The 57253-nt window shown below is 74.8% G+C and carries 48 protein-coding genes (1 of these 48 only partly in view); 21 read left to right on the top strand and 27 right to left on the bottom strand.

Annotated elements, in window-relative coordinates; genetic code table 11:
• Window positions 1–96 precede the first annotated feature (96 nt).
• Complete coding sequence (locus HDA31_RS15990; RefSeq protein ID WP_178064593.1) at window positions 97–363, top strand: GlsB/YeaQ/YmgE family stress response membrane protein; 267 nt, start codon at window positions 97–99, stop codon at window positions 361–363.
• A 55-nt stretch (window positions 364–418) separates the two neighbouring features.
• Here the strand turns inward: HDA31_RS15990 and HDA31_RS15985 are convergent, their stop codons facing one another.
• The 3 genes from HDA31_RS15985 to HDA31_RS15975 are packed head-to-tail and all read right to left on the bottom strand — an operon-like array spanning window position 419 to window position 2723.
• The gene (locus tag HDA31_RS15985; protein ID WP_178064594.1) at window positions 419–1141 is read right to left on the bottom strand and encodes a lysoplasmalogenase family protein; all 723 of its coding nucleotides are present in this window, start codon (window positions 1139–1141) and stop codon (window positions 419–421) included.
• Entirely contained in the window at window positions 1138–2004 is an 867-nt protein-coding gene (locus HDA31_RS15980) for a sterol desaturase family protein (protein ID WP_178064595.1), read from the bottom strand. The genes HDA31_RS15985 and HDA31_RS15980 overlap by 4 nt, the downstream gene beginning before the upstream one ends.
• Window positions 2001–2723 carry a FadR/GntR family transcriptional regulator gene (locus tag HDA31_RS15975; RefSeq protein ID WP_178064596.1) on the bottom strand — a complete coding sequence of 241 codons (723 nt, stop codon included), beginning with the start codon at window positions 2721–2723 and terminating at the stop codon, window positions 2001–2003. Before HDA31_RS15975 ends, HDA31_RS15980 begins: the two co-directional genes overlap by 4 nt.
• A 208-nt stretch (window positions 2724–2931) precedes the next feature.
• Between HDA31_RS15975 and HDA31_RS15970 the strand changes: the two genes are divergently transcribed.
• Window positions 2932–3237: a hypothetical protein gene (locus tag HDA31_RS15970; protein WP_178064597.1), complete on the top strand. Its 306-nt coding sequence runs from the start codon at window positions 2932–2934 to the stop codon at window positions 3235–3237.
• A gap of 18 nt (window positions 3238–3255) precedes the next feature.
• Here the strand turns inward: HDA31_RS15970 and HDA31_RS15965 are convergent, their stop codons facing one another.
• Window positions 3256–5100: a sulfatase-like hydrolase/transferase gene (locus tag HDA31_RS15965; RefSeq protein ID WP_376701389.1), complete on the bottom strand. Its 1845-nt coding sequence runs from the start codon at window positions 5098–5100 to the stop codon at window positions 3256–3258.
• Between the two features lie 11 nt (window positions 5101–5111).
• Window positions 5112–5870 carry a CDP-alcohol phosphatidyltransferase family protein gene (locus HDA31_RS15960; RefSeq protein ID WP_178064599.1) on the bottom strand — a complete coding sequence of 253 codons (759 nt, stop codon included), beginning with the start codon at window positions 5868–5870 and terminating at the stop codon, window positions 5112–5114.
• A gap of 131 nt (window positions 5871–6001) precedes the next feature.
• Here HDA31_RS15960 and HDA31_RS15955 point away from each other — a divergent pair, with 131 nt between their 5' ends.
• The 7 genes from HDA31_RS15955 to HDA31_RS15925 all read left to right on the top strand — a co-directional run bounded on the left by HDA31_RS15955 (window position 6002) and on the right by HDA31_RS15925 (window position 11928).
• Complete coding sequence (locus tag HDA31_RS15955; protein WP_178064600.1) at window positions 6002–6997, top strand: zinc-dependent alcohol dehydrogenase; 996 nt, start codon at window positions 6002–6004, stop codon at window positions 6995–6997.
• Window positions 6985–7383 carry a 6-pyruvoyl trahydropterin synthase family protein gene (locus HDA31_RS15950; RefSeq protein WP_178064601.1) on the top strand — a complete coding sequence of 133 codons (399 nt, stop codon included), beginning with the start codon at window positions 6985–6987 and terminating at the stop codon, window positions 7381–7383. Before HDA31_RS15955 ends, HDA31_RS15950 begins: the two co-directional genes overlap by 13 nt.
• Window positions 7384–7436: 53 nt before the next feature.
• The gene (locus HDA31_RS15945; RefSeq protein WP_178067356.1) at window positions 7437–8462 is read left to right on the top strand and encodes a glycosyltransferase family 4 protein; all 1026 of its coding nucleotides are present in this window, start codon (window positions 7437–7439) and stop codon (window positions 8460–8462) included.
• A gap of 107 nt (window positions 8463–8569) precedes the next feature.
• Entirely contained in the window at window positions 8570–9397 is an 828-nt protein-coding gene (locus tag HDA31_RS15940; RefSeq protein ID WP_178067358.1) for a methyltransferase domain-containing protein, read from the top strand.
• Between the two features lie 37 nt (window positions 9398–9434).
• The gene (locus HDA31_RS15935; protein ID WP_178064602.1) at window positions 9435–10511 is read left to right on the top strand and encodes a lysylphosphatidylglycerol synthase transmembrane domain-containing protein; all 1077 of its coding nucleotides are present in this window, start codon (window positions 9435–9437) and stop codon (window positions 10509–10511) included.
• A 20-nt stretch (window positions 10512–10531) separates the two neighbouring features.
• On the top strand, window positions 10532–11185 hold the full coding sequence (locus HDA31_RS15930; protein ID WP_178064603.1) for a GTP cyclohydrolase II: 654 nt from the start codon (window positions 10532–10534) through the stop codon (window positions 11183–11185).
• 68 nt (window positions 11186–11253) lie between these two features.
• Window positions 11254–11928 carry a RibD family protein gene (locus tag HDA31_RS15925; RefSeq protein WP_311774386.1) on the top strand — a complete coding sequence of 225 codons (675 nt, stop codon included), beginning with the start codon at window positions 11254–11256 and terminating at the stop codon, window positions 11926–11928.
• Between the two features lie 136 nt (window positions 11929–12064).
• On the opposite strand, the gene HDA31_RS15920 is transcribed toward HDA31_RS15925, so the two are convergent.
• Window positions 12065–12844, bottom strand: coding sequence for a MerR family transcriptional regulator (locus tag HDA31_RS15920; RefSeq protein WP_178064604.1), 780 nt, complete (start codon window positions 12842–12844; stop codon window positions 12065–12067).
• Between the two features lie 89 nt (window positions 12845–12933).
• On the opposite strand from HDA31_RS15920, the gene HDA31_RS15915 reads away from it, so the two are divergent.
• Window positions 12934–13476 (top strand): DUF6194 family protein, encoded by a 543-nt coding sequence (locus HDA31_RS15915; RefSeq protein ID WP_178064605.1) that lies wholly within the window; start codon window positions 12934–12936, stop codon window positions 13474–13476.
• Here the strand turns inward: HDA31_RS15915 and HDA31_RS15910 are convergent.
• On the bottom strand, window positions 13457–17152 hold the full coding sequence (locus tag HDA31_RS15910; RefSeq protein WP_178064606.1) for a non-ribosomal peptide synthetase: 3696 nt from the start codon (window positions 17150–17152) through the stop codon (window positions 13457–13459). The two genes, HDA31_RS15915 and HDA31_RS15910, sit on opposite strands and share 20 nt — an antisense overlap.
• 113 nt (window positions 17153–17265) lie before the next feature.
• A complete protein-coding gene (locus HDA31_RS15905) occupies window positions 17266–20928 on the bottom strand; it encodes a non-ribosomal peptide synthetase (RefSeq protein WP_178064607.1) in 3663 nt (1220 codons plus the stop codon).
• 661 nt (window positions 20929–21589) lie between these two features.
• Here HDA31_RS15905 and HDA31_RS15900 point away from each other — a divergent pair.
• Complete coding sequence (locus HDA31_RS15900; RefSeq protein ID WP_246384599.1) at window positions 21590–22756, top strand: ATP-grasp domain-containing protein; 1167 nt, start codon at window positions 21590–21592, stop codon at window positions 22754–22756.
• A gap of 164 nt (window positions 22757–22920) precedes the next feature.
• On the opposite strand, the gene HDA31_RS15895 is transcribed toward HDA31_RS15900, so the two are convergent.
• Genes HDA31_RS15895 through HDA31_RS15865 form a run of 7 tightly spaced genes read right to left on the bottom strand, consistent with a single transcriptional unit; the run spans window position 22921 to window position 31671 of the window.
• The gene (locus tag HDA31_RS15895) at window positions 22921–24168 is read right to left on the bottom strand and encodes a sensor histidine kinase (protein ID WP_178064609.1); all 1248 of its coding nucleotides are present in this window, start codon (window positions 24166–24168) and stop codon (window positions 22921–22923) included.
• Window positions 24169–24840 (bottom strand): response regulator transcription factor, encoded by a 672-nt coding sequence (locus HDA31_RS15890; protein WP_178064610.1) that lies wholly within the window; start codon window positions 24838–24840, stop codon window positions 24169–24171.
• Window positions 24841–24894: 54 nt separating this feature from the next.
• Window positions 24895–26160, bottom strand: coding sequence for a cation:proton antiporter (locus HDA31_RS15885; RefSeq protein WP_178064611.1), 1266 nt, complete (start codon window positions 26158–26160; stop codon window positions 24895–24897).
• Window positions 26157–27494, bottom strand: a complete 1338-nt coding sequence (locus HDA31_RS15880; protein WP_178064612.1) for a cytochrome P450 — start codon at window positions 27492–27494, stop codon at window positions 26157–26159. The genes HDA31_RS15885 and HDA31_RS15880 overlap by 4 nt, the downstream gene beginning before the upstream one ends.
• The gene (locus HDA31_RS15875) at window positions 27491–28606 is read right to left on the bottom strand and encodes an alpha-hydroxy acid oxidase (RefSeq protein WP_178064613.1); all 1116 of its coding nucleotides are present in this window, start codon (window positions 28604–28606) and stop codon (window positions 27491–27493) included. The genes HDA31_RS15880 and HDA31_RS15875 overlap by 4 nt, the downstream gene beginning before the upstream one ends.
• A gap of 1 nt (window position 28607) precedes the next feature.
• Entirely contained in the window at window positions 28608–30173 is a 1566-nt protein-coding gene (locus HDA31_RS15870; protein ID WP_178064614.1) for an NAD(P)-binding domain-containing protein, read from the bottom strand.
• Window positions 30163–31671: an aromatic amino acid ammonia-lyase gene (locus tag HDA31_RS15865; protein WP_178064615.1), complete on the bottom strand. Its 1509-nt coding sequence runs from the start codon at window positions 31669–31671 to the stop codon at window positions 30163–30165. Before HDA31_RS15865 ends, HDA31_RS15870 begins: the two co-directional genes overlap by 11 nt.
• 63 nt (window positions 31672–31734) lie before the next feature.
• Here HDA31_RS15865 and HDA31_RS15860 point away from each other — a divergent pair, with 63 nt between their 5' ends.
• Window positions 31735–33282, top strand: coding sequence for an NAD(P)-binding domain-containing protein (locus tag HDA31_RS15860; protein ID WP_178064616.1), 1548 nt, complete (start codon window positions 31735–31737; stop codon window positions 33280–33282).
• Complete coding sequence (locus HDA31_RS15855) at window positions 33272–34768, top strand: class I adenylate-forming enzyme family protein (protein WP_178064617.1); 1497 nt, start codon at window positions 33272–33274, stop codon at window positions 34766–34768. Before HDA31_RS15860 ends, HDA31_RS15855 begins: the two co-directional genes overlap by 11 nt.
• Before the next feature lie 91 nt (window positions 34769–34859).
• Here HDA31_RS15855 and HDA31_RS15850 read toward each other — a convergent pair whose 3' ends face one another.
• From HDA31_RS15850 to HDA31_RS15840, 3 genes are all read right to left on the bottom strand, one after another.
• Window positions 34860–35672 carry an ABC transporter ATP-binding protein gene (locus HDA31_RS15850; protein ID WP_178064618.1) on the bottom strand — a complete coding sequence of 271 codons (813 nt, stop codon included), beginning with the start codon at window positions 35670–35672 and terminating at the stop codon, window positions 34860–34862.
• Window positions 35673–35769: 97 nt separating this feature from the next.
• Window positions 35770–36795 (bottom strand): FecCD family ABC transporter permease, encoded by a 1026-nt coding sequence (locus tag HDA31_RS15845; protein WP_178064619.1) that lies wholly within the window; start codon window positions 36793–36795, stop codon window positions 35770–35772.
• A complete protein-coding gene (locus HDA31_RS15840) occupies window positions 36792–37901 on the bottom strand; it encodes a FecCD family ABC transporter permease (RefSeq protein WP_178067362.1) in 1110 nt (369 codons plus the stop codon). Before HDA31_RS15840 ends, HDA31_RS15845 begins: the two co-directional genes overlap by 4 nt.
• A gap of 68 nt (window positions 37902–37969) precedes the next feature.
• Between HDA31_RS15840 and HDA31_RS15835 the strand changes: the two genes are divergently transcribed.
• Genes HDA31_RS15835 through HDA31_RS15820 form a run of 4 tightly spaced genes read left to right on the top strand, consistent with a single transcriptional unit; the run spans window position 37970 to window position 44219 of the window.
• Window positions 37970–38998, top strand: coding sequence for an ABC transporter substrate-binding protein (locus HDA31_RS15835; RefSeq protein WP_178064620.1), 1029 nt, complete (start codon window positions 37970–37972; stop codon window positions 38996–38998).
• A 4-nt stretch (window positions 38999–39002) separates the two neighbouring features.
• Window positions 39003–40490 carry a pyridoxal phosphate-dependent decarboxylase family protein gene (locus HDA31_RS15830; RefSeq protein WP_178064621.1) on the top strand — a complete coding sequence of 496 codons (1488 nt, stop codon included), beginning with the start codon at window positions 39003–39005 and terminating at the stop codon, window positions 40488–40490.
• Between the two features lie 46 nt (window positions 40491–40536).
• The gene (locus tag HDA31_RS15825) at window positions 40537–41829 is read left to right on the top strand and encodes a lysine N(6)-hydroxylase/L-ornithine N(5)-oxygenase family protein (RefSeq protein WP_178064622.1); all 1293 of its coding nucleotides are present in this window, start codon (window positions 40537–40539) and stop codon (window positions 41827–41829) included.
• On the top strand, window positions 41826–44219 hold the full coding sequence (locus HDA31_RS15820) for a GNAT family N-acetyltransferase (RefSeq protein ID WP_178064623.1): 2394 nt from the start codon (window positions 41826–41828) through the stop codon (window positions 44217–44219). The genes HDA31_RS15825 and HDA31_RS15820 overlap by 4 nt, the downstream gene beginning before the upstream one ends.
• A gap of 83 nt (window positions 44220–44302) precedes the next feature.
• Here the strand turns inward: HDA31_RS15820 and HDA31_RS15815 are convergent, their stop codons facing one another.
• From HDA31_RS15815 to HDA31_RS15775, 9 genes are all read right to left on the bottom strand, one after another.
• Window positions 44303–45775 carry an arabinofuranosidase catalytic domain-containing protein gene (locus HDA31_RS15815; RefSeq protein WP_178064624.1) on the bottom strand — a complete coding sequence of 491 codons (1473 nt, stop codon included), beginning with the start codon at window positions 45773–45775 and terminating at the stop codon, window positions 44303–44305.
• Between the two features lie 185 nt (window positions 45776–45960).
• On the bottom strand, window positions 45961–46656 hold the full coding sequence (locus HDA31_RS15810) for an aspartate/glutamate racemase family protein (protein WP_178064625.1): 696 nt from the start codon (window positions 46654–46656) through the stop codon (window positions 45961–45963).
• A gap of 35 nt (window positions 46657–46691) precedes the next feature.
• Window positions 46692–48002 (bottom strand): NAD(P)/FAD-dependent oxidoreductase, encoded by a 1311-nt coding sequence (locus HDA31_RS15805; protein ID WP_178064626.1) that lies wholly within the window; start codon window positions 48000–48002, stop codon window positions 46692–46694.
• 9 nt (window positions 48003–48011) lie between these two features.
• Complete coding sequence (locus HDA31_RS15800; RefSeq protein WP_043963336.1) at window positions 48012–48887, bottom strand: family 3 encapsulin nanocompartment shell protein; 876 nt, start codon at window positions 48885–48887, stop codon at window positions 48012–48014.
• 70 nt (window positions 48888–48957) lie between these two features.
• Window positions 48958–49803 carry a methyltransferase domain-containing protein gene (locus HDA31_RS15795; protein ID WP_074476217.1) on the bottom strand — a complete coding sequence of 282 codons (846 nt, stop codon included), beginning with the start codon at window positions 49801–49803 and terminating at the stop codon, window positions 48958–48960.
• A 57-nt stretch (window positions 49804–49860) separates the two neighbouring features.
• Window positions 49861–50691, bottom strand: a complete 831-nt coding sequence (locus tag HDA31_RS15790; RefSeq protein ID WP_178064627.1) for an SDR family NAD(P)-dependent oxidoreductase — start codon at window positions 50689–50691, stop codon at window positions 49861–49863.
• Between the two features lie 5 nt (window positions 50692–50696).
• Complete coding sequence (locus HDA31_RS15785; protein WP_178064628.1) at window positions 50697–51638, bottom strand: sulfotransferase; 942 nt, start codon at window positions 51636–51638, stop codon at window positions 50697–50699.
• Window positions 51635–52852: an MFS transporter gene (locus tag HDA31_RS15780; protein ID WP_178064629.1), complete on the bottom strand. Its 1218-nt coding sequence runs from the start codon at window positions 52850–52852 to the stop codon at window positions 51635–51637. Before HDA31_RS15780 ends, HDA31_RS15785 begins: the two co-directional genes overlap by 4 nt.
• Window positions 52849–54225, bottom strand: coding sequence for a DegT/DnrJ/EryC1/StrS family aminotransferase (locus HDA31_RS15775; RefSeq protein ID WP_178064630.1), 1377 nt, complete (start codon window positions 54223–54225; stop codon window positions 52849–52851). Before HDA31_RS15775 ends, HDA31_RS15780 begins: the two co-directional genes overlap by 4 nt.
• Before the next feature lie 806 nt (window positions 54226–55031).
• Here HDA31_RS15775 and HDA31_RS15770 point away from each other — a divergent pair.
• The 4 genes from HDA31_RS15770 to HDA31_RS15755 all read left to right on the top strand — a co-directional run.
• Window positions 55032–55775, top strand: coding sequence for a lytic polysaccharide monooxygenase (locus HDA31_RS15770; protein WP_178064631.1), 744 nt, complete (start codon window positions 55032–55034; stop codon window positions 55773–55775).
• Entirely contained in the window at window positions 55760–56455 is a 696-nt protein-coding gene (locus HDA31_RS15765) for a DUF305 domain-containing protein (protein ID WP_246384600.1), read from the top strand. The genes HDA31_RS15770 and HDA31_RS15765 overlap by 16 nt, the downstream gene beginning before the upstream one ends.
• Window positions 56456–56513: 58 nt before the next feature.
• Window positions 56514–56972 (top strand): ATP-binding protein, encoded by a 459-nt coding sequence (locus tag HDA31_RS15760; RefSeq protein WP_246384601.1) that lies wholly within the window; start codon window positions 56514–56516, stop codon window positions 56970–56972.
• Between the two features lie 276 nt (window positions 56973–57248).
• Window positions 57249–57253, top strand: the 5' end (the start) of a protein-coding gene (locus HDA31_RS15755; RefSeq protein WP_246384602.1) for a HAMP domain-containing protein. The gene runs 4507 nt beyond the window's last position; the window shows 5 of its 4512 coding nt (coding positions 1–5); its start codon is at window positions 57249–57251; its stop codon lies beyond the right edge, outside the window.

The following is a 57253-nucleotide window of genomic DNA, read 5'->3' as shown; positions in this document are numbered from 1 at the left end:
GAAGAATCCGCCGGCCGGGTCGCGGAGGGTTTGCCGCCCGGGCCGCGGGGGGCACCGTGGAGGTGCACGCGACAACCGTTCGAGAGGATCGGCCCAGTGGAAGTCACCGGTTTCTTCACCGCCATCATCATCGGTCTGATCATCGGCGCGCTGGGCCGGCTGGTCGTGCCCGGCAAGCAGAGCATCCCGATCTGGCTCACCCTGCTGATCGGCGTGGTGGCCGCGATCCTCGGCACCCTCGTGGCCGGCGTGCTCGGGGTCGACGAGACGGCGGGCGTCGACTGGATCGAGCTGTTCCTCCAGGTCGCCTTCGCCGCGATCGGCGTGTCGCTCGTCGCGGGCGCGTACGGCCGCCGGCGCTGACCACGCTCCCGCCCGCCGCCGGCCCGCCCCCGCACCGGGGCGGGCCGGCGGCGGCTCAGGGCCTCGCCGGGTCGCGGCGCGCCGCGCGGTCGGCCCCGGTCCGGCGCGTCCGGCCCGGCGCGCCGGGTGCGCCGGCCGCCGCCCACGCCGTCGTGAGCAGCAGCAGCGCGGCGACATAGGTGCCCATCACCAGCAGGCCGTGGCCGGGCAGGGTCGTGCCGGCCGCGTCCACGCCGATCAGCAGGTCGGACACCAGGAACAGCGCCCCGCCGGCCGCCGCGCGCCCCGAGACCCCGGCCGCCGCGGCGGCCATCAGGCACAGCGCGAGACTGTAGCCGAGCACCGGCAGCCGCAGCGGGCCGAGCGGACCCCACAGGGCGGCGTTGGCCAGCGCCCACAGGGCCAGATAGCCGGCGACCACCGCCACGGGCGGCCGCCGGTGCCGGGTGAACGCCACCACGAGGCTGACCTGGGTGCCGAGGAAGCAGCCCATGCCGACCAGGAAGGCGGGCTCGCCGGGCAGCAGCAGCGCCACGTCGCCGGCCGTGGCGAAGACCAGCCCGAGCGCGAACGCGTCGAAGCCCCGCCGCCCGGCCGTGCGCGCCGCGCCGGCGGTGGCCCACCCGCCACCGGGCCGCCCGGGGCCGGGCCGCAGCAGCCAGAGCAGCAGCAGCGGGGCCAGCAGCGGCTTGGTCAGCCACTGGAGCACCAGGTTGTCGAGCGCCACGCCGACCAGCTCGACGGCGGCGACCAGCCCGAACGGCACGAGCCGCCTCATCGGGCGCCCTGCGCGGCCCGGACGGCCACCGCCGGGGCCGGTGGCGGCCGCCAGCCGGGCCGGCGGAACAGGTGGCCCAGCCGGTGCCGCCAGGACGCCGCCGCGCGCACGTCGGCCCAGATCGCCGCGTACTCGTGGGTGGCCACCCGCAGCGGGTGGTAGGTGCCGATGTTCGTGGTCAGCCCGTACCGGGCGGGGGCGCGTTCCGGCTCGAAGGTGCCGAACAGCCGGTCCCAGACGATCAGGATGCCGCCGTAGTTGCGGTCCAGGTACTCGGCGTTCACGCCGTGGTGGACGCGGTGGTGCGACGGGGTGTTGAAGACCCACTCGACCGGCCGGGGCAGCACCCGGACCCGCTCGGTGTGCAGGAAGAACTGGTAGAGCAGGCTGACCGACTGCTGGAGGAAGATCATCCACGGCGGGATGCCGAGCAGGGCCAGCGGCAGCCAGAACGGCAGCGACGTCATCGGCGTCCAGCTCTGCCGCAGCGCGGTCGACAGGTTGTAGAACCTGCTGGAGTGGTGCACCACGTGGCTGGCCCAGAACAGCCGCACCTCGTGGTGGGTGCGGTGGAACCAGTAGTAGGCCAGGTCGTCGGCGACGAACAGCAGCACCCAGGTCCAGACGCTGGCGGGGGAGAGCTGCACCGGCGCGAGGGCCCACAGCCCGGCGTACAGGCCGACCGTGAGCAGCTTCCACGGGAAGCCGATCACCTGGCTGCCCGCCCCCATGGTGAGGCTCGTGGCGGTGTCGCGCAGCTCGTAGCCGCGTTCGTCGTCGTCGGGCGCGAACCGGTAGGACACCGCCTCCACGACGATGAGCAGCAGGAACGCGGGCACGGCGTAGAGCACGGCGGGGATCATGCGCGGCACTCCCGTCCCGGCGCGGCGGGGGCGGCGAGGGCGGCGGTGAGCAGGGCCCGCGCCTGCCGCGCGGCGTCGTCGCCCCGGCCGTCGGCGATCGCCTCGGCGAGCCGCCGGTGCCCGGCGACGTCGAGCAGCTCGGCGGCGCGCCGCTGCGGCGGCACCTCGCCGACGGCGAGCGCGCCGGCCACGAGGCTGTTGAAACCCAGCAGGTACGCGGTGTTGCCGCAGCCGCGCACCACGTGCCGCCACAGGGTGATGTTGGCCTCGGCCATCCGGGGCAGGTCGGGGGCGAGCGCGGCGTACTCCTCGACGGCGCGGGTGACGGTCTGCCGCGTCGCCGCGTCGGCCCGCTCGGCGCAGAGCCGGGCGGCGTCGACGCCGATGCAGGCGCGCATCTCCAGCATGTCCCGCACGAGCGTGTCGACCGGCAGGACGTCGCCGGAGCGGACCAGGGACAGGGCGAGGTCGAGCCCCGCGTGCACCCGCCAGTCGAGCACCCGGGTCGCGCCGCCCTGGCTGACCCGGACCAGGCCGAGCTGTTGCAGGCGGCGCAGCGCCTCGCGCACGGCGTGCCGGTTCACCGCGAACGCGGCGGCCAGCTCCCGCTCGCCGGGCAGGGTGTCCCCGGGCCGGTATGCGCCGCTGACGACGGCGTCGCGGAGCTGGGCGAAGACGTGGTCGGAGACGGAACCCCGGGGGACAGGGACGAAGGTCATGCGGTGCAGTGTGGCCCGGCCCACATCAACCCGTCAACTGGTTGGACCACTCGGCTGCCTGTGGTCGGGGCCGGGCGACGCCGGCAACCGCATTTGCGGCGGGGAACGACAATCGGCGTGGTGTGACCAACCGCCTGCCCGGGGCGGGTTTAGCGGGCCGGAATGCCGGTCAACCTGTTCGGGTAGCGACGACGAGAGGGGTTTCCGCGTGTCCGGCACAACGCACCACCGGTCCAGTCACGACACGGCTCCGCCGAGCGACGTGACGGACACGCTGCTGTGGCGGCTGGCGTACGACGTCGCCGAGGCCCACCAGCCCGACGCCGCCGGCCGCTGCCAGAACCTGCTCTGCGGCGGCCGGCAGGCCCCGTGCGACCCGCTGCTGAACGCCGAGCGCGCCATGCGGCTGGCCCGGGGCGACGCCGGCGCGGGAGCGCCGGCCCCCGCGCCCCGCCCCCGGCCCGCCGCGCCGGCCCGGCCCGAGCACCCGCGCACCGGGCGGGAGGCCGCCTGACCCGGGCGTGCGCCCGGGTCAGCGCGGGGCGGCGGCCGGCGGCGCGGATTCCCCCGGCCGGGACCCGAACGCCGTGAGGAAGCGGTCCCGGAAGGTGTCCATCCGCCACACCGGCGCGCCCGGCCCGGGCCGCAACCCGTCCTGCCACTGCCAGCCGTCGATCCGGTCGAGCACCTTCGGGTCGCGGGCCACGACGGTGACCGGCACGTCCCGGCTGGCGTCCTCGCCGGTGACGACCGGTGCGGGCTGGTGGTCGCCGAGGAAGACCAGCACCAGGTCGTCGTCGCCGTAGGTCTCCACGTAGGAGATCAGCGACTTCAGCGTGTACTCGATGGTGCGCCGATAGTCCGCGCGGATCTGGGCGGCGGTGCGGCGCACCGGCTTGCCGCCGACGTCGGCCACCGCCGAGTTGCGGTGGTAGACCGAGCCGTCGCCCACGTCGTCCCAGTCGATGACCCGGGGGAACGACGTCCACGGGGAGTGGCTGGAGGTCAGCGGGATCTCGGCCATCACCGGCGGGTGGCCGGGGGCCGACCGCTCGCGGCGCTGCAACTCCGACAGCGCGTACTGGTCCGGCATGAGGAAGTAGCCCAGCTTCGGCCCCCGGTAGCCCAGTTCCCGGGCCGGATAGAACCGGTCGTAGCCGTAGAACCCGCCCTCCGGCCAGTCGGCCAGCGCGCCGGGCATCACCCCGACCGTCCGCCAGCCCGCCCGCTGGAACGCCCCGCCGAGGGTGAGCCGGTCCGTGGCGAGCAGGCTGCGGTGCCGCTGCTGGCTGTCGATCCACAGCCCCGACAGCAGCGTGGCGTGGGCCAGCCAGCTTCCGCCGCCCGCCGTCGGGGACGTGAGATAGGCGCTGCGGGAGGCGAACCCGGCCGCCCGCAGCCGCCGGGTGCCCTCGTCGAGCACCGCGCCGACCTGCGCGAACTCCGGCTCCTCCACCGCGTCGCGGCCGTAGCTCTCCACGAACGCGACGACGACGTCCTTGCCGCGCAGCGCGGTCAGCAGCTGGTCGCCCGGCGTGTCCCGGAACCCGTCGGCGGCGACCTCGGCGGCGAACACCTCACCGTCGGTGAGCCCGCCGCGCACCTGGACCGCGTGGTAACGGACCATGGCGGTCGCGCCGCTGTCGGCCACCGGCACCCCGGGGACGATCCGCACCCCGAAGGCGGCGCAGGCGACCCAGCCCACGGTCAGCGCCGCGACGGCCCGTCTCGCCCCGGTGTCGTGCCGGGCGAGCAGCGCGGCCAGGCGCAGCGCGGCCAGCGCCAGGGTCACGAGCAGGGCGACGGCCAGCAGCACGACGCCCGCGGCGACGCCGACCGCCCCGGGCCGGCCGATCGAGCCGGCGAGGAACCCGTACGCGTCGTCGAACAGCACCCAGTCCGACACCAGGTCGAAGGGGCGGTCCCAGGCGACCTGGAAGCCCAGGTCGGTGAGCCTGACCACGGTGACCAGCCCCAGCACGGCCCCGGTCAGGGCGGCGGCCACCCGGCGGGGACGCGCCGGCAGGGCGAGCAGCCCAGCGGCGACGACCAGGGCCTCGACCGGCAGCCGCAGGAACGCCGCCGGGCGCAGCTCCCGCAACTGGTCCGGGGCGGTGAGTGCGGCGGCCACCAGCAGCGCGGCCAGGGTGCCGGTCACCGCGCGGCGGACCCGTCGACCCCGCCCCGGCAGCGCGGCCGGCCGGCCCGCGTCGTCCGCCGCGCGCCGACCCTCGTCGCCGCCCGTGCCGTCGCCGGTGGCGTCGGTCGTCGTGTCGTCGCCCGTCGTCTCGTCGCCGATGGCGCGGGGCGGGCCGTCGCCGGCCGCATCGGTGGGGTCGCCCGGGTGGTTCGTCACGTCGTCTTCTCTCCCGTGCATCCGGTGGGCGGTCAGGCCGGCAGGTGGGCCGGCACCCGGACCGGGTCGTCCCGGCGCAGGGCCGCGCCGTCGCGCCCGGCGACCGGACGGTGCCGCCACAGCCACCCGACGTCGCGCCCGAAGGACTCGACGAGCAGCGCGAACGCCCCGGCCAGCAGCACCGTCGCCCCGACCGGCGGCAGGACCCCGGCCGCGGCGACGACCAGGACGATGCCCTGGAGCGCGGCGACGACCTTACGCCACCGCCGCGGCGGCAGCGACCCACGCAGCCACGGCGACGTCCAGCCGGCCGCCACGAAGGCGTACCGCATCGCGCCGAGGGTCAGCACCCAGACCCCGGCCGTCGGCGCCAGGTGCACGCCCAGCAGCAGGATGAGGTACGCGTCGACCTCCATGTCGAACCGGGCCCCGAGGTCGCTCGCGGTGCCGGTGCGCCGCGCCACCTGCCCGTCGACGGCGTCGAGCAGCAGCGCCACGGCGGCGAGGCCGACCAGCAACGGCACCGGCACGGCCCGGGTGAAGCCGTCGGCCACCAGGGCCGTCACCCCGCCGATCAGCACCGCCCGGCCCAACGTCACCACGTCCGCCGGCCCCAGGCCGGACTCGCCCGCCCCGCGCAGCGCCCGGGCGAGCAGCCCGCTCAGGACCATTCCGTACGCCGTGCCGGCGAGCCAGCCCGCCGGCCCGAGGCCGACGGTCGCGCCGATCCCCGCCAGCAGGACGAACAGGCTGACCAGACCTGCCAGCGGACCGTGTTGAACCCTGCGCACCGTGCCTCCGTGTTTGATGATCGAGAGACTGCCGTTCGACAGGCTGTCGACAGACAACACGGAGAATCCGGCCGAACGGTTCGGTGCGGCGGACGACACGAGGAGGACGACGTGACGACGAGGACCCTCCGGTGACCGGCGAGGCGTACGCGTTCTGGCTGCGTGAGCCCGGGGTGGGGGAGATCCGCCCGGCGGCGCTGCCCACCCCCGGCCCCGACGAGGTGCTGGTGCGGGCCCGCTACTCGGGCGTCAGCCGGGGCACCGAGACCCTCGTCTTCGCCGGCCGGGTCCCGGTCGACCAGCACACCGCGATGCGCGCCCCGTTCCAGGAGGGCGACTTCCCGGCCCCCGTGAAGTACGGCTACCTCAGCGTCGGCGTCGTCGAGCAGGGCCCGGCCGGGCTGCGCGGGCGGACCGTGTTCTGCCTGCACCCGCACCAGAGCGCGTACGTCGTGCCGGCCTCGGCCGTGGTGCCGGTGCCCGACGGGGTGCCGGCGGCCCGCGCCGTGCTCGCCGGCACCGTGGAGACCGCCGTGAACGCCCTGTGGGACGCGCCGCCGCTGCTCGGTGACCGGGTGAGCGTCGTCGGCGCGGGCATGGTCGGCTGCGGCGTCGCCGCGCTGCTCGCCCGCTTCCCCGGGGTGCGCGTCGAGCTGGTCGACGCCGACCCCGCCCGGGCCACCGTCGCCGCCGCGCTCGGCGTCGACTTCGCCACCCCCGAGCGGGCCACCGGCGGGCGCGACCTGGTGGTGCACGCCAGCGCCACCTCCGAGGGGTTGCAGCGGTCGCTGGAGCTGCTCGCCCCGGAGGGCACGGCGCTGGAGCTGAGCTGGTACGGCGACCGCGCGGTGCGGCTGTCGCTGGGCGGGGCGTTCCACTCCGGCCGGTTGACCGTGCGCAGCAGCCAGGTGGGCATGGTCGCCCCGGCCCGCCGGGGCAGCCGCACGCACGCCGACCGGCTCGCCCTCGCCCTGGAGCTGCTCGCCGACCCCGCCTTCGACGCGCTGCTCACCGGCAGCTCGCCGTTCGCGGAACTGCCCGACGTGCTCGCCGGCCTCACCGACGGCAGCCTGCCCGCCCTGTGCCACCTCATCACCTACCAGGAGAGTGACCCGTGTTCAGCGTGACCGTCCGCGATCACATGATGATCGCCCACAGCTTCCGCGGCGACGTCTTCGGCCCGGCGCAGCGCCTGCACGGGGCCACCTTCGTCGTCGACGCCACGTTCCGCCGGCCCGACCTCGACGCCGACGGCATCGTCGTCGACATCGGCCTGGCCACCGAGCAGCTGCGTGCCGTCCTCGGCGAGCTGACCTACCGCAACCTCGACGACGAGCCCGCGTTCGCCGGGGTGAACACCACCACGGAGGTGCTGGCCCGCACGGTCGCCGACCGGCTCGCCGACCGGGTGCGCGCGGGCGACCTCGGCGCGGGCGCGCAAGGGCTGGCCGGGATCACCGTCACCCTGCACGAGTCGCACGTCGCCTGGGCCAGCTACGAGCGGCCCCTGTGACAGCCCCGGCCCCGGGCGCGCCGGCCGGCGTCCCCGCCGCCGCCCGGCCCGAGGTGCACGTGGTGCTCCCCGGCGACATCGACGACCCGGCCACGCCCAGCGGCGGCAACCACTACGACCGCCGGGCCTGCGCCGCGCTGGCCGACGCCGGCTGGCGGGTCCACGAGCATCCGGTGCCCGGCGACTGGCCGACGCCCGGCCCGGCCGCGCGGGCCGACCTCGCCGCCCGGCTCGCCGCCCTGCCCGACGGCGCGGTGGCGCTCCTCGACGGCCTCGTCGCCTCGGTCACGCCGCAGGAGCTGCGGGCGCAGGCCGGCAGGCTGCGGCTCGTCGTGCTGGTGCACATGCCGCGCGACGACGACGCCGAGGCCCGCGCCCTGGCCGTCGCCACGGCCGTCGTCGCCACCAGCGAGTGGACCCGCCGCCGGCTGATCGACCGGTACGGGCTGCCCGCCGGCCGGGTCCACGTCGCCGCGCCGGGGGTCGACCCCGCCCCGCTCGCCGGCGGCACGGCCGCCGGAACGGCGCTGCTCTGCGTCGCGACCGTCGCCCCGCACAAGGGGCACGACGTGCTGCTGGCCGCCCTGGCGACGGTGGCGGACCTGCCGTGGCGGTGCGCCTGCGTCGGCGCGCTGACCCGCGACCCCGCCCACGTGCGGCGGCTGCGCCGGCAGGCCGCCGGGTCCGGCCTGACCGGGCGGGTGGAACTGCTCGGGCCGCGCACCGGTCCCGCCCTGTCCGCCGCGTACGCCGCCGCCGACCTGCTGGTGCTGGCCTCGCGCGGCGAGACGTACGGGATGGTCGTCACCGAGGCCCTCGCGCGGGGCATCCCGGTGCTGGCCACCGACGTCGGCGGCGTGTCCGAGGCGCTGGGCCGCGCCCCCGGCGGCGAACGCCCCGGCCTGCTGGTGCCGCCCGGCGACCCGGCGGCGCTGGCCGGCGCGCTGCGCGCCTGGCTGGGCGACGCCGGCCTGCGGGAGCGGCTGCGCCGCGCCGCCCGCGCCCGCCGGCCGGCCCTGACCGACTGGTCGACCACCTCCACCATTCTCGCGGCGGTCCTGAAGGGAGCGGCGGCATGAGCGACGGCCACGGCGACGGCGGTCCGGTGGCCCGCCCGCGTGACGGCCACGGCGACGGCGGTCCGGTGACCAGCCCGCGTGACGGCCACGACGGCGCGGCGGGGCACATGAGCGACGGCGACGACACCGCCGCCTTCGCCGGCTGGCTGCGGATGCGGGAGCCCGCCGACGCGGCGGCCCGCGCGGCGGCCCTGCTGACGCCGGTGCGCCGACGCCTCGCCGGCGACCGGCCGGTCGTGATCCACGACCTGGGCGCCGGCACCGGGTCGATGGGGCGCTGGTTGGCCCCCCGGCTGCCCGGCCCGCAGCACTGGGTGCTCCACGACCGCGACCCCGGCCTGCTGGCGCGGGCCCGGGCCGCCCTGGCGGGCCTCGCCGCCTCCGGCGGCGGCGCGGTCACCGTGGAGACCCGGCAGGGTGACATCACCCGGCTGTCCGCCGCCGACCTCGCCGACGCGTCCCTGGTCACCGCGTCGGCGCTGCTGGACATGCTCACCGCCGAGGAGGTCGGGCGGATCGTGGCGGCCTGCGCCGACCGGCCCACCCTGTTCACCCTCACGGTGGTCGGCCGGGTGCGGCTGACCCCCGCCGACCCGCTGGACGCCGACGTCGCCGCCGCGTTCGACGACCACCAGCGGCGCGTCGTACCCGGCCGGGGCGCGCTGCTCGGCCCCGACGCCGTCGCCGCCTGCGTGGCCGCGTTCGCCCGCCGCGGCGTCGACGTGCTGACCCGGCCGAGCCCGTGGCGGCTCGGCCCGGACCGCGCCGAGCTGACCGCCGAGTGGTTCACCGGCTGGCTGGGCGCCGCCCGTGAGCAGCGCCCCGAGCTGACCGGCCGCACCACGGCGTACGGCCGAACCCGGCGGGCCGCCGCCCGCGCCGGTACGCTCGACGTCCTGGTCGACCACGCCGACCTGCTCGCCGGCTGCGGGTGAACCATCCGGGCGCGCCACACGTGAACCCGGAGGGAAGATGATCGTGCAGGGAGGACCGGGTTTGCCAGCGAGCACGGAACCGGCGGCGTCGCCCGCCACACGCGTCGGCCGGCTGCCCCGGTCGTTCTGGGGGTGGGCGCGCACCCTCGCCGGGGTGGCGGTGCTGGCCGCCCTGCTGTGGCGGCTGGGCAGCGGCCCGTTCCTCGCCGGCCTGCGCCTGATCGACGGCACGGCCCTCGCGGCGGCGCTGGGCATCGGCCTGGTCACCACCGTCTGCGCCGCGTGGCGGTGGAGCCTGGTCGCCGCCGGGCTGGGCGTCCGGCTGCCGCTGCGCGCGGCGGTGGCGCACTGCTACCGGGCCGTGTTCCTCAACTCCACCCTGCCCGGCGGGGTGCTCGGCGACGTCGACCGCGCGGTGCGCCACGGCCGCGACTGCGGGGACGTCAGCCGCGGCGTGCGGGCCGTGGTCTGGGAGCGCACGGCGGGCCAGGCGGTCACGGTGGTCCTCGCGGTGGGCGTGCTGGCCGCGTTCCCGTCGCCGGTGCGGCCGTACCTGCCGGTGGCGGCGGCGCTGCTCGTCGTCGCCGGCCTGGGCGCGGTGCTGCTGGGGCGCGTCGCGCCCCGGTCGGGGGCGTCGGGGTGGGCGCGGGCGCTGCGCACCGCCGTGGCCGACGTCCGCTCCGGGGTGCTGGGGCGGCGGACCTGGGCCGGCGTGCTGGTCGCCTCCGCCGTGGTGCTGGCGGGCCACCTGGCCACGTTCGTCGTCGCGGCCCGCACGGCGGGCTCCGCCGCGCCGCTTGCCCGGCTGCTGCCGCTGACGCTGCTCGCCCTGCTCGCGATGATCCTGCCGCTGAATGTGGGCGGGTTCGGGCCGCGCGAGGGGGTGGCCGCGTGGGCGTTCGCCGCCGCCGGACTGACCGCCGGGCAGGGCGTCGCCGCCGCCACCGTGTACGGGGCGTTGGCGCTGGTGGCGAGCCTGCCCGGGGGCGTGGTGCTGCTGGTCCGCCGGCTCCCGCGGCCCGCCGCGCCCGGCGTCGTGCCCCCGGCCCCCGTCGCCACCGCCCGCGTCGCCCGGTGGGTGTCGCGTCCGGCGCGCACCGGCGTGCACGGTTGACCGTCCGACGAAGGAGACCGATGTCCGAAGCACTGCCTGTCGCGACCATCCGGACCCAGGTGACGGTCCCGCTGCGCTTCCCCGACGGCTACGCGACCACGGCCCGGGTGTTCTCGTTCCACGGCCTCGTCGACGGCCGGGAACACCTCGCGTTCGGGCTCGGCGACTGGTCGGCCGGGGTGGACCGGGCCGCCGCCGGCGGGCCGCCGCCGCTGGTGCGCCCGCACAGCGAGTGCCTGACCGGGGACGTGTTCGGCAGCCAGCGGTGCGACTGCGGGCCGCAGTTGCGCGAGGCGGTCGAGCGGATCGCCGCCGCCGGTGGGCTCCTGCTCTACCTGCGTCAGGAGGGGCGCGGCATCGGCCTGTACGCGAAGCTCGACGCGTACGCCCTCCAGGACGCCGGGCTGGACACCTACGAGGCGAACCTGGCGCTGGGCCGGGGCGCGGACGAACGGAACTACACGGTCGCCGCGCAGATGCTGGCGGCCCTGGGCGCCGAGCGGGTGGCCCTGCTCAGCAACAACCCGGACAAGGCCGACCAGCTGCGCCGGCTCGGCATCGAGGTGGCCGAGCGGGTGCCGACCGGGCTGCACCTGTCCGACGCCAACGCCGGCTACCTCGCGGCCAAGGTGGACCGCGCCGCCCACACCATCGACCTCCCGTTCGTCCGGTGACCGCCGCCGCGCCCACCCCGCACGCCGCCGGGCCGGCCGCCGCCGGGCCCGCCACACCCCGGCCGTACGTGCTGCTCAGCTGCGCCATGTCGATCGACGGCTACATCGACGACGCCAGCGACCAGCGGCTGCTGCTGTCCAACGAGGCGGACCTGGACCGGGTCGACGCCGTGCGGGCCGGGTGCGACGCCATCCTCGTCGGCGCGGCCACCGTCCGGGCCGACGATCCGCGCCTGGTGATCCGCTCGCCGCAGCGGCGGCGGGAGCGGGCCGACCGCGGCCTGCCGCCGTCGCCGACGAAGGTCACCGTCACCGGGAGCGGCGACCTCGACCCGGCGGCGCGGTTCTTCACCGTCGGCGACGCCGAGCGGGTCGTCTACTGCGCCACGTCCGTGCTGGCGCGGACCCGGCACCGGCTCGACGGCCTGGCCACCGTCGCCGACGGCGGCGACCCGGTCGACCCCTGCCGGGTGCTGGCCGACCTGGCCGCCCGGGGGGTGCGCCGGCTCATGGTGGAGGGCGGCGCGGCCGTGCACGCCCTGTTCCTCGGCGCGGGCCTCGCCGACGAACTGCACCTGGTGGTCGCCCCGTTCTTCGTCGGTGACCGCCGCGCGCCGCGCTTCCCCGGCGAGGGCCGGTTCCCGTGGCACCCCGGCCGTCGCGCGGGCCTGGCGGAGGTCCGCCAGATCGGCGACGTCGTCCTGCTGCGCTACGCCCTGTCGGGGCGCTGCCCCGACGCGTGACCCGACGCGTGACCCGACGCGTGACCCGACCGGCCGCCGCGCGGGCGTCCGCTCCGCGCGGTCGCGCGGGCGTCGGTCGCCGCGCCCGCCCCGGCTCCGCTCGTCGCGCCGGCCGGATCGTCGGCCGGCGCGCGGGTCAATCGTCCGGCGGGGACAGGTGCTCCGCGAGCCGCACGGAGGCGGTGAGCATGGCCCGGCCCCGGTCGGTGAGCCGCCGCCGCCAGCTCGCCAGGGACTCGGCCAGCGGCTCGGTGCCGGCGGCGTCGCGGACCTGCCGCACGACCGTGGCGATGTGGTCCAGCCGGTAGCCGCCCCGCCGGAGCAGGTGGGCCAGCTCGGCGTCGCGCACGTCGTCGGCCGAGTAGAGGCGGTAGCCGGTGGCCGTGCCCCGGCTCGGCGCGAGGACGCCGGCCCGTTCCCACTTGCGCAGCGCAGCCGGGGTCACGCCGATCCGGCGGGCGAGGCCGCCGATCGCCAGCGGCCGGTCGGGTCGGCCCGCCGCCACCCGGCCGGGCCGGCCCGGCGCCGGCTGGTCGGATGGGGCCGTCGCACGCTTGTCGGTTCGGGTCGCCGACGGTGGCTGGGTGAGCAGGCCCACGGCCGCCTCGACGGCGTCGAGCGTCTCCCGGTCGCGCAGCAGGCGGGCGTGGCTGTGGTCGATCGCGCGCAGGGCGGTGTCCAGGTCCCCGGCGTTGACCGCGCGCATGATCTCGCCGCTGGTGGCGTACCCGTGCGCCGGGATCAGCGCCAGGTAGGCGCGCAGCGCCCGCACGTGCACGGCCGTGTAGGCGCGGTAGCCGCTGGGCGTGCGCCGGGCCGGGGGCAGCACGCCGTCGCGCTCGTAGTTGCGGACCGTCTGCGTCGAGATGCCGTGCTCGCGCGCGAGGTCGGTCGGCCGGTAGGAACTCCTGCGCACCTGACCTCCCGTTTGATGCTTGCCGCCAGCCCCACCGCCTGTGCTCCGGCCCGAGCTTCACAAGGGTGTTCGACGATACGGTAGAGGTCATGACGCCGTCGCCCCCGCCCGTCCCCGCCGCCCCTATCCCGACCGAGGCCGAGCTCGCCCGGCGGATCCTCGCGCTGCCCGGCGTCACGCAGGTGTGGGCCGACGCGGCGTCGGGCGCGCCCCGGGCCAGCTGGGGCGAGCGGTTCTTCTTCGTCGGCCCCGACCGCCGCCGGCCGTTCGCCACGATCGTCGCGCACGACACACCCGGCTTCGACGAGGACTCGCGCCTCGACCGGCCGGACGTCCATCGCCTCAACGTCGAGCTGGGCCGCGCGGAGTTCCAGCGCCGGTTCGGCTACCCGCCCGCGCGCTTCCCCGACCACCGGGCCGGCATCGACTTCACCCGGCAGGACGAGGTCCTGCCCCACCCCGTCTACGGCCTGCATGGCTGGGCGTGCGTCCTGCGCCCCGGCGGCGGCCTGCTCCCGGAGGTGGACCGGCTGCTCGCCCACGCGCACGCCCGGGCGGTCGACCGGCACCGGCGGGCCGGCGGCCGCCCGGGGCCGGACGGGGGCGGAAACCTCAGCGCGCCGGGCCGGTGACCTGGGGCCCCGCTTCGAGGAAGCGCAGCATGTGGTCGCCCAGCTCCTCGGCGAGGGCGAACGGCAGCAGGTCGGTGCGGATCGTGATGCGCAGCAGGGCGTCGGCGTGGCGGGGGATCGCCTCGACGGTCAGCCCGCTCATCACCTCCCGGGCGTACGGCTCGACGACCTCCTCGGTGCGGCAGCCGGGCAGCTCCAGCGGGAGCACCAGGTTGTCCTGGTACGCGAAGCCGGGCAGGCCGGCGACGACCTCGCTGGGCAGCCCGACGGCCGGGTCCGCGGCGCTCTCCGAGAAGGGGACGTCCTGGGCGGCCATCAGCTCGTCGACGGTCTGCTGGACGTGCCGGATCAGGTCCTGCCCGGGCGCGAACCGCACCCGCACGCAGTTGGAGTTGATCCGGGTGGTGAACGCGGAGTCGAGCACCCGGCTGCCGCGCTTCGCCACGATCATGAGCAGGCCGATGTCGTCCTGGTGGTGGATGGCGCGCAGGGCGGTGGCGAACGCGGCGACGAAGTAGCTGGAGCGGCTGAACCGGTGTTCCCTGGCCGCCCGGTCCCAGCGCTGGAGGACCTGCGGGCTGACGGTGAGGATGTGCCCGGCCTTCGGGCCCCAGGCGAGGGCCTGTTCCAGCGGCACCTTCAGCTCGCCGTCGCCCTGGCGGGGGAGGCCGCGGAGCTGGGTGCGCCAGTATGCGCGTTGGGCGGGTAGGTCGGCGGCCTCGTGGAGCCGGGCGTACTCGTCGTAGGTCTGGCGCAGGGTGGGTGCGGGCCGGTCCCAGACGGGTGCGTGGCCGTTGGCGCGGGCGGTGTAGGCGTGGGTGAGGTCGCGGACGAGGAGGGTGTGGGACCAGCCGTCGAAGGCGATGTGGTGGATGCCGATGCCGAGGAGGGTGCGGTTGGTGGAGCGGTCGCGGATGACGGCGGTGCGCCAGTTGCGGCCCTGGGTGTAGTCGAGGGGTTGTTGGACGGCGTCGGCGAGTTGGTCGAGGGCGTCCTGGGTGGTGGGGGCGTCGGTGAGCAGGAGCAGTTGGGGCATGCCGGGGTTGGGCGGGATGATCGCCACGGGTGGGTCGACGCGTCGGTAGCGGGCGTGCAGGGCCTCGTGCCGGCGGTGCAGGTCGCCGAGCGCGGCCATCAACGCCCGCAGGTTGAGCTCACCCTCCACCCACCAGGTGGTCGGGCAGACCAGCTCGAAGGGGAGCCAGACGCACTTGGCGACCGACAGCGTCAGCGGCACCGGCTTCGCCGGCCCGGAGCGCGCGACGCCCGACGGTTCCGCCTCCGCCCGGGGGCGGCGTGGCGCGGTGGCGAGCCACGCGGCGAGCGCCTGCGGGGTCGGGGTGCGGCGGATCTGGGAGACGGGCACGACGGCGTCGGTGGCCTCGTCGAGGGCGGCGGCGAGGGCGGCGGACTGGAGGCTGGTCCCGCCGAGGTCGAAGAAGCTGTCGTGGACGCCGGCCCGGTCGATGCCGAGGACGGTGACGAAGGCCGTGGTGACGAGCCGCTCGTCGGCGGTGGTCGGCTCGGCGTAGTCGACCCCGACGTCGGGGCGCTGGGCGTCGGGGGCGGGCAGCGCGTTGCGGTTGATCTTGCCGGTGCCGCCGACGGGGAACCGGTCGAGGACCATGATGACGGCCGGGACCATGTAGGAGGGCAGCACCGCCGCCGCGTGCTCGCGCAGCGCCGGCACCGACGGCGTGCGTCCGTCGCGTGCGGTGACGTAGCCGATGAGTCGGGGGGTGTCGTTGTCGTCGCGGCGGGTGACGATGGCGGTGGTGACGTCGGGGTGTTGTTCGAGGGTGGTTTCGATTTCGCCGAGTTCGATGCGGATGCCGTTGATTTTGATTTGGTGGTCGATGCGGCCGAGGATTTCGAGGGCGCCGTTGGTGTTCCAGCGGGCGAGGTCGCCGGTGCGGTAGGCGAGTTGGTGGGTGTGGGGGTCGGTGACGAATCGTTGGGTGGTGAGTTCGGGGCGGTGGAGGTAGCCGTCGGCGATGCCGTGGCCGGTGATGAGGATTTCGCCTGGTGCGCCGGCGGGGACGAGGTTGAGGTGGGGGTCGACGATGTGGATCTGTCGGTTGGGCATGGGCCAGCCGATGGGTACGTAGCTGCCGGGCCAGCCGGTCGACGCGTCGTACCAGGTGCAGGCCACGGCCGCCTCCGCCGGCCCGTACGCGTTGATCAGCCGGACCCCGGCGGCCAGCCAGCGCTGCGCCATCCGCGGCGGCACCGGCTCCCCGGCGAGCGTCAGGCAGGACATGCTCGGGCAGTCGGCCGGGTCGACGGCCGCCAGGTTGGTCGGCGGGCAGAACGCGTGGGTCACCTGCTCCTTGGCGATCAGGTCGGTGAGGCGGCGGGCGTCGAGCAGCTCGTCGCGGGAGCAGACGACGACGGTCGCGCCGGAGGTGAGGGCCGTGAAGATCTCGCCCAGGGCCACGTCGAACACGGGCGTGCAGCTGTGCAGCATTCTGCTGTCGGGGCCGATGGCGCACTCGTCGGCCATCCAGGCCAGGAAGTTCGTCAGCTTCTCGTGCGTGAGCACCACACCCTTCGGGGTGCCCGTCGACCCCGACGTGTAGATCACGAACGCCGGCCCGTCCACGGTGACCGCCGGCAGGTCCACCGGCCCGACAGCCTCGATCCGCGGCCACTGTTCGTCCAACGCCACCACCCGCACCCCATCCGGGCATGGCACCCGCGACGCCACCTCACCCACCGTCAACACCACCCGCGCACCATGATCGGCCAACAACACCCGCATCCGCTCCGCCGGCCACGCCACATCCATCGGCGTGTACGCCGCACCCGCCCGCAACACCCCCAACGCCGCCACCAACGTCCACAAACTCCGATCCAACGCCAACGACACCACATCACCGGATCCCACACCCACCGACCGCAGAAACCCCGCCACCACCGCTGACCGGCGCGCCAACTCCCCGTACGTCAACACCACACCACCGGCCACCCCCGCCACCGCCTCCGGCGACCGCTGCGCCCACTCCAGCACCAACTCGTGGATCGGCGCGCCCGGCACCTCCCGCACCGGACCCCGACCCCACCCCAACAACCGCTCCCGCTCCACCACCGACACCAACGTGAGCCCCGACAACCCCCGCCCAGGCTCACCCACCCCCGCCGCCACCAACGTCACCACCGCATCCACGAACCCCCGCACCCACCCCGCCGAGAACTCCTCCACCGCGAAGTCCACCCGCAGGCCCGAACCATCCCCGGCCACCCACACCACCACACCGGCATCCACCACCTCCGGCCCCACCGCATCCACCGGCCCGTCCACCACATGCAGCAGCACCGGACCACCGGGACCATCCGCCGCCGGCGACGCCAACGCCGCCTCCACCCGACCGGCAAGCTCACCGAACCCCGGATCACCGGCCACGTCCACCCGCACCACACCGCCACCGGCCAGCCCGAGCACCACCTCCGACTGACCCGTGTACCGCGCCAACACCCCGACCAGCCCCGCCGCCACCACCACACCCGAACCCACCACACCCACCGGCCACGACACCACCCCCGACACCGAACCCGCCCGCGCCGGCCACCCCACCACCCGCCGCAGATCACCCACCAGATCGAGGGTCTCGAAGTCGGTGCCGGGGCCGGCGAGCCCCGGAGCCTGGGCCTGACCACCAACGAACCCGACGGACATGAGCAGAACCTCCGATCAGGACCGGCGTCGCCCGCAGGCGGGCCGGTTCGAAGAACCAGGAAACCGGCGTGGGCGCGGCAGTCCGCGCCCACACACGAGAGGGGGTACGTCGATCAGCGGCCCGGAGCCGGCGCAGGGCCGCCCTCGAGGAAGCGCAGCATGTGGCCGTTCAGCTCCTCGGCGAGGCGGTACGGCAGGTAGTCGGTGCGGATGGTGACGCGCAGGAGGGCGTGGTCGGCGCGGGGCAGCACCTCCACGGTGAGGCCGTTGGACACCTCCCGGGCGTACGGGTCGACGACCTCCTCGGTGCGGCAGCCGGGCAGCTCCAGCGGGAGCACCAGGTTGTCCTGGTAGACGAAGGTCGGCAGGCTCGCGACGACCTCGCTGGAGAGCCCGGCCGCGGGATCGTCGGCGGTCTCCGCGAAGGGCACGTCCTGCGCCCGCATCAGGTCGGCGATCGTCTCGTGGACCCGCAGCACGAGCTTGTCGTCCTGCGGCCCGTCGAAGCGCACCCGCACGCAGTTGAGGTTGAGCCGGGTGGTGAACGCCGAGTCGAGCACCCGGCTGCCGCGCTTGGCGACCACCATCAGCAGGCCGATGTCGTCCTGGTGGTGGATGGCGCGCAGGGCGGTGGCGAACGCGGCGACGAAGTAGCTGGAGCGGCTGAACCGGTGTTCCCGGGCGGCCCGGTCCCAGCGCTGCATCACCTCGGCCGGCACCGTCACCGTGTGCCCGGCCTTGGGACCCCAGGCGAGGGCCTGTTCCAGCGACACGGTCGGCCCGCCGTCGCCCTGCCGGGGCAGCCCGTGGAGCTGGGTGCGCCAGTATGCGCGTTGGGCGGGCAGGTCGGCTGCGGTGCGGAGTCGGGCGTACTCGTCGTGGATCTGGCGCAGGGTGGGTGCGGGATGGTCCCAGGCGGGTGGGTGTCCGGCTTTTCGGGCGGTGTAGGCGTGGGTGAGGTCGCGGACGAGGAGGGTGTGGGACCAGCCGTCGAAGGCGATGTGGTGGATGCCGATGCCGAGGAGGGTGCGGTTGGTGGAGCGGTCGCGGATGACGGCGGTGCGCCAGTTGCGGCCCTGGGTGTAGTCGAGGGGTTGTTGGACGGCGTCGGCGAGTTGGTCGAGGGCGTCCTGGGTGGTGGCGGCGTCGGTGAGCAGGAGTAGTTGCGGCATGCCCGGGTTCGCCGGGACCAGCGCCACCGGCGGCTCCACCCGTCGGTAGCGGGCGTGCAGGGCCTCGTGCCGGCGGTGCAGGTCGCCGAGCGCGGCCATCAACGCCCGCAGGTCGAGGTCGCCCTCCACCCACCAGCTCACCGGGACCACGACCTCCGGGGGCGACATCAGGCACTTGGCCACCTGCTGCGCGAGGGGCACCGGCCCGGGCCGCTGGCGGCCGTGGCCGACGGCCGACCCGACGCCCGTGCGGCGCGGCGCGGTGGCGAGCCACGCGGCGAGCGCGTGCGGGGTCGGGGTGCGGTGGATCTGGGAGACGGGCACGACCACGTCGGCGGCCTCGTCGATGCCCGTGGCCACGGCGGCGGACTGGAGGGACGTGCCGCCGAGGTCGAAGAAGCTGTCGTGGACGCCGACCCGGTCGATGCCGAGGACGGTGGCGAACACGCCCGTGACGAGCCGCTCCTGTGCGGTGGCCGGTGCGGCGTAGTCGACGCCGAGGTCGGGGCGTCGGCCGTCCGGGGCGGGCAGCGCCGCCCGGTCGATCTTGCCGGTGCCGCCGACGGGGAACCGGTCCAGGACCATGACGACCGCCGGGACCATGTAGGACGGCAGGATGGTGGCGGCGTGCTCGCGCAGCGCCTCCGGCGTGGGCGTGCGTCCGTCGCGTGCGGTGACGTAGCCGATGAGTCGGGGGGTGTCGTTGTCGTCGCGGCGGGTGACGATGGCGGTGGTGACGTCGGGGTGTTGTTCGAGGGTGGTTTCGATTTCGCCGAGTTCGATGCGGATGCCGTTGATTTTGATCTGGTGGTCGATGCGGCCGAGGATTTCGAGGGCGCCGTTGCTGTTCCAGCGGGCGAGGTCGCCGGTGCGGTAGGCGAGTTGGTGGGTGTGGGGGTCGGTGACGAATCGTTGGGTGGTGAGTTCGGGGCGGTGGAGGTAGCCGTCGGCGATGCCGTGGCCGGTGATGAGGATTTCGCCTGGTGCGCCGGCGGGGACGAGGTTGAGGTGGGGGTCGACGATGTGGATCTGTCGGTTGGGCATGGGCCAGCCGATGGGTACGTAGCTGCCGGGCCAGCCGGTTGACGCGTCGTACCAGGTGCAGGCCACGGCCGCCTCCGCCGGCCCGTACGCGTTCACGACCCGGGCACCCGCCGCCGACCACCGCCGGACGAGCTGTGGCGGGGCGGCCTCGCCGCCGAGGACGACGCAGCGCAGGCTGGGGCAGGCCGCCGGGTCGAGCGGGGCGACGTTCGTCGCGGGCCCGAAGGTGTGCGTGACGCCGTGCCGCCCGATGAGCCCGGTGAGCCGGCGTACGTCGAGCAGGTCGTCGCGCGAGCAGACGACGACCTGACCACCGGAGATGAGCGTGGCGAAGACCTCCCCGAACGCGGCGTCGAAGACCGGCGCGGCCGAGTGCAGCATTCTGCTGTCGGGGCCGATGGCGCACTCGTCGGCCATCCAGGCCAGGAAGTTCGTCAGCTTCTCGTGCGTGAGCACCACACCCTTCGGGGTGCCCGTCGACCCCGACGTGTAGATCACGAACGCCGGCCCGTCCACGGTGACCGCCGGCAGGTCCACCGGCCCGACAGCCTCGATCCGCGGCCACTGTTCGTCCAACGCCACCACCCGCACCCCATCCGGGCATGGCACCCGCGACGCCACCTCACCCACCGTCAACACCACCCGCGCACCATGATCGGCCAACAACACCCGCATCCGCTCCGCCGGCCACGCCACATCCATCGGCGTGTACGCCGCACCCGCCCGCAACACCCCCAACGCCGCCACCAACGTCCACAAACTCCGATCCAACGCCAACGACACCACATCACCGGATCCCACACCCACCGACCGCAGAAACCCCGCCACCACCGCTGACCGGCGCGCCAACTCCCCGTACGTCAACACCACACCACCGGCCACCCCCGCCACCGCCTCCGGCGACCGCTGCGCCCACTCCAGCACCAACTCGTGGATCGGCGCCCCCGGCACCTCCCGCACCGGACCCCGACCCCACCCCAACAACCGCTCCCGCTCCACCACCGACACCAACGTGAGCCCCGACAACGCCACCTGCGCCCCGGCGACGCCCGCCGATACCAGCGTCACCACCGCGTCCACGAATCCCCGTGCCCACCCGGCCGAGAACTCCTCCACCGCGAAGTCCACCCGCAGGCCCGAACCATCCCCGGCCACCCACACCACCAGCCCCGCGTCCACGACGTCCGGTCCCACCTCGGCCAGCGGCCCATCCGCCAATCCCACCACCACCCGATCCACCCGACCATCCGCCGCCGGCGACGCCAACGCCGCCTCCACCCGACCGGCAAGCTCACCGAACCCCGGATCACCGGCCACGTCCACCCGCACCACACCGCCACCGGCCAGCCCGAGCACCACCTCCGACTGACCCGTGTACCGCGCCAACACCCCGACCAGCCCCGCCACCACCACCACACCCGAACCCACCACACCCACCGGCCACGACACCACCCCCGACACCGAACCCGCCCGCGCCGGCCACCCCACCACCCGCCGCAGATCACCCACCAGGTCCAGACCCCCGGCGTCCACCGCGCCATCAGCGAACCCAACAGGCATGAGCCCAACCTCCGAGTGAATGGGGACGACCGGGAGAGGGGGACGAGGCGGCCGGTCGGTCGTGGGCGGACGTACCGCCGGGGTGCCGGGCCACCGCCGAACGACCCGCCCTCGCCATGTTCCGGTCGCGGGCGGGCCCACGATCGCCCACATCCGTTCCCGGTCCGGTGCGGTGTGGGGGAACGACGACCCGACGGGGCCCGACGCTACGGAGCCTGGCCAAGCGGCGTACACCCCTAGAATTCGGGTGCGATCGACCCCTAGCCAGTGGTGGCGAAATGGGCCGGTCCCACTCGGCTGTCCGGCCCATCCGCGTGCTCGGAGGGCGCTGACTATGCTTCACCGATCATGATGTCGATCATGACGCAGTCGGTGACTGGTTGATCACACATCGGCTGCTGGTGCGCACCGCGCCGGCGCAGCGCTGACCACAAGCCAGCCGCTAGCTGACCGGCCCAGCCCGGATCCGTCCGGCCGGTGCGCGCGGCACGCCCGACTCTCGCGGCCGAGCGGCCTCATCAGGACCGGTGCGCCATGCCTCACCCGCCACGTGCTCCGCAGCTCGCGGCCGGGGCGCACCGGGCTTCTCGCCACACCCCGAGGCCCCCCGCGGGGGGCCGGCACGTCAGGAGATCCAATGGATGGGCCTATCCAAGTACAGGTGTTCGCGCACGACGGGGTGGTCCTGGCCCGGCCGCCCAGCCCGGTGGAGACCGCCGGCAGCCGCTATCTGACCAGCGCGGGCGCGGGCCTGCACAACGGGCTGGACATGGTCACCGGCCTGCACCTGACCCTGCCGCACCAGTCGGCGGTCATCTGCAGCAGCGGCGCCAGCGCCGACAAGTCGCTGCGCCTGCTCAGCCGGTGCGGCCTCAAGACGCCGAGCGACCTGCGGGAGTATCGCTCCGGCGAGCAGGCGGTGCGGCTGGCCCGGGAGGCCGCCGGCCGGGGCGAGCTGCTGGAGTTCCAGTTTCCCCCGCAGGACCCGCAGTTGCGGGCCGCGCCGGCCCGGGTCGCCCCGGACCTGCTGGCCCGCCTCAACAACAAGACGGTCCTGGAGAGCCTGATCGCACCGGACCACCTGCCGCGCCGGCAGGTGGCCACCCCCGCCGAGGTGCGGCAGATCGTCCGGGCCGACCGCCGGCCGGCGGTGCTCAAGCCGGCCGGCACCGAGGTCTACAGCGGGATCGCGATCTTCACCCGGAGGTTGCAGGACCGGCTGAACCGGTCGCTGTTCAACCAGCTGGAACAGGTGAGCGACAGGTGGATCGTCGAGGAGGAGGTTCCCTTCCGGACGGTCTGGGGCCTCCAGTTCGGCGTGACGGAGAGCGGTTCGGTCGAGTACTTCGGTGCGTCCGTGCACCTGCCGCAGCCCACCTCGACGTGGGTCGGGTGTGTGCTCGACGACGACCGACCGCCGGCCGAGCTGGTCGAAGCGCTGACGGCAGGGGTCCGAAAGGCCAGCGCCCTCGGATACCGGGGGTACTGCTCGTTCGACGCCGGGGTCGGCCGAAACGGCGAGCTACGGGTCATCGACCCGAACTTCCGGGTCAGCGCCGCCACCACGTCGGTGCTGCACCGCAGCTCCCTGCTGGGCCAGCATCCGTGCGCCATGACCACCTTCTTCACGCTCGCGCCGGGCCTGGACGCCGAGCCGCTCCTCGCCCCGTTCATCGACCGCGGGGAACTCGTCGTGTTCATGCACTACGACCCGGCGGAGACGGACAACGGCCCGCACCCGGCGACGGTCCTCGGCATGGTGGGCGCGGCCGACCGCTACGCCTGCGGCGTCCTGATCTCCCGGATCCAGCGTGCCCTGACCAGCTGACACCCCCGAGGCCGCACGCATCGACCATGGAGGTGGCGGCGACTGGGGAGTCGCCTCAGCCGCCGCCACCGGGGGAGATGCGGCGCTGCGCCCGCGCCTCGAAGCTCGTGGGGCGATGCCGAGGGCCCGCGCGTACTCCGGGCGGGCGGGTTGGTCGAACACGTTCATGAAGTCGTGGGAGGCGCCCATCCCCGGCATTCCCGCGTCGGGGCGGGCAGGCACACCGTGAACGTCGCGCCGCGACCCGGCCTGCCCTGCGCGTCGATCGTGCCGTGGTGACTGGTGACCACCTCCCGCAGCAGGGCCAGCCCCAGCCCGAAGCGGCGGTCGCCTGCGCCCGCACCCCGGTGGAACCGGTCGAACAGACGCCGCGCGTCGGCCTGGTCGAAGCCGTCCCCGGTGTCCGCGACTGTCAGTTCGGCGCGGCCCTCGACGGCGCGCAGGGTCACGGCGATCCGGCCTCCGGCGGGGGTGTGGGCCAGCGCGTTGGCGAGCAACTCCCCGACGACCCGGCGCAGCGCCGACTCGACGCCTGGCACCGGCAGCGGCTCGCCGGGCGCGTCCAGCGTGAGCGCGACCTGGCGCTCGGCGGCGCGGTCGGCCTCGGCGGCGACCGCCGCGCCGACCAGCGCGGTGAGGTCGACCGGGGGTTTCGGCGGCTGGCCGGCGGGGGCTGCGGCGAGTTGGGCCGAGAGCAGCAGGTCGTCCACGATCTCGCCGAGGCGGCGGGTGGTGCCGACCAGTCGCTCCAGGTCGTCCGGGCTCACACCGGTGCCGCCGGCACGCGCCCGCCGGGCCAGCACCTGGGCGCGGGTGTACACCTGCGCGATCGGGGTGCGTAGCTCGTGGCTGGCGTCGGCGACGAAGCGGCGCTGGCGGGCCAGCGCCTCCACCAGCGGCGCGACGGCCCGGCGGCTGACGAGCAGGCCGGCCAGCGCGGCGGCGAGCACCCCGACGGCCGCCGCGAGGCTGAACGCGAGCAGCAGGTGCCGGCGGTCGGCCAACTGGAAACGCGCGTCGAACACCGCCTGCACGACCCGGTCGCTCCGGGCGGCGGTGCGGACGTGGTAGACCGTCCCGTCGCGGGTGACGGTGGTGGTCTCGGCGGTCCGGGTCGCCGCCACGGTCTCCAGCGCGTCGTGCAGCGGGAAGCCGGGCGGCGGCGGGTCGAGTCCGGTGTCCACGGTCGTGCCGTCGTACTCGAAGATCCAGCTACAGGCGGGCGGGCCGCCGATCGTGCCGTACCGCGTGCCCCATTCGAGTTCGCGCTGGATCTGGGCCTCCTGGCGGCGGACCAACGCCTCGTAGGAGATGCCGCCGCCGAGGACCAGCAGGGCCCCGAAGACCACACCGACCAGCACGGCGATGCGCAGCCGGGCCTGCCGGACGACAGCCCGCTCGGCCGGGTCCACCTACAGCCTGCCCAGGCGGTAGCCGAGCCCGTGCAACGTGCGGACCACTGGGCGGCCGAGCTTGCGCCGCAGGTAGTAGACGTAGGTGTCCACGATCGACGCGGCGGTGGCCTCGGGGAAGACCTGTCGGCGCAGCTCACCCCGCGAATGCACGGTGCTCGGCCGGGCCGCCAGCACCCGCAGCAGCTCGAACTCGCGGGTGGACAGCGCCACCCGGGTGCCGTCGGCCAGCACCGCCTGGCGCAATGCCAGGTCGAGCCGCCCGCCGCCGACGCGCAGCACCTCGGTGCACCCGGAGGCGCGCCGGCACAGCGCCCGGATCCGCGCGCTCAGCTCGTCCAGGTCGAACGGCTTGACCAGGTAGTCGTCGGCGCCCGCGTCCAGCCCGGCGATCCGGTCGTCGACCGTGGCGAGCGCGGTGAGGATCAGCGTCCGCGCCGGCACCGCCCGCGAGCGCAGCCGGGCGACCAAGTCGAGCCCGTCGAGTGCCGGCAGCAGCCGGTCGATGACCATGACGTCGTACGGGCGGGTCAGCCCGAGATGCAGGCCGCGCTGGCCGTCCTGGGCGCGGTCGACGACGTAGCCCTCGTTGACCAGCGTCTCGGTGAGCAACTCCGTCAGATCCGCGTCATCCTCGACCAGCAGCAGCCGGTTCGGTTCTCCCCCGCGCATCCCTCAACAATTCATAGGCGTCCGTCGATAAATCCGTGACTATTGTCTCCTCAACTATTGCCAACCCGCCAGGGCCTGCGTGGGTGCAGTGGTGACCGTCCTCGCCTCCCGCCGCTCGATCCAGCTCAGCAGCGGCGTCGTCATCAGCGTGGTGACCAGCGCGACCAGCACCAGCACCGTGAACAGCGACCCGTTCACGATGCCCGCCTCCAGCCCGACGTTGAGCGCGATGAGCTGCATCAGGCCCCGGGCGTTCATCAGCGCGCCGACCCGCAGCGCCACCCCCTGCGGCTCGCCGCGGAGCCGGGCTGCCGCCCAGCAGGCGCCGAACTTGCCGACGACGGCCGCCGTCACGCAGGCCAGCGCGAACAGCAGCACCGGCGGGCTGCCGAGCAGCCCGAACTCCGTGCGCAGGCCCGAGTAGGTGAAGAACAACGGCAGGAAGACCGTTGCGGCGACCGGGGTCAGCGTGTCCACCACCCGGTCGGTGTTGGCGGTGCGGGGCATGACCACGCCGACCGCGAACGCCCCGAACACCGCGTACAGCCCGATCTCGTCGGTGTACCAGGCCACCAGGAAGAGCAGGACGACCATGCCGAGCAGTCGGGCCCGGTCGTCGAGGCCCCGGGCGGTCATCAGCGCGGCGGTCGTGCGGCGGCCGGCGAGCCAGAGCACCAGCCCGAAGAGGACCGCGCCCCCGGCGGTGACGATTGCCGGGCCGGACCGGCCGGAGGCGAAGGCCAGCACCACGGCGAGCATGATCCAGGCGACCATGTCGTCGATCGCGCCGCTGGCCAGGGAGAGGGTGCCGTGCCGGGTGGCCGCCTGGCCGCGTTCGGTGATGATCCGGGCCAGCATCGGGAAGGCGGTGATGGCCAGCGCGACGCCGACGAACGCCGCCGAGACCCCGAGCGAGGTCCCCTCGGCCCGGATCGGCACGGCCCTGGAGGTCGCCAGGACCAGCAGGACGCCCAGCACGAGCGGCGCGGCGACCCCGGCCAGCGACACCGCGCCGGCCGTGCCGGCGAGGCCGGTGACGCGGTGCGCGCCGAAGGCGTACCCGGCCTGGAACATGAACAGCACCAGCCCGACCTGGCCGACCACGTAGAGGACGGGGAGCAGGGGAGCCGGGAACAGGGCGTCCTGCACGTCCGGCAGGAGCAGCCCGAGCAGCGAGGGGCCGAGCAGCACCCCGGCGAGCATCTCGCTGACCACGGCGGGCTGGCCCGCCCTGCCGAGCAGCCAGGCCACCCCCTTGCAGAAGAGCAGGATCACCGCGACCGCGATGAAGAACCGCGGTGCCAGCTCCGTGGGGGTCATCGGACCGCCTCCTCGAAGTAGTTGCCGCACAGGCGCTGTCGACGGGCGTCGACGACCATCCAGGTGCCGAGCACCAGTTGCCGGACGCTGCGGCCCACATTGGCCCAGCGGTCCCGCCACCGCATCGCGCCCAGCCGCAGCCGGCCCGGCCCGGGGGCCCCGGCCGGCGTCAGGTACGCCGGGCCCCGGCTGGGCAGCGACCGGGTGTGCGCGACCGAGGACGCCAGGGCGTACCGGCGCAGCACCTCGCGGGTCGCGGCGCGCAGCATCACCGGCGCGACCCCACGCGCCGGGCAGGCCCGGTTCGCGGTGATCCCGTACGGGATGAAGTGGGCGTCGCGGCGCGTGAGGGACAGCCACCGCTGCGGGGCGAAGCTGTCGTCGGCGGCGGCACCGGCGCGCTGGAACGCCAGGTAGTTGAACAGCAGCACCGACCCGGCGGGCAGCGACACCCCGGGCAGGGCGATCGGCGCGGACGTGATCCGGTGCGCCACCCCGAACAGCGGATACAGCCGCAGCGTCTCGTCGACCACCCGGTCCAGCGCCGCGTCGTCGTCGAGGTCCCGCTGGGCGTCGGGGTGGGTGGCGAGGGCCAGCAGCACGTGCGCCATCGCCTCGGACATCTGCACGACGGCCGTGGTGCAGAAGGCGCCGTGGATGTACCAGGCCGTCTCCTGCGCGGAGAACGGCGGCGGCAGCGTCACCGGGCAGGTCCCCGTGTCGATGCGCCCCCGCAGGTACCGGGTCAACCGGTCGCGCCGGTCCATGTGCCGCAGGCTCGTGCACTTCAGCGAGCTGGCCACGTCGTCGGCGTTGGCGACGATCAGCGCCCGCGCGTCGGGCGGGCACGCCTCGCCGAAGACCAGCTCGTAGAAGACCTCGGCCCACACCGGCATCATCAGGTCGCGCAGCCGCACCTGACTGGTCCGGCCGGGCGGCAGCTCGTCCAGCACCCGCCGGGTGGCGGCGGTCGCCAGTTCGTCCGCGCGCTGCGGACGTACCGCCAGCACCCGCCGGGTCGTGGCGGCCACCGTGCGGTAGCGCTCGCCGGGCTCCAGGTGCTCCTGGTGCATGTGCGGCCCGGGGGCCAGCCAGTACCAGAACAGGTCCGACAGCCCGGCCCCCCGGCTGCGCCCGTCGGCCGCCGGGTCCCCGTACACCCGGGTGAAGTGTTCGACGCCGACGGTGGGGCCGGGCACCGGGATGCCCTCCGCGCCGTTGACCCGGGCGAAGACCCACTCCCGCAGCCGCACCACCGCCGGGGGCAGCCAGCGCGGCAGGGTCCAGCCCGCGCCGAGCGCGACGAGGGCGACCGCGACGACCGGGGCGGTCATGCCCCCACCACCGTGGCGACGGGGCCGCAGCCGGCGACGAGATCCGGGCCGGCGACGAGGTCCGGGCCGGCGACGAGGTCCGGGCCGAGGTCGGCCGGTCGGGCCGCGCCGGCCAGGGCCAGCGCCCGGTCCAGGTCGGCACGCAGCAGGTCCAGCACGTGCCGCACCCCGGCCGCCCCGCCCACGGCCAGCCCCCACAGCACCGGCCGCCCCACCAGCACGGCGGTCGCGCCGAGCGCCAGCGCCACCAGCACGTCCGTGCCCCGCCGGACGCCGCCGTCGACCAGCACCGGCAGCCGCCCCCCGACGGCCGCGACGATCCCGGGCAACGCGTCCAGGGTGGCCAGCGCGCCGTCGAGCTGCCGGCCGCCGTGGTTGGAGACCAGCAGGCCGTCGACGCCGTGCGCGACGGCCAGCCGGGCGTCGGCCGGGTGCAGCACCCCCTTGAGCAGGATCGGCAGCGACGTGATGCCGCGTAGCCACGCGATCCGCTCCCAGCCCAGCCCGGCGTCCATCTCGATGCTGCGCACCCGACCGTCCGTGTCGCGCATGTTCTCGCAGGCCAGCCCGGGTGGCAGCTCGACGAAGCCGTGCCGCAGGTCGCGCTCGCGCCGGCCGAACACGGGCGAGTCGACCGTGACGACCAGGGCCCGGCAGCCGGCCGCCTCGGCCCGTCGCACCACGGCGGCGGTGAACTCCAGGTCCGGCTGCGGGTAGAGCTGGAACCAGAGCCGCCCGCCCGCCGCGGCGATCTCCTCGACTCCCCGGGTGGCCGCCATGCTGACCACCATCACCGTGCCGGCCTCGGCGGCGGCCCGCGCGGTGGCCACCTCGCCGTCGGGGTGGGCCAGCCGGTGGAACGCGGTCGGCGCGACCAGCACCGGCATCGAGACCGGCTCGCCGAGCAGACAGATGCGCAGGTCGCGCTCGCCCGTACCGCGCAGGACCCGGGGCACGACCCACCGCCGCGTGTACGCCGCCTCGTTGGCCCGGACCGTGCGTTCCCCGCCGGCCCCGCCGGCGAAGAAGTCCCAGTGCGCCGGCTCCAGCCGACGCCGCGCCTCGGCCGCCACGTCGGCCAGGTTCAGCCCGGCCTCGTCCAGCGTGAGCATCTCAGCCCTCGACGTCGCTCAGGCAGCGGTCCACGAACGCGACCAGCGGCGTCACGTGCACGTCCGGCCGGTCCCAGCGGTTCTCCAGGTTCTCCGCCAGGTGGTGGGTGGCCACCACCCGCCCGTCGCGGTGGTGGCGGACCACCGGATGCAGGTACGCGGCGTCGTGCGCCTGCCCGACGACGTCCTGCGCCACCCGGTTGACCGTGATGTCGAACGGGTCCACCTGGTCGTGGTCCGGCCCGTACTCCAGGGTGACGACGAAGGCGTGCCCGTAGTCGTGGTCGGGGGTGCGCAGCCCCTCCTCGGCGAAGTAGTCGACCGGCACCTCCTCGTGGTAGCGGGCGTCCGGGCCGGCCACGGTGACCACGTCGGCGAGGACGCCGAACTGCTGCCACAGCGCCGAGGTGCGGTTGACCCGGGCGACGACGGCGTCGGCGATCGACTTCGGCGTGGCGTCCAGCTTCTCCGCCGGCCACGGCGTGTCCCCGTACCGCCGCTCTAGGATCTTGTGCAGCGCCCGTACGGCGTAGCGGAAGCCGTGGATGAAACCGTTGGTGGAGCGCTTGAAGTCGCGTTCCTGGGAGAGCGTGCCGGCGAAGTACAGGCCGGGAACGTCCACCGACTCCCACGCCGCAGTCTGCGCCGGGAAGCGACCCTTGACGGCCAGCGCCGGGCGGCAGGTGTCGTCGAAGATCGACGCGTCGAAGGCGAAGCCGGTGCAGGCGAGCACCCGGTCGTAGCGCAGCTCCTTGACGACCTCGTTCGCCCGCGAGAACGAGAACGTCACCGTGAACCCGGTGCCGTCGCGCTCGATGCGCCGCACGTCGCCGTCGAGGATCGCGTTGGCCGACTTGAGCTGGTACGTGTCGAGGAAGTTGTTGTTCACCGCCCGCAGGTGCCCCACGTAGTGGGTGCGCCACGCCATCCGCACCGAGCTGGGCCCGGCGACGTGGATCAGCGTGGTCGTCTCCATCAGGTTCTCCGCCGTCTCGAACGCGGAGTTGCCCTTGCCGATGATCAGCACCCGCTGGTCGAGGTAGTCACGCGGGTCGACGGGCATGTCCGCGTACCGCTCGGCCAGCTCCAGCCCCGGGATCGGCGGCTCGTACGGCTTCGACACGCCGGTGGCGACGACCAGCCGCCGCGCCCGGAACGTCTCCCCGGCCGTGCGGGCCTCGAAGACCCCGTCCACCCGGCCCACCGACGTCACCCGCGCGCCGTAGCGCACCCGCGCCCCGGTCTTCGCGGCGAAGTCCGCCAGGTAGCGGACCATCACGTCGGCGTGCGGGAAGTACCGCTCGGTGTAGCCGGTGAACCGGAGCGTCGGGTCGTCGCTGAGCAGCGAGTTCCAGTCCAGCCGCAGGTTCAGCTCCGGGTCGTCGGAGCCGGTGTGCGGCTTGTTGATGGAGATGAGCTGCCGGTGGCGGGGGAAGGTGGCGAAGAAGGCGCCGGGGGAGTCCGCGCCCTCCAGCACCAGGTAGTCGCGCCTTCCGTCGGCCTCCAGCAGGGCGGCCAACTGGAGGCCGGCCGGCCCGGCCCCGATGATCAGGTAATCAAGCGTCACGGCGGTCACCCCAGGGAAGAGAAGTCACGAGCGTTTCGACGACATCGGCGGCGCGTTGCACGTCGCCGTCCAGCGGCCGGTCCGGGTCCACCGGCGGTACGGCCTCCGCCAGCGCCGCCAGCACCTCGGCGCACCCGGGCGCGGAAGGCGTGCGCGCGCCCACGTACGCGGCCTGGCGTAGCCCCACCGCGAGCGACCCGACGATCAGGTGCAGCAACCGCGCCTGGTCCAGCGCCCGCAGCGCGGCCTGGGTGCCCAGCGGGACGACGTCCTGGTTGTGCAGGTTGGTCGGCAAACTCTGCATGCTCGCCGGCATCGTGTCCCGGCGGATCTCGGCGATCAGCGCGGTCGACGCCAACTGCACCCCCTGCAACCCGTGCTGCTGCCCCGGCCCGGCGGCGAGCATCGGCGGCAGCCCACCGTTGCGGTTCGGGTCGACGAGCAGGTCGAGCTGCCGCTCGGCGAGGTTGCCGACCTGCGCCACGACCATCGACAGCAGGTCGGCGGCGAACGCCGCCGGCTGCCCGAAGAAGTTGCCCCCGTGCACGACGGCGTCGTCGTCGGGGAAGAACAGCGGGTTGTCGCTGACGCTGCCCAGGTCGGCGGCGACGACGGCGCCGACGTGGCGCAGCGCGTCCTCGGCCGCGCCGAGCAGCTGCGGCGCGCAGCGGATGCTGTACGGCTCCTGCAGCGGGCGCTTGCCCGACGCCACGATCCCGTCGCCGACGCGCCGCATGGCCGCGCCCACGTCGATCGCCCCCGGGTGCCCGTACGCGTTCAGCAGCCGGGCGTCGAGGAACTGTGGATCGCAGCCGAGCAGGTCGGCCAGCAGGGTGGTGAGCACCTGCACCGCCCGGTGCGACGCGCGCACCGACCACAGTGCCAGCGCGGTCGCCGCCGTAGTCAGCGACGTGCCGTTGACCAGGGCGAGGGCATCCCGACCGTCCAGCGGCAGCGGCTCCAGGCCCGCCTGCGCAAGCGCCTGCGCCGCCGGCAGCCGCACCCCGTCCACGTAGGCGTGCCCCCGGCCCCGCAACGCCTGCGCCGCCGCGCCCAGCGGGATCAGGTCCCCGCTGGCCCCCACCGAGCCGAGGCGCGGCACTGCCGGCACGAACGTGGTCGCCAGCATCGCCGCGAGGGCGTCGACGACGTGCGGGGAGACCCCCGACACGCCCCGCGCCAGCGACCAGGCCCGCAGCAGCAGCGTCGCCCGGACCACCTCCGGCGCGAGGTCGGGGCCCTGTCCCGCGCCGAGGTGGGCGAGGGTGTTGTCGGCCTGGTCGCGCAGGTCGGCCCGACCCGCGTACCCGACGAGCGCGCCGAAGCCGGTGGTGCTGCCGTACACCGCGCGGTCGTCGCCGAGCACCTCGGACAGGAAGCTGCGGGCGGTCGTGACCCGGTCGCGGACCTGCGGCGAGACCACGACCCGGACCGGATCGCGGGCGGCGCGCAGGTCGGCGATCCGCAGCGGGGCGGCGATATCTACCTCTGTGGTCATGCGACCGCACCCTAGAGACGGATTCTCAGAACGCTCTGAGATCGGGCGATTACGTTTCGCCGCATGACGCTCGACTACCTGATCATCGGAGCCGGGCCGGCGGGGCTCCAGCTCGCCGCCCTGCTGGAGCGCGACGGCCGCGACCACCTGGTGCTGGAGGCCGGCCCGGGGCCGGGCACGTTCTTCGCCACCTACCCCCGCCACCGGCAGCTCATCTCGATCAACAAGGTCTGGACCGGCTCCGACGACCCCGAGTTCAACCTGCGCGCCGACTGGAACTCGCTGCTCACCGACGACCAGGCGCTGCTGTTTCGCCACTACAGCCGGCGCTACTTCCCCCACGCCGACGACCTCGTGCGCTACCTCGTCGACTTCGCCCGGGGCCTGCGGATCCGCTACGACACCCGCGTCACCCGCATCGCCCGCGACGGGGAGCTGTTCACCGTCGACGTCGCCGGCGGCGACACTCTGGCCGCCCGCCGGGTCGTCGTCGCCACCGGCGTCTCCCAGCTCCACGTCCCGCCGATCGCGGGCGCCGACCTCGCCGAGCGGTACGACACCGTCAGCGTCGACCCCGACGACTTCGCCAACCAGCGGGTGCTCATCGTCGGCAAGGGCAACTCGGCCTTCGAGACCGCCGACGCCCTCGTCGAGACCGCCGCCGTCATCCACGTCGCCGGCCCGCACTCGATCAAGCTGGCGTGGCAGTCGCACTACGTGGGGCACCTGCGCGCGGTCAACAACAACTTCCTCGACACGTACCAGCTCAAGTCGCAGAACGCGGTGCTCGACGGCACGATCGAGCGGATCGCCCGCCGGGACGACGGCGGCTACCGCATCGACTTCCGCTACGCCCGCTCCGTCGAGGCGATCCGGCAGATCGACTACGACCGGGTGATCCTGTGCACCGGCTTCCGGTTCGACGCGAGCATCTTCGACCCGTCGGCCCGGCCGCGCCTGGTCATCAACGACCGCTTCCCCGAGCAGACCCCGGCGTACGAGTCGGTGAACGTGCCCGGCCTGTACTTCGCCGGCACCCTCACCCAGCAGCGCGACTTCAAGCGCTCCACCAGCGGCTTCATCCACGGCTTCCGGTACGGCACGCGCGCCCTGCACCGCATCCTCAACGCCCGCCACCACGACGTTCCGTGGCCGTCCGCTCCGCTCGACGCCACCCCCGAGGCGATCACCGACGCGATCATCGCCCGCATCAACCGCACCTCCGCGCTGTGGCAGCAGTTCGCCGTGCTCGGCGACGTCGTCACCGTCGACGGCGACACCGCCCGCTACCACGAGGAGGTGCCCGTCGCCTACCTGAGCGACGGCGGCCTCGGCCCCGATCCGTTCGCCTTCGTGGTCACCCTGGAGTACGGCCCGGACCACGACCAGGTCGACCCCTTCGACGTCACGATCCCCCGGATCGCCGAGAACGACGCCGAGCACGCCCACGACGCCAGCTACCTGCACCCCGTCGTACGGGTCCACCGGGGCGGCCGGGTCGTCGCCACGCACCACATGGCAGAGAACCTGGAGAACCACTGGAACCTGCCCGCCGTGCACCAGCAGCCGCTCGTGCACTTCGTCAAGGGCGTCCTGTCCGATGCCGACTGATCCGACATCCGCTGATCCGGCCCGGGCCCGGGCTTGGGCTTGGCCGGCGCCGGCCGAGGTCTGGCCGCAGCCCCTCCTGGACCTGCTCGCCACCGGCGGCGACCGGCCCGTCTTCGCCGACGGCGACCGCATCGTCACCGCCGCCGAGATGTCCGCGCTGGTCCGCCGCGTCGCCGCCGGGCTGCGCGCCGCCGGGGTCGGCCCCGGCACCGGGCTGGCGCTGCGCCTCGGCGTCACCCCGGAGGCCTTCGCGGCCACCGTCGCCGCCTTCGCCGTCGGTGCCCGCGTCTCCGGCGTCCGCCCCGGGCTGACCCCGGCGCAGCAGGCCCACCTGCTCGGCAGCGCCCCCGGGCCGCTCGTCGACGACGCCCGCCTCGCCCAGCTCGTCGACACCGGCGACGACGGCCGTCCGCTGGTCGCCGCCGGCCGACCGGGCGACGTCGCCCGGATCATCTGGACCAGCGGCAGCACCGGCAACCCCAAGGGCTGCGCCCAGACGTACGCGGCGATGAGCGCAGCCTGGTCCCCGTACCCGGACCGCTGGCCCCCGGCGATCGCCGACCTCGCCTCCCGTCTGGACCGCTACCTCGTCTTCGGTTCCCTGAGCAGCCAGGTGATGCTGGAGTACGGCATCCTCGCCCTCACCGCGGGCGGCACCCTCGTCGCCGCCCGCCCCCCCGGCTTTCCCGGCATGATCACCCGGCACCGGGCGACCGCCAGCGTCATCACCGTCGGCAAGCTGCACCAGCTCGTCCAGGCCCAGCGCGCCGACCCGACCGACCTGAGCAGCCTGCGGGCCCTCGTGGTGTCCGGCTCCCCGCTGACTCCGAGCCGCCTCGCCGAGGCCCTCGACGTGCTCGGCCCGGTGGTCTTCCACGGCTACGGACAGACCGAAACCGGCATGATCACGATGGTGACGCCGGCCGAGATGCTGGCCACCCCGACCGCGCTGGCCTCGGTCGGTCGCCCGCCCGCCGTCACCGACCTGTCCATCCGCGACGCCCACGGCCGCCCCGCCGCCGAGGGTGAGCTGTTCGTGCGGACCCCGGCGCAGGCCACCGCCTACTGGGCGGACCCGGCCGAGACCGCCGACGTCTTCACCGACGGCTGGGTCCGCACCCGCGACCTGGCCCGCCTCGACGACGACGGCTACCTGCACCTGCTCGGCCGGGCGCGGGACGTCGTCATCGTCAACGCCAACCTGGTCCACGCCGGCCCGATCGAACGGGTCCTCGCCGCCGACCCCGACGTCGCCGAGGCGTACGTCGTCGGCCGCCCCGACGACGTCACCGGGGAGGCGGTGCACGCGTACGTGGTGCCGGCCGCCGGCCGCACCCCGGACGTCGCCCGCCTGCGCGCCCGCGTGGCGCAGGCGCTGGGCGAGGCCGCGACCCCGAAGACGATCCAGCCGATCGACCGGGTCCCGCTGGCGCCCAGCGGCAAGCCGGACAAGCGCGCGCTGACGTCGACCGGCCCGCACGGGTGAGGCCCTCCCCGCCGCCCCCTCCGGATCGAGCACGATCTTGTCCGAAGCATCCGCCGGGCGGGGGTGCGATCGGGGTGCGGGTGCCGGGCGGTCAGGGGCGTGGGGCCGGTACGCGCCGGGCGGCCGGCACCACCAGCGGCGAGCCCGTCTCCGGGTCGTCGATGACCCGGCAGGGCAGCCCGAACACCCGCTCGACCAGGTCGGCGGTGACGATCTCCCGGGGCGGGCCGGCGGCGACCACCTGCCCGTCGCGCATGGCGATGAGGTGGCTGGCGTACCGGGCGGCCTGGTTGAGGTCGTGCAGCACCGCGACGAGGGTGCGCCCCTGCTCCTCGTGCAGCGTCGCGCACAGGTCGAGCACCTCGATCTGGTGGGCGATGTCGAGGAACGTGGTGGGCTCGTCGAGCAGCAGCAGCTCGGTCTGCTGGGCGAGGGCCATGGCGATCCACACCCGTTGCCGCTGCCCGCCGGACAGCTCGTCGACGAGGCGGTCGGCGAGGTCGGCGACGCCGGTGGCGGCCATCGACTCGTCGACGATCCGCTCGTCGTCGCGGGACCACTGGCGCAGCAGCCCCTGGTGTGGGTAGCGGCCCCGGGCCACCAGCTCGGCGACGGTGATGCCGTCGGGTGCGGTGGAGCTCTGGGGGAGCAGGCCGAGGGTGCGGGCGACGCGGCGGGCCGGCTGGGCGTGGATGTCCCGCCCGTCGAGCAGCACGGTGCCGGCGGTGGGCTTGAGCATCCGCGCGAGGGCCCGCAGCAGCGTGGACTTGCCGCACGCGTTCGGGCCGATGACCACGGTGAACGACCGGTCGGGGACGGTCACGTCGAGCTGCCGGGCGATGGTCCGCTTGTCGTACGCGAGGGTCAGCCCGTCGCCGCTGAGCCGGGGGGTGCCGGGCCGCATGGGCGGTGCTCCGTTCTCTGTCGGGGGATGGTGGGCCGGGCGGGTGTTAACAAGGGGCCCTTTCTCTACAGGATGCGTTAACAAGGTGCCCCTCCTTTCACAGCCGGCCGGCGCGGCGTTCGGTGGCCAGCAGCCACACCAGGTAGCCGCCGCCGAGCGCGCCGGTGACGACGCCGACGGGGAGCTGGTGGCCGGGGAAGCCGCGCTGGGCGATCAGGTCGGCGGCGACCAGCATCGCCGCGCCCAGCGCCATGGCGGCGGCCAGGTTGGGGCCGGGCGCGCGGGTGAGCCGGCGGGTCAGGTGCGGCGCGGTGAGCGCGACGAAGTTGACCGGCCCGGCGGCCGAGGCGGCGACGGAGACCAGCAGCACCGCCGCGACCAGCAGAGTCGTGCGCAGGCCCCGCACCGGCACGCCGAGCGCGGCGGCCGTGTCGTCGCCCAGCTCGGTTATCCGCAGCGCGGGCCCGCAGGCGAACAGCACCACCGGCACCGCCACGGCGAGGGTGACGGCGACGGGCACCGCCTGCGCCCAGCCGCGCCCGTCGAGGCTGCCGGTGAGCCAGAGCACGGCGCGGGCGGCGTCCATGAGCTGCGCGCGGGTCAGCAGCCAGCCGTTGACGCCGGTGAGGATCGCGGCGACGCCGATGCCGGCGAGGATCAGCCGGTGGCCGTGCGCGCCGCGCGCCCAGGCCACCGCCCACAGCAGGACGCCGGTGGCCAGCCCGCCGGCCACGGCCGCGCCGGCCAGGGCGAGGGTGCCGCCGCCGACGACCACGACGAGGAGCGCGCCGGTGGCCGCGCCCTGGGTGACGCCGAGGATGTCGGGGCTGCCGAGCGGGTTGCGCACGAGGGCCTGGAAGACCGCGCCGCCGAGGGCGAGGGCGGCACCGACGAGCAGCGCGGTGACGAGCCGGGGCAGCCGCAGCTCGCCGATGATGAAGTCCTCGGCGGGGGTGCCGCCGCCGGCGAGGGTGCGCAGCACGTCGGCGGGGCTCATCGGGTAGTCGCCGCCGCCGATCGACAGCACGCCGAGCGCGCCGGCGGCCAGGGCGCAGCCGATCCCGACGAGCAGGGCGCGGGCCCGGAACCGCACCGACCAGCCTCGGACGCGGACGACGCTCACGCGCGCACCGCCCGGGTGCGGGTGACCAGGTGCAGGAAGAGCGGCCCGCCGAGCACGGCGGTCATGATGCCGACCTGGAGTTCGCCGGGGCGGCCGAGGACCCGGCCGGCGACGTCGGCGCCGAGCAGCAGCACGGGGGCGAGCAGCGCGCACGCCGGCAGCAGCCAGCGCAGGTCCGGCCCGGTGAGGGCGTGCACGAGGTGCGGCACGAGCAGCCCGACGAAGACGAGCGGCCCGCAGGCGGCGGTGGCCGCGCCGCAGAGCAGCGTGACGGCGACGATGACGGCGGCGCGGACCACGGCGGGGTTGGCGCCCAGCGCGCGGGCCTGGTCGTCGCCGAGGGCGAGGGCGTTGAGCGGGCGGGCCGCCGCGAGGGCGATCACCAGTCCGACCGCGACGAACGGCAGCACCCGGGCCACCGTGGCGAGGTCGGCGCTGGCCAGCGAGCCGACGGTCCAGAACCGCATCTTCTCCAGCGAGGCCGCGTCGAGCAGCATCACCGCGCTGACGTAGGAGTAGAGGGCCGCGTTGAGGGCCGCGCCGGCGAGGGCGAGGCGGGCGGGGGTGGCGCCCCGGCCGCCGCCGACGGCGTAGACGAGGGCGGTGACGGCCGCCGCGCCGGCCAGGGCGAACCAGACGTACCCGCCGACGGTGGCGACGCCGAGGAACGCGGCGGAGCTGGCCACGGCGGCGGACGCGCCGGCGTTGATGCCGAGCAGCCCGGGGTCGGCGAGGGGGTTGCGGGTGACGGCCTGCATGATCGCGCCGGCCACCCCGAGGGCGGACCCGGCGAGCAGGCCGAGCAGGGTGCGCGGCAGCCGCATCTGCTGCACCACCGCGTGCGCGGGGGAGGCGGGGTCCCACAGTCCCGCCCAGACGTCGGCGAGGCCGAGCTGCCGCGCGCCGACGGCGAGGCTGACCGCGCACACGGCCGTGAGCAGGGCTGACGCGGCCAGCAGCCCGGCGACCCGGGCCGCGGGTCGGCCGCGTCGCGGTGGTGGGGCGGGGGGCGTCGCCGTCGGCGCGGGTGCGGTCGGCGACGAGTCGGTGACGGACAGCGGAAGCTCCTGTGTGGTGGAAATCGATCGCTGAGGGCTGTTGACAATAACTTAGGTTAGGGTAACTTAACCTCGCCCTTGGTCATCGGACCACCCCGGAGCGGAAAGAAGCCGTCATGCCCGTACCCGTGTCCCGCCCGCGCCTGACCCGCCGCGGCCTGCTCTCCGCCGGCGGCGCCCTCGCCGTCAGCGCCCTGCTCGGCGGTTGCGGCGGCTCCGACGACTCCGCGTCGCCGGCCGGCACCGGCGGGCCGTGGTCGTTCACCGACGACCGGCCCGAGAAGGTGACCCGGGACGCCACCCCGACCCGGGTGGTCGCCTTCACCGGCGTGGCCGCGGCGCTCGTCGACTTCGGACTCGACAGCCAGCTCGTCGGCGTGTTCGGCGAGACCACCCGCGCCGACGGCTCGAAGGAGCCGCAGGCCGGCGACCTCGACGTCGGCAAGGTGACGGTGCTCGGCAACGTCTGGGGCGAGTTCAGCATCGAGAAGTACGCCGCCCTGCGCCCCGAGCTGCTGGTCACCCACATGTACGACCCGGGCGCGTTCTGGTACGTCCCCGACGAGAGCAAGGACAAGATCCTCGCCCTCGCGCCCACCGTCGCCATCCAGACCGCCCGGGTGCCGATGAGCCAGCCCATCGAGCGGTACGCCGCCCTGGCCGCCGCGCTCGGCGCCGACCTGAAGGCCAAGAAGGTCACCGACGCGAAGGCCCGGTTCGAGGCGGCGGCCGAGAGCGTCCGGCAGGCCGTCAAGGCCAACCCCGGCATCAAGGTCCTCGCCGCGTCCGGCAGCCCCGACGTGTTCTACGCCTCCAACCCGAAGGTCAGCACCGACCTGATGTACTTCGCGGAGCTGGGCGTCGACATCGTGGTGCCGACGAAGCTGGAGCAGGGCGACTACTTCGAGGCCCTGAGCTGGGAGAACGCCGACAAGTTCCCGGCCGACCTGATCCTGCTGGACAACCGCACCACCGCCCTGCAACCGGCCGACCTGGCGAAGAAGCCCACCTGGGCGGCGCTGCCGGCCGTCAAGGCCAACCAGGTCACGCCGTGGGACGCCGTCCCGCGCTTCTCCTACGCCGGCGCCGCGCCGCTGCTGGAGAACCTGGCGAAGGCCATCAGCGCCGCGAAGAAGGTGAGCTGACGCCGTGGCGGGCACCCCCCGCTCCCACCTGTTGACCACCGGCACCGCCGAGGACTACCGGCGGGTGCTGGCCGAGGGCATCGACCGGGTCGGCACCCGCATCGCGCGCACCGACCGGCCGTTCAGCGGCGTCACCCCGGCCGCGCTCGCCCCGGCCGTGGCCGCCGTCGACCTGGACCGGCCGCTCGCCGACGCCACCGCCGCCCTCGACGAGCTGGAGGAGGTGTACCTGCGCGACGCCGTCTACTTCCACCACCCCCGCTACCTGGCCCACCTCAACTGCCCGGTGGTGATCCCGGCGCTGCTCGGCGAGGCCGTGCTCACCGCCGTGAACTCCTCGCTGGACACCTGGGACCAGAGCGCCGGCGGCACCCTCATCGAGCGCCGCCTCATCGACTGGACGGCCCGGCGCATCGGCCTCGGGCCCGCGGCCGACGGCGTCTTCACCAGCGGCGGCACCCAGTCCAACCTCCAGGCCCTGCTGCTGGCCCGGGAGGAGGCGTGCGCCCGTGACCCGGCCCCCCGCCGCGAGCTGCTGCCCCGGCTGCGGGTGCTCACCTCCGCCGCCGGGCACTTCAGCGTGCAGAAGGCCGCCACCCTGCTCGGCCTCGACGCCGACGCCGTGCGCACGGTGCCCACCGACGCCGACCGCCGGATGTGCCCCGACGCGCTGAACGCCGAGCTGACGAGCTGCCACCGCGACGGGCTCACCGTGATGGCCGTCGTCGCCACCGCCGGCACCACCGACTTCGGCTCCATCGACCCCCTCGACGCCATCGCCGACCGGTGCGCCGCCGCCGGGGCGCGGCTGCACGTCGACGCCGCCTACGGCTGCGGGCTGCTGGTCTCGCCCACCCGGCGGCACCTGCTCGCCGGCATCGAACGCGCCGACTCGGTGACCGTCGACTACCACAAGTCGTTCTTCCAGCCCGTCTCCTCCAGCGCCCTGCTGGTGCGCGACGGGCAGGTGCTGCGGCACGCCACCTACCACGCCGACTACCTCAACCCGGCCCCCCGCGCCAGCGGGGAGCAACTGCCCAACCAGGTCGACAAGAGCCTCCAGACGACCCGCCGCTTCGACGCGCTGAAGCTGTGGCTGACCCTGCGGATGATGGGCCCCGACGCGGTCGGGGAGCTGTTCGACGAGGTCATCGACCGGGCCGACGGGGCGTGGCGGCTGCTGGCCGGCGACCCCCGCTTCGAGGTGGTCACCCGGCCCACGCTGAGCACCGTCGTGTTCCGCTACCTGCCGCCGGCCCCGGCGGGCCACCTCGCCGACGACGCCAACCGGCACGCCCGCCGCGCCCTGGCCGCCTCCGGCGCGGCCGTCGTCGCCGGCACCCGGGTCGACGGCCGGCAGTACCTCAAGTTCACCCTGCTCAACCCGGAGACCACCCTCGACGACGTGGCGCACGTCGTCGACCTGATCGCCGCGCACGCCGACCGGTACGTGTGCGAGCGGGCCGCCGTCGCCCCCTGCCCGGTCGGCTGACCGGCGACCGTGCCCACCACCCCGACCCCGCGCAGAAAGCGACCCCATGCCCACCCGTGACGTCGTCGCCGTCGGGCTCGGCCCGTACAACCTGGGCCTGGCCTGCCTCGCCGAGCCGCTGTCCGACCTGGACTGCCTGTTCCTGGAGGCCCGCGACACCTTCGACTGGCACCCCGGGATGCTGCTGGAGAACGTCCGGTTGCAGACCCCGTTCCTGGCCGACCTGGTCACCCTCGCCGACCCCACCTCGCCGTTCTCGTATCTCAACTGGCTCAAGGAGACCGGTCGGCTCTACCCGTTCTACATCCGCGAGCGGTTCCACCCGCTGCGCAGCGAGTACAACGCGTACTGCCGGTGGGCGGTGCAGAAGCTGACCACCGTGCGCCTCGGCCAGCGGGTCACCGCCGTCACCCACGACCCGGCCGACGACGTGTTCGCGGTGACCGCCACGGTCACCGCCACCGGCGAGACCGTCACCCACCATGCCCGCAACCTGGTGCTCGGCACCGGCACCCCGCCGCACGTGCCGGCGGCCTGCGCCGGGCTCGGCGGCGACGGCGTCGTGCACTCCTCCGACTACCTGGCGCACCGCGACGCGTTGCGCCGCCGCCGCAGCGTCACCGTCGTCGGCTCCGGGCAGAGCGCCGCCGAGATCTACCAGGACCTGCTGGCCGACATCGACACGTACGGCTACCGGCTGAACTGGGTCACCCGCTCGCCCCGGTTCTTCCCCCTGGAATACACGAAGCTCACCCTGGAGATGACGTCCCCGGACTACGTCGACTACTTCCGCGCCCTGCCCGAGGCCACCCGCTACCGCCTCGAAGCCGAGCAGAAGGGCCTGTTCAAGGGCATCGACGCCGACCTGATCAACGACATCTTCGACCTGCTGTACGCCAAGAGCATCGCCGGGCCGGTGGACACCCGGCTGCTCACCAACACCGAGGTGACCGGCGCGGAGCCCGCCAACGGGGCGTACGCGCTGCGGCTGCGCCACGTCGAGCAGGGCGGCGAGTTCGACCTGACCACCGAGGGGCTGGTGCTGGCCACCGGCTACCGCTTCCAGGTGCCGGACTTCCTCGACCCGGTGCGCCACCTGCTGCGCTTCGACTCCCACGGCCGCCTCGACGTGGCCCGCGACTACCGCGTCGACCACGCCGGCCGGATCTTCCTCCAGAACGGCGGCACCCACACCCACAGCGTCACCTCGCCCGACCTGGGCATGGGCCCGTACCGCAACTCCGTGATCATCCGGGAGCTGCTGGGCCGCGAGCCCTACCCGGTGGAGCGGCGCATCGCGTTCCAGGAGTTCGGCGTCCCGGCGGGGGTGGGGGCGTGACCGGGACCCTCTACACCCGCACCGACCCCCGGCTCGGCGAGTTCGCCCTGCGTACCCTCGACCCGGCCGCGGACGCCGCGCTGCTGCACTCGTGGGTGACCCACCCGAAGGCCGCGTTCTGGCTGATGGGCGACGCCGACGTGGCCCGGGTCGCCGCCGAGTACGCCCGCATCGCCGCCGACCCGCACCACGACGCGTTCGTCGGCCTGTGGCGCGGCGAGCCCGCGTTCCTCGTCGAGCGCTACGACCCGGCGCGGGTCGAGCTGGCCGGGCGCTACCCGGCCCGCCCCGGCGACGTGGGCATGCACTTCCTCTGCGCGCCCACCGACACCCCGGTCTCCGGCTTCACCCGCGCCGTCATCACCACCGTGATGGCGTGGCTGTTCGCCGACCCCGCGCACCGCCGAGTGGTCGTCGAGCCGGACGTGCGCAACACCGCCGTGCACGCCCTCAACGCCGCCGTCGGCTTCACCCCCGCCGGCACCGTCGCGCTGCCCGCCAAGACCGGCCTGCTCTCGTTCTGCACCCGCGCCCAGTTCGCCGCCGCCACCGCGGCTCAGCCCCAAGGACCGGACACCGTGGACCCGCAGGACGCCGTCGCCCACCTCACCCCCGGCACGTGGGCGCGCGCCAACCGGCTGCTGGTCCGCAAGGCCCTCGCCGAGTTCTCCCACGAGCGGCTGCTCACCCCCGAGCCCGTCGGCGCGGCCCCGGAGCCCGGCGCGTCCGCCGTCTACGAGGTGCGCAGCGACGACGGCGCCGTCGCCTACCGGTTCGCCGCCCGCCGGCTCGCCCTCGACCACTGGCACGTCGACCCGGACAGCATCACCCGCCGCCGCGACGGCGTGGAGCTGCCCCTGGACGCCCTCGACCTGTGCGTGGAGCTGCGCGGCGCGCTCGGCCTCACCGACCGCGTGCTGCCGGTCTACCTGGAGGAGATCACCTCCACCCTGGCCGGCTGGGCGTACAAGCTGGACCGGCCCGAGATCCCCGCCGCCGAGCTGGCCCGCGCCGACTTCCAGACGGTCGAGACCCGGATGACCGAGGGTCACCCCGGCTTCGTCGCCAACAACGGCCGCATCGGCTTCGGCATCGACGAATATCACCGGTACGCCCCGGAGGTGGGCCGGCCCGTGCGGCTGCTCTGGCTCGCCGCCCACCGCGACCACACCACCTTCACCTGCACGGCCGACACCGACGCGGACGCGCTGTACCGGGCGGAGCTGGGCGACGACGCGCTCGCCGGGTTCGCCGCCACCCTCACCGGCCTCGGCCTCGATCCGGCCGACTACCTCTACCTGCCGGTGCACCCGTGGCAGTGGTGGAACCGGACCGCCGTCACGTTCGCCGCCGACGTGGCCGAGCAGCGGCTGGTCTGCCTCGGCCCCGGCCCCGACGAGCACCTCGCCCAGCAGTCCGTGCGGACGTTCTTCAACGTCACCCGGCCCGAGCGGCACTACGTCAAGACGGCCCTGTCCGTGCTCAACATGGGCTTCGTGCGGGGCCTGTCGGCGGCGTACATGGAGGCCACCCCGGCGATCAACGACTGGCTCGCCGACCTGATCGCCCGCGACAAGGTGCTCGCCTCCACCGGCCTGACGATCCTGCGGGAGCAGGCCGCGATCGGCTACCGCAACCGCCGGTTCGAGGCGGCGACCGACCGGTACTCCCCGTACCGCAAGATGCTGGCCGCGCTGTGGCGGGAGAGCCCGGTGCCGGGCCTGGAGCCGGGGCGGCGGCTGGCCACCATGGCGTCGCTGCTGCACGTCGACTCGGCCGGTGGGTCGTTCGTCGCCGCCCTGGTCGCCGAGTCGGGGCTGCCCGCGCCGGTGTGGCTGCGCCGCTACCTCGACGCGTACCTCACCCCGCTGCTGCACTCCCTCTACGCCTACGACCTGGCGTTCATGCCGCACGGCGAGAACGTCATCCTGGTGCTGCGCGACGGGGCGGTGGAGCGGGCGATCTTCAAGGACATCGCCGAGGAGATCGTGGTGATGGACCCGGACGCCGACCTGCCCGAGGCGGTGCACCGGGTCCGGGCGAACATCCCCGAGGGCGAGAAGATCCTGTCGATCTTCACCGACGTGTTCTCCTGCTTCCTGCGCCACCTCAACGTGGTCTGCACCGACGCGGGGCTGCTCACCGAGGAGGAGTTCTGGCGCGCGGTCGCCGACTGCGCGGCCGACTACGCCGCCCGGGTGCCGCACCTGGCCGACCGGCTGGCCCGCTACGACCTGTTCGCGCCGGAGTTCGCGCACTCCTGCCTCAACCGGCTCCAGCTCCGCGACAACCAGCAGATGGTGGACCTGTCCGACCCGTCGGCGGCGCTCCAGTTCGCCGGCACCCTGGCCAACCCCATCGCCCCGTACGCGCCACGCCGCGCCGCCTGACTCCTGGCGGAAGCGGCGTGCCGGCGGGCGGGCCAACCGGGGCCTGCCCGCCGGCGCTCCGACGCGCGGGTGTCGCGGCGCGCTCAGCTACGCGTGCTCCACTGCTGGTTCTGCTGTCCGTTGCACGACCAGAGGATCAGCTTGGTGCCGTTGGCCGTGGCGGCGCCGTTGGCGTCCAGGCAGAGCCCGGACTGGGCGTTGGTGACGGTGCCGTTGCTGTTGAGGTTCCATTGTTGGTTGGCGCCGCCGTGGCAGTCCCAGATGATCACCTGGGTGCCGTTGCTGGTGCCGGCGCCGCTCGCGTCGAGGCACTTGGTGCCGTACACCTGGAGTTGCTTGGCGGCGGTGTAGGTCCAGCGTTGGGCCGTGCCGCCGGTGCAGTCCCACAACTGGGTCTGGGTGCCGTTGGTGGTGCTGGCGTTGGGCACGTCGACGCAGCGGCCGGACTGGCCCCCGACGAGCTGGACGTTCTGTTGCGGGGTGCCGCCGCCGGCCGGCGCGTATCCGGCGGCGGCGATGTTGGCCTGCACGGCGTCTTCCGTGGCGTTCGACGGATAACCCGAGGTCAACACGCCCTCGAAGAAGGTGCCGCGACCGGAGACGCTGTTGTCGCCGCCGATGCCGAGCAGGATGGCCCCCTCCTTCTTCATCGGGTGGTAGCCGCTGGGGCGCTGCCCGTCGAAGTAGTTCGTCAGGCCGCCGGACTGGGCGTTGCCGCCCCGGATGGCCCAGTGGTTCGGCTCGCCCTTGACCATGGCGGTCACGAAGCGGTGGTTGATCGGCGCGAGCTTGTTGTATCCCGCGTTCACCCCGGAGAACAGCCCCCACTCCAGGTCGGCCATGATCCAGGGGCCGGCGCCGTCGCCGTAGCCCCACTGCTTGTCGGCGCCGAAGTAGACGGTCTCCATGATGGCGCGGGAGTCCGCCTGGCCGTCGGTCTGCGCGTTGCCGTAGTCGAAGCAGCACCACTGGTTGTAGTGCGTGCCGTCGACGACCGCGTAGATGCCCTCGGGCTGGTCGCCGGTGGCGACGCCGTTGGTGTTGTTGTTGCGGTAGCCGGTGCCGGGCGCGACGTAGACCCCGTACGCCTTCTGGCCGCCGACGGTGATCGGGGCGGCCTTCGCGTCGGCGAGGTTGTCCCAGCCGCCCGGGGCGGGGCCGGGCCAGTAGCCGGGGGGCGCCTGGGTGAGGCGGTTGTTGCGGCCGGACTGGTCGTAGATGATCGTGATGACGCAGGTCGTGCTGGCGCAGAACGTGTCCTGGGTGGCGGCGTTGGCGTAGCCGCCCGCACCGAGCACGCCGACGTCGCGGGTGGTGTTGTCCGACGCGCGTCGGACCTGGTAGAGCGGCCCGTTGTACGCGCCGTACAGCGCCCGGGTGGTGCTGTGCGCGGCGACGCACGGCGTGCCGCCGGAGGCGTAGATGTCACACGGGCCGGTGGTGGCGGCCCGCGCCTGCGGCGCGCCCGAGACCACATAGCTGGCGGCGCCGGCGACGAGGACCACCAGGGTCCCCGCAGCGGCCAAGAAGCGCCGCAGTCCTGCTTTCGCTCTCATCGAAGCATCTCCTGCGCTGGGTGGGGGTGAGCGCGTCCGCGCCGTCGGGGCGAACGCGGCCGGACCGCTGGCTCCCAGGCGAGACGCAGACGTCACACGTCATACCCATTACATTAATCTCAGTCGATGGCCATGTGCCAGGTGTCGACGGGCTCCACCGGCAGAGGACCCAGGTCGGGGCCTCGTCACGCGCCCGGGTACGGGCGGCGGGTCAGCGTCGCGTGCAGCATGGTGGTGAGCGTGACGATGTCGAACACCGGCAGGCCCAGGCGCGCCTGGACGGCGTGCGCGAACGGCACCAGGTCCGTGCACTCGATCACCAGTGCCCCCAGCTCGGGGTGCGCCCCGGCGAGCCGGTCGACGCGGTCGAGCACCTCCCGTTCGAGCCGGTCGGCGTCGAGCGCGTCGCGGCGGCCCTCCAGCATCACCTCGGTGAACTCCGGCTGCCCGGCCATGCCCGTCACCCGCACCGGCACGTGTTCCGCGCCGATCGCGGCGAGGTGGCGCGGGGTGAGCGCGGCCTCGTCGGCGACGAGCAGCCCGACCGGCCGGCCGACCATCCGGTGCGCCAGGTCGAGCTGGAGCAGGCTCGACGACCACAGCGGCACCGACACGGCGGCGGCCAGCTCGGCCTGGAACAGCACCAGGAACCCGCACGCCCCGGTGATCCCGGCGACCCCGGCGGCCTCCAGGTCCCGGGCCGCCGCCACGAACGGCTCCAGCAGCGTCGGGTCGGCCTCCCGGACGAGCCGCTGCGGCGTGGCCCCCTCGACGACCCGGTAGACGACGGGGAAGTCGAAGGTGGCCGGGTTGCGGATGTGCCCGGGGATCTTCTCGAACGAGGTGTCCAGGCAGAGCACGCCGATCGGGGCGTCGGTCATCGGTTCCTCCGCGAGTCGGTTGCGCCGCGACGGCATCATCGGTTCCTCCGGGCGAACGGGCGACGCCGCCAGCGGTCCACGGCGAAGGGCGCGAGGTCCAGCTCGGGGCGTTCGCCGCCGACGAGCTGGGCGACGAGCCGGCCGCCCGCCGGGGCCAGGCCCATCCCGATGTGACCGTGCCCGGCGGCGACGACCACGTTGCGGCACGCCCCGGGCCGGCCGAGCAGCGGCAGGCTGTCCGGGGTGCAGGGGCGCAGCCCGCTCCACACCCGCACCCGCCGGTCGGTGTCCAGCCCCGGCAGGTACGCCGCGACGGTGCGCACGATGCCGTCGACGCGGCGCGGCGAGACGCTGGTGTCCATGCCGACCAGCTCCAGGGTGCCGGCCAGCCGCAGCCGGTCGCCCAGCGGCATGACGGCCACCTTGCCCTCGCTGAGCAGGATCGGCAGCCGGGGCGGGTGCGCGCCGGCGGCGACGTCGACCGCGTACCCCTTGGCGGGCTGGAGCATCAGGTCGACGCCGAGCCGGCGGGCGCAGGCCACCGACCAGACCCCGGCGGCGAGCACCACCTCGGCGGGGCGCAGGTCGCCGCCGCTGGTGCGCACGGCCCGCACCCGGCCGCCGGTCACCTCGAAGTCGCGTACCTCGGTGTGGGTGCGGATGTCGACGCCCGCGGCCCGCAGCGCGTCGGCGAACGCGACCAGGAACGCGGGGATGCGCAGCGCGGCCCCCTCGGCGTTGAGCAGGGCCCCGGCCACGTCGAACGCGACGTCCGGTTCGAGGGCGGCCAGCTCGCCGGGGTCGAGCACCCGCAGCGGCACGCCCCGGGCGACGGCCGCCGGCACGGAGGCGCGGGCCGCCGCGAAGCCCTCCGGGGTCCGGCAGGCCAGCAGCATCCCCTGGGCGGTGAGGGTGTCCGCGAGCGGGCCGGTCGCGCACACCTCGCGCAGGATGGCGAGGCTGCGCTGCTTCAGCGTGAGCAGCACGTCGAACGCGGCGCGGGCGTGCTGCTCGGTGCAGCGGCGGCGGAAGTGCCACAGCCAGGCCAGCAGGGCCGGGTCGGGGCGGGGGCGCACGTGGAACGGGCTCTCCGGGTCGAGCAGGTAGCGCAGCCCCTTCGCCGGCACGCCCGGCTCGGCCAGGGGCGCGGCGCCCTGGGTGCCGACGAAGCCGGTGTTCCCTGACGAGCAGGCCGCCGGGTCGCCGATCTCGCCCCGGTCGACGACGGTGACCCGGTGCCCGGCGCGGGCCAGGAACCAGGCGCAGAACAGGCCGACGACGCCCGCGCCGACGACCAGCACGTCGGGGTCGTCGCCGGGCGGGCGCGGCGCGGGCGGCGTCGGCATCCCGGCGGCCTAGAGGCTGACCACGAAGAAGCAGGTGGGCAGGTTGAGCACCACCCGCTCGTAGATCTCGGCGGTCAGCGCCACCCCGGGCTCGGCGAACGTGCCCGGCGGCGGCTCGGCGAAGGAGATCATCGACCGGCCGGCGTCGAACAGCAGCGCGCCGTGGCCGAAGTCGCCGACGATCGCCGTGCCCGGGTCGACCAGCCGGGTCCGGACGATGAACACGCCGTTCTCCTCGACGTCGCGCATCAGCGTGCCGGAGCCGAGCAGGCGGTAGTAGTCGGCCGGGTTGATGATCAGCCCGTCGGCGGTGCTGCCGTTCTGCTCCACCTCGTTGCAGGCCGACAGGATGGTGGAGCCGAACGGGCCCGGGTCGGTGAGCCGGGCGATGTCCGGCATGGTCAGCAGGCCGCCCTCGCCGCGCAGGATGGTGACGTTCTCGGCGGTGGCGAGCCGCACCACCAGGCGGTAGTTGATGAACTCGGCGAAGCTGGTCGGGTCGTCCCACAGCCCGTCGGGCACCTGCACCCACGCCTTCGTGGTGTGCAGCGGCGGGATCGGCGAGCGGTGGAAGTGGTTGGCGGCCTCCCGCCGCAGGTCCGCGCCGTCGACGGCCGGGTCGCCGGGCCGGGCGGGGCTCTCGTGCCAGTAGAACTCCTGCGGGTCGCGGGACAGGTCCACCACCTTCAGCATGTTGCGCGACGGGTAGCGCGGCTTGCGCCGGGAGCTGGTCAGCGAGTCGGTGATGGTGACGTCGTAGTCGACGCGGGTGTCGAAGCCGCCCTCGGCGAAGGCGTCGACGAAGACCTGCCCCGGCGAGAGCTGCTTGCGGCGGTCCTCGACGACCTCGGCGATGGTCCGTTTGATGACGTCGGTTCGTTGCATCGGGCGCACACCTTCCGGTCGGTTCGTCGTCACTGCGCGTCGGTTCGGGTCGTCACTGCGCGTCGGGTCGTCACCGCGCGGCGGGCTTGCGGGCGACGAACATCCCCCAGCCGAACTCGCCCCGGTCGATGGCGGCCTGGATCTCGCCGCAGGACGCGGCGAAGCCGAGGATCCACTCCCGGGCGGCCGGGTCGTCGGTGGCGGCGGCCCGCTGCCGGGCCGTCTCGCCGAGCACCCGGTACGTCTGCCGGATGTGGGCGTCGAGGCTGCGGGCGGTCAGCACCTCGAAGCCGGCGGCGGTCAGCGCCTCGGCGTACCCGTCGAGGGAGTAGCCGCCGCTCCACCGCACCCGGTCGTAGACGTGCCGGCGGGCGGCCTCGCCGATGTCGGTGGTGGGCTGGAGGAAGTCGGTGACCGCGAGGATCCCGCCGGGGGCGAGGACCCGGTGCATCTCGGCGTGGCTGCGCGGCTTGTCCGGCACCAGGAACAGCGCGTCCTGGCTGACCACGTGGCTGAAGGCCCCCGCGTCGTACGGCATGGCGGTGGCCGAGCCGTGCCGGAAGGTGACGCCCGCGGTGCCCCGCTCGGCGAGCTTGGCCTGGGCGAACCGGACCCGCTCGATGCTCAGGTCCAGGCCCTCGCCCCGGCAGCCGGTCTGCCCGGCCAGCCGCAGCAGGAAGTTGCCGCAGCCGCAGCCGACGTCGAGCACCGTCGACCCGGCGTCGATGCCCGCCTCGGCGGCCAGCAGGTCCGAGGTGCGGTCGGCGGCGGCGTGGTAGTCGGTGTCGGCGTCGTCGGCGAAGTAGCCGGTGTGCAGGACGCCCTCGCTGTCCCAGAAGCTGAGGTACGTCTGGGTGGTCTGGTCGAAGAACTCGGAGACGTCCCGCTCGGTGAACGTGGGGCTGGTCGTGGACATCGCGCACTCCTTCGTGCTGTGCCGCCGGCCGGCGAGGCCGCCGCCGGGATGGGGATCTCAGGCGTAGGTGTCCTTCCGGACGCCGGTGAGGTGCGGCAGGTCCGGTCCGGTGGCGCTCGCGCCGCCGTCGACCAGGTGCACCCCGGCGGTGACGAACGAGGCCCGCTCGCTGGCCAGGAACGCGGCCACCGCCGCGACCTCCTCGGGGCGGGCCAGCCGGCCCAGCGCGCTGTGGTGGCCCATGGCGGCGAGCTGCCCCTCGACGTCGCCGTCGTCGCCGGCGAGCCGGGCGGCGGCCCGCTCCATCGGCGGGGTGCGCACCGAGCCGGGGGCGAGCACGTTGACGGTGATCCGGTCGCGGGCCACGTCCACGGCGAGGCCCTGGGCGAAGCGGACCAGCGCGGCCCGGGTCACCCCGGACAGCAGCAGCGGGGCGATCGGCACGGCGGCGGTCTCCGAGGCGACGAAGACGAGCCGCCCCCAGCCGGCGGCGCGCAGGTGCGGCAGCGCCGCGAGGGCCAGCCCGACGGCCGGCAGCAGCACCCGGTCGACGGCGGCCCGGTAGTCGGCCGTCTCGAACAGGGTGGCCGGGCCGATCGGCGGGCTGCCGCCGCTGACCAGCAGCACGTGCGCCGCGCCGAGGTCGGCGGCCACCCCGTCGACCCAGCGGCGGGCCGCGTCGGCGTCGGTGACGTCCACGACGGTGGCGCTGACCCGGCCCTTCGCCACCCCGGCCAGCTCCCGCTCGGCGGCGGCGAGCCGGTCCGGGTCCCGGCCGCAGATCGCCACGTGCGCGCCCTCGGCGGCGAACTCCTTCGCGCAGGCCAGCCCGATGCCGCTGGACCCGCCGGCGACGAGCGCCACCCGTCCTGTGAGCCCCAGATCCACGTCTCCTACCTTCCGCCGGTCGGTGACAGCCGGCCCGCCCCGGCCGACCGGTAGCCGTAGCGGGTGAACAGGGGCTGGGCCAGGGCGGTGGCGGCCAGCCGGTCGGCGGGCGACAGGGTGCGCCGCCACGCCTCGTCGCTGTCGCGGATCACGGTCGGGCCGCTGCGGAACCGGTCGGGGTTGCCGGTCACCGTGTGGTTGGTGCCCAGCTCGACGGTGCGCCCGCGCACCGGGTTGCCGGCCGGGTCGGCCCCGCACAGCCGCAGCAGCGCGTCGACCGTGCCGGCCGGGTCGGCGGTGAACGACTCGTAGCGCAGCAGCGTCGCGCGCTGCGGGTGCCGCCGGGTGATCGCCGCCGAGGCCAGGTTGAACCCGTGCCAGTACGCGGTGCTCCTGGCGGCCGACATCGCGTACACGTACTGCTTCGGCTCCCGCCAGGAATGCGCCACGGCGCGCGGGTCGCGCACCAGGTGCACGTAGTACGGGGTGATCCCGGGCAGGTGCGCCAGCAGGGCCGCCTCGCCGGGGATCTTCGTGGTGTCCACGATGGTGTGCGCGCCGGTGCGTTCGGCGACCGCCCGGTAGACCCGGCCCATCAGCTCGGCGTGGGCGCGGATCTCGTCGTCGTACAGGCCCCGGCGCAGCACCCGCCAGGTGTGCCGGGTGCGGACCCGGGACCGCTGGCGGCCGATCACCTGTTCGGCGTGCGCGTCGGCCGACAGGCCGGCGGGCCGCCCGACGGGCAGCACCCGCGACCAGATGTCGCAGGCGGTCAGCTCCCGGCCGCAGCCGCACAGCCCGTTGACGCCCCGGCCGGTGGAGTTCTTCCACAGGAAGTGCAGCTCGCCGACGTGGAAGAAGCCGGGCACCTCGTTGAGGACGTTGCCGATGATGGTGCTGCCGTTGCGGCACCAGCCGGTGACGCACAGGACCGTCAGGTCGCTCATGCCGCGCGGGCCTCCGTCCGTTCGCTACCGGACATCCCGGTGCCGCCCGTGCCGGCCGCCGGGCGGCCGATCCACGTCGCCATGGCCGCCGCCGCGACGGCGCAGGCCGCGCCGACGCCGAACACGGCCGGGTAGTCGAGCCGCGCCGCGACCAGGCCCGTCACCGGCCCCCACACGGCGAGCCCCAGATCCCAGAACGAGGTGTACGCCCCGATGGCCGCCCCCTGCCGCGTCGGCTCCGCCCGGTTCATCACCATCAGCGCCAGCGACGGGTGCAGCAGCGAGAAGCCGACGCCGGTGACCACGCCCCCGGCCACGGCGACGGGCAGGTTCGGCGCGAGCGCGACGATCGTCAGGCCGACCGCCTCGCCGGCCGCCGACCAGGCCGCCACCCGGCGGGGGCCCAGCTTGTCGGGCAGATGGCCGATGACCAGGCGGGTGCCGGCGTACACGGCGCTGAAGCAGCTCAGCACCAGCACGCCGGAGCCGATGCCGCGCGCGTCCAGGTGCAGCACGACGAACGCGGCCAGGCCGGCGTACCCGGCGGCGCCGAGGGCGAGCGCCGTGCCGGGCAGCAGCGCCGGGCGCAGCAGCAGCCCACCGCCGCCCCTGGATTTCCCGCGCGCTGCGGCCCCGGGCTCCCCGGGTGGCACCGGGACCACGGCGATCAGGGCGGCGGCCAGCAGGGGAGCGGCGGCGGCGAGCGCCCAGACGGCGGTGAAGGAGACCTGTTGCAGCGTCGCGCCGAGGAAGGTGCCGGCGGAGATGCCGCCCCACATGCTCACCCCGTACAGGCCGATGAGCTGGCCCCGGCGGTGGTGCGGGGCGAGCGCCACCGTCCACACCGCCCCGGCGGTGAACAGGGCGGCCTCGCCCGCGCCGAGCAGCAGCCGCACCGCCACCAGCGCCGGCACCGCGAGCGGCAGGAAGTAGAGCAGCCCGCCCAGGGCCGCGACGAGCGCGCCGACGAGCATCACGGTGCGGTGGCCGTACCGGTCGGCCAGCGCGCCGGCGACGGGCCGCACGAGCAGCGCCGTCCCGGCGGTGACCGTGACGACCAGGCCGACGACCAGGTCCCCGGCGGCGTGCCGGTCGCGCAGGAACGCCGGCAGCACCGGGATGACGGCGGTGAGGCCCAGGTAGCCGGCGAACAGCCCGCCGAAGATGCCGACCAGGGCGGGGCGCGGCACGGCGCGGCCGGGGTCGTCCGTCATCGGCCCACCGGCTCCGCCGCCCCGGCCGGCGCGACCACGGGGCCGGCCGGCCCGGTCGACGGCGGCCCGACGGGTGCCGCGTCCCGCGCGGCGGCCACCTTGCGCACCGCCCGCACCAGGTCGTCGCAGTCGTCGGGGGTGAGGTTCGACGACAGCGGCACGTCGACGGCCTCGCGCAGGTAGCCGGCGGTGCGCGGCAGCATCGCCCGGATCGCGTCGACGTCGTCGGTGTCGTACGCGAACCGCCAGTTCCAGAACGCGCGGACGTTGAGGTCGTCGTCGGCGCCGATGTTGCGCGCGTCGATGCCCTCCCGGCACAGCGCGCGGGCGAACCAGCCCGCGTCGCCGCCAGGCACCCGGAACACGAACGCCTCCCCGAGATACGCCCCGGGGGCGACCGGGCGGCGGATCGCGATGCCCGGCACGTCGGCCAGCGCGGCGGCGACCCGGTCGTAGTTGCGGTGGAACAGCCGCAGCCGCTGCGGCAGCCGGGCCATCTCGGCGCGCAGCAGCGCCGCGCGGATCTCGTCCATGCGCAGGCTGAGCAGGGGCAGGTCGAGGCCGGTCAGCGGCGGCTCGGCGTCGGGGAAGTGCCGCCGTAGCCGCCCCTCGTACGCCCCGGACAGCGCCACCGCGCGGGCGAACAGCTCGGTGTCGTCGGTGACCAGGAAGCCGCCCTCGCCGCAGTTGAGCGCCTTGTCCGACTGGGTGCTGAACGCTCCCGCTGCCCCGAACGTGCCGAGCTTGCGCCCGCGCAGCTCCGCGCCGAGCGCGGGCACCGCGTCCTCGATCAGCGGCACGCCCATCTCGGCGGCGAACGCGGCGAGGGCCTCGGCGTCGGCGGCGAAGCCGCGCATGTGCACCACGAGGATCGCCCCGATCCCCGGCTGCCAGCGGCGGCGCAGGTCGTCGAGGTCCATCCGCAGGTCCTCGTCCACCTCGACGAGGAACGGCTGGCAGCCGGCCATGACGATCGCGCTCGGCGTGGCGACGAACGTGAACCCGGGACAGGCGACGAGGGAACCCGGGGGCACCCGCGCCGCCATGATGGCCAGGGCGAGGGCGGCGGTGCCGCTGGACACGGCGAGCGCGTGCCGGGTGCCGAAGAAGCGGCACAGCTCGTCCTCGAACCGGCCGCACTCGGTCTCGTGCTGCGGCCGGTGGTCGTAGCGGAAGTAGAGGTGGCTGCGCACCGCCCGGCAGGCCGCCTCCTCGTCCTCGGGGTGGACGAAGACCGCGCCCTTGTCGTAGGTGGGCCAGGGGGTGCTCCGGACGGGCGCGCCGCCGTGCAGGGCGAGGCGGTCCTCCGGTCGATCAGGGCGCGTCGCCGGCCGTGGCCGGGGCGGCGCGGGAGCTTCGTCGTTCCCGTTCACCGGCGGACTCCTCGCTCGTTCCTGACGGGTGTTCCGCCGGCTTTTCTCCGGCCCGCGGAACGATGGCCGGCGCGCGTCCTGCGGACAGCACGAATAGCCCCACTGACGTGGGAGAATTCGTCGATCCGGAATCGCGTCAATCGCCGCCCAGTGACAGTCATGATTACCTTGGGGGTGCGGCCCGTCAACCCGTCTTTGTGGTGCCCGCCGGCCACCGTCCGGTCGGCTGCGAAGGATCCGGTGACCACCGGTTGTCGCCGGCGGTGGGCCCGGCCGGTCGGCGCGCTCCTGAGCTGGGCGGCCGTCCTTCGGTTCGCTTTGGTGACGATCACCCTCGGTCAGGGTGTCCCGGCGGTTTCTTTGGGGCGGCCGGAATGCCGGAACCGCAATTCCGATTCCCTATCGGATAGGCAGACTTTCCTGTCTTCGGCAGGGTGCAAAGTTGGTCAACAGCCATCAATGGCGTGTTGTCCGAGCGGAACCGACTATCTGTGCCTACGCCGCCACCTGAATCAATTGTTCGAGACCTCGCCCGGGACAAAGAACGCCTGCCCTGCCCACCTCGCCTCCTGGGCCCCGTCCTCCCCCTGTCGCCCCCGGTGGTCAGGGAGGGGGCGTCGAGGTCGATCTCCAACCTGACGCTCTTCTCTTGGTCGCCGAGGGCGGGGGCGGGGCGGCGGGGCGGGGGTGAGGTGGGGGTTTACTGTTAAGAAAGTTTAATTTATGTTTCTTGCATGTCGCTGGTGGGCGTATCGGACCAGCTCGGCGCGGTGTGCCGACGCCTGCCCCGAACGAAGGAGCGTCACATGCGTCGAAGGGTCGTCCTTCCGCTGGCGTCGGCGGGTGCCGTCGTCGCCTCCCTGGCCGTCGCGGTGCCCGCCCAGGCGCACGGCTACGTGTCGGGACCGCCGAGCCGGCAGGCGCTCTGCGCCCAGGGCCGGGTCCCCGACTGCGGCCAGATCAAGTACGAGCCGCAGAGCGTCGAGGGCCCGAAGGGGCTGCGCAGTTGCAGCGCCGGGATCGGCCAGTTCGCCGTCCTCGACGACGACGCCCGGGGCTGGCCGGCCACCCCCGTCGGCAGCTCGGTGACCTTCACCTGGACCAACACCGCCCGGCACGCCACCAGCAACTGGGAGTACTGGATCGGCGGGACCCGGCTCGCGGTCGTCGACGGGGGTGGGCGACAGCCCGACGCCACCGTCTCGCACACCGTCAACCTGGGCGGCTGGTCGGGCCGGCAGAAGGTGCTCGCCATCTGGAACATCGCCGACACGGCCAACGCGTTCTACTCCTGCGTGGACCTCCAGATCGGCACCGGCGGCACCCCCACGCCCACGCCCACCAACCCGACGCCGTCCCCGTCGCCGACGAGGACGCCCACCCCCGCGCCGACCACCCCCGCGCCGGGCGGCACCTGGACGGCCGGTCAGGCGTACCGGGTGGGTGACCAGGTCACCTACGGCGGGGCGGCGTACCGGTGCGTGCAGGCCCACACCGCCCTGCCCGGCTGGGAGCCGCCGAACGTGCCCGCCCTGTGGGCCCGGCTCTGACCCGCCGGCGGGTGCGGCCCGGGGGCACGGGGCCGAGGTGGACGGGGTGGCCGCGCTCCCGCCGGGCGGCGCTGGCGCTCGCCGCTCTCCTGGCCGTCGCCGGCTGCGCGCCGGACCCCGGCCCGCCCGCCCCGGCCCCGTCGGGCGGCCCGCTGCCGGCCCCGCCGGCGGTGTCGGCGCCCGCCCCGGCCGACCTGCCGTTCCTGCGGGCGATGGTGGCCCACCACGACCGGACCCGGGTGATCGCCGCCGCGGCCACCGGGCGGATCACCGACGCCGAGCTGCGCACCCTCGTGGCCGCCGTCGACGTGACCGAGGCCGACGAGCTGGCCACCATGCGGCGCTGGCTGGCCGCGGCCCCGCACGGCGACGCACCCGGATCGCCGGGCCACCATCCGCACCACGACACCCACGACACCAGCGATGCCCAGGGCGCCAGCGCCACCCCCGACGCGCCGGCGACCGCCGACCCCGACCTGGCCCGGCTGCGCGCCGCGCCGCCGGGCCGGTTCGACGCCGTACTCGTGGAGGTGCTCACGGCCCACCAGCGCGCGGCCGTCGCGTTGGCCCGGCGGCACCTGCCGGCGGCGGTCGGCCCCGAGGTGCGCGCCCTCGCCGACCGCGTCGCCCGCTCGCGCGCCGCGCAGATCCGGCTGATGGCCGGGCTCCCGGCGGCCTGACCTGTGGGAAACCGCCCGGGGCAGCCCACGTCAGGGGCGGTACGTGTACGGTCCGGCCATGAGCAGCGGTGGGGGTGACGGCGACGGCGCGGGGGCCGGCGCGTCCAGCGGGAGGGCCGGGGCGACGCTGTTGGCGGAGGTCATCAGAGCCGACCGGGTGACGGCCCTGCGCCACGCCGTCACCGCCGCGGCCGGCGCGGCCGGGCTGGCCGACGTCGCCCTGGAGGACTTCGTGCTGGCGGTGCACGAGCTGGTGACCAACGTCGTCCGGCACGGCGGCGGCAGCGGCCGGCTGCGGCTGCGGCGTGACGGCGACCTGCTCACCTGCGAGATCGGCGACGACGGCCCCGGCCTCGGCGACGTACGCGTCGCCCTGCCCGCGCCCCACGAGGTCGGCCACCGTGGCCTGTGGCTGGCCCAGCAGCTCACCGACGGGCTGGAGATCCGGGCCGACGGCCGCGGCACCACCGCCTGGGTCAGCGCCCGCCTGCCGACCCCGGCGGCCGACCGTCGCTGACGGCCTGTGCGGCGGCCGACCGTCGGCCCGACCCGGTCGGCGGCTCGCCGCCGGCGGCGATCCGTCGGCAAGCGATCCGCTGGCGGGCGATCCGCCGGCGGGCACCCGCCGGCCGCCCCCAATGCGGCTTGGGCGACCTTCCGGGCATACTTGCGCGGGTTTGGTGTCGCTGCCGGACGGGCGGGCCGTCCGGCTGGTCGCGGTGCGGGGGTAGCGATGGTCGAGCGGTCTGCGGCACGGCACGGTGGTGGGACGCCCCTCGCACCCCCCGGCCCGGTGAC

Source organism: Micromonospora carbonacea, assembly GCF_014205165.1.
Lineage (GTDB): Bacteria > Actinomycetota > Actinomycetes > Mycobacteriales > Micromonosporaceae > Micromonospora > Micromonospora carbonacea.
This window is presented reverse-complemented; position numbering and strand designations above follow the sequence as displayed.

What these genes read in the sequence shown, in the direction of transcription:
- HDA31_RS15855 (WP_178064617.1), top strand. Translation starts at nt 33,272, where the DNA reads ATGCCGACTGATCCGACATCCGCTGATCCGGCCCGGGCCCGGGCTTGG.
- HDA31_RS15935 (WP_178064602.1), top strand. Translation starts at nt 9,435, where the DNA reads ATGATCGTGCAGGGAGGACCGGGTTTGCCAGCGAGCACGGAACCGGCG.
- HDA31_RS15980 (WP_178064595.1), bottom strand. Translation starts at nt 2,004, where the DNA reads ATGATCCCCGCCGTGCTCTACGCCGTGCCCGCGTTCCTGCTGCTCATC.
- HDA31_RS15815 (WP_178064624.1), bottom strand. Translation starts at nt 45,775, where the DNA reads ATGAGAGCGAAAGCAGGACTGCGGCGCTTCTTGGCCGCTGCGGGGACC.
- HDA31_RS15795 (WP_074476217.1), bottom strand. Translation starts at nt 49,803, where the DNA reads ATGTCCACGACCAGCCCCACGTTCACCGAGCGGGACGTCTCCGAGTTC.
- HDA31_RS15985 (WP_178064594.1), bottom strand. Translation starts at nt 1,141, where the DNA reads ATGAGGCGGCTCGTGCCGTTCGGGCTGGTCGCCGCCGTCGAGCTGGTC.
- HDA31_RS15770 (WP_178064631.1), top strand. Translation starts at nt 55,032, where the DNA reads ATGCGTCGAAGGGTCGTCCTTCCGCTGGCGTCGGCGGGTGCCGTCGTC.
- HDA31_RS15865 (WP_178064615.1), bottom strand. Translation starts at nt 31,671, where the DNA reads ATGACCACAGAGGTAGATATCGCCGCCCCGCTGCGGATCGCCGACCTG.
- HDA31_RS15915 (WP_178064605.1), top strand. Translation starts at nt 12,934, where the DNA reads ATGACGCCGTCGCCCCCGCCCGTCCCCGCCGCCCCTATCCCGACCGAG.
- HDA31_RS15785 (WP_178064628.1), bottom strand. Translation starts at nt 51,638, where the DNA reads ATGAGCGACCTGACGGTCCTGTGCGTCACCGGCTGGTGCCGCAACGGC.
- HDA31_RS15910 (WP_178064606.1), bottom strand. Translation starts at nt 17,152, where the DNA reads ATGTCCGTCGGGTTCGTTGGTGGTCAGGCCCAGGCTCCGGGGCTCGCC.
- HDA31_RS15890 (WP_178064610.1), bottom strand. Translation starts at nt 24,840, where the DNA reads ATGCGCGGGGGAGAACCGAACCGGCTGCTGCTGGTCGAGGATGACGCG.
- HDA31_RS15860 (WP_178064616.1), top strand. Translation starts at nt 31,735, where the DNA reads ATGACGCTCGACTACCTGATCATCGGAGCCGGGCCGGCGGGGCTCCAG.
- HDA31_RS15965 (WP_376701389.1), bottom strand. Translation starts at nt 5,100, where the DNA reads ATGCACGGGAGAGAAGACGACGTGACGAACCACCCGGGCGACCCCACC.
- HDA31_RS15905 (WP_178064607.1), bottom strand. Translation starts at nt 20,928, where the DNA reads ATGCCTGTTGGGTTCGCTGATGGCGCGGTGGACGCCGGGGGTCTGGAC.
- HDA31_RS15835 (WP_178064620.1), top strand. Translation starts at nt 37,970, where the DNA reads ATGCCCGTACCCGTGTCCCGCCCGCGCCTGACCCGCCGCGGCCTGCTC.
- HDA31_RS15885 (WP_178064611.1), bottom strand. Translation starts at nt 26,160, where the DNA reads ATGACCCCCACGGAGCTGGCACCGCGGTTCTTCATCGCGGTCGCGGTG.
- HDA31_RS15940 (WP_178067358.1), top strand. Translation starts at nt 8,570, where the DNA reads ATGAGCGACGGCGACGACACCGCCGCCTTCGCCGGCTGGCTGCGGATG.
- HDA31_RS15930 (WP_178064603.1), top strand. Translation starts at nt 10,532, where the DNA reads ATGTCCGAAGCACTGCCTGTCGCGACCATCCGGACCCAGGTGACGGTC.
- HDA31_RS15875 (WP_178064613.1), bottom strand. Translation starts at nt 28,606, where the DNA reads ATGCTCACGCTGGACGAGGCCGGGCTGAACCTGGCCGACGTGGCGGCC.
- HDA31_RS15975 (WP_178064596.1), bottom strand. Translation starts at nt 2,723, where the DNA reads ATGACCTTCGTCCCTGTCCCCCGGGGTTCCGTCTCCGACCACGTCTTC.
- HDA31_RS15800 (WP_043963336.1), bottom strand. Translation starts at nt 48,887, where the DNA reads ATGCAACGAACCGACGTCATCAAACGGACCATCGCCGAGGTCGTCGAG.
- HDA31_RS15805 (WP_178064626.1), bottom strand. Translation starts at nt 48,002, where the DNA reads ATGCCGACGCCGCCCGCGCCGCGCCCGCCCGGCGACGACCCCGACGTG.
- HDA31_RS15850 (WP_178064618.1), bottom strand. Translation starts at nt 35,672, where the DNA reads ATGCGGCCCGGCACCCCCCGGCTCAGCGGCGACGGGCTGACCCTCGCG.
- HDA31_RS15825 (WP_178064622.1), top strand. Translation starts at nt 40,537, where the DNA reads ATGCCCACCCGTGACGTCGTCGCCGTCGGGCTCGGCCCGTACAACCTG.
- HDA31_RS15880 (WP_178064612.1), bottom strand. Translation starts at nt 27,494, where the DNA reads ATGACCGCCCCGGTCGTCGCGGTCGCCCTCGTCGCGCTCGGCGCGGGC.
- HDA31_RS15760 (WP_246384601.1), top strand. Translation starts at nt 56,514, where the DNA reads ATGAGCAGCGGTGGGGGTGACGGCGACGGCGCGGGGGCCGGCGCGTCC.
- HDA31_RS15780 (WP_178064629.1), bottom strand. Translation starts at nt 52,852, where the DNA reads ATGACGGACGACCCCGGCCGCGCCGTGCCGCGCCCCGCCCTGGTCGGC.
- HDA31_RS15810 (WP_178064625.1), bottom strand. Translation starts at nt 46,656, where the DNA reads ATGACCGACGCCCCGATCGGCGTGCTCTGCCTGGACACCTCGTTCGAG.